The 57,671-nt window shown below is 66.8% G+C and carries 41 protein-coding genes (2 of these 41 cut by a window edge); 24 read left to right on the forward strand and 17 right to left on the reverse strand.

Annotation, left to right across the window (positions count from 1 at the left end; translation table 11 throughout):
* Window positions 1-1,256, reverse strand: partial view of a TonB-dependent receptor gene (locus tag AC07M9_RS16415; protein WP_494885139.1) — the 5' end (the start) only. It extends 1,612 nt beyond the left edge of the window; only the first 1,256 of its 2,868 coding nucleotides appear in the window; its start codon is at window positions 1,254-1,256; its stop codon lies off the left edge, out of view.
* A 179-nt stretch (window positions 1,257-1,435) separates the two neighbouring features.
* On the opposite strand from AC07M9_RS16415, the gene agaR reads away from it, so the two are divergent.
* Window positions 1,436-2,215, forward strand: a complete 780-nt coding sequence (agaR, locus tag AC07M9_RS16420; protein WP_494885140.1) for a transcriptional repressor AgaR — start codon at window positions 1,436-1,438, stop codon at window positions 2,213-2,215.
* A 45-nt stretch (window positions 2,216-2,260) separates the two neighbouring features.
* Here the strand turns inward: agaR and AC07M9_RS16425 are convergent, their stop codons facing one another.
* A complete protein-coding gene (locus tag AC07M9_RS16425) occupies window positions 2,261-3,370 on the reverse strand; it encodes an amidohydrolase family protein (protein WP_494885142.1) in 1,110 nt (369 codons plus the stop codon).
* 143 nt (window positions 3,371-3,513) lie between these two features.
* Between AC07M9_RS16425 and AC07M9_RS16430 the strand changes: the two genes are divergently transcribed.
* The 5 genes from AC07M9_RS16430 to AC07M9_RS16450 all read left to right on the forward strand — a co-directional run bounded on the left by AC07M9_RS16430 (window position 3,514) and on the right by AC07M9_RS16450 (window position 9,941).
* Window positions 3,514-5,607: a glycoside hydrolase family 36 protein gene (locus tag AC07M9_RS16430; RefSeq protein ID WP_494885144.1), complete on the forward strand. Its 2,094-nt coding sequence runs from the start codon at window positions 3,514-3,516 to the stop codon at window positions 5,605-5,607.
* Window positions 5,604-6,524 (forward strand): EamA family transporter, encoded by a 921-nt coding sequence (locus AC07M9_RS16435; protein WP_494885146.1) that lies wholly within the window; start codon window positions 5,604-5,606, stop codon window positions 6,522-6,524. The genes AC07M9_RS16430 and AC07M9_RS16435 overlap by 4 nt, the downstream gene beginning before the upstream one ends.
* A 72-nt stretch (window positions 6,525-6,596) precedes the next feature.
* The gene (locus tag AC07M9_RS16440) at window positions 6,597-7,880 is read left to right on the forward strand and encodes a D-tagatose-bisphosphate aldolase, class II, non-catalytic subunit (RefSeq protein WP_494885148.1); all 1,284 of its coding nucleotides are present in this window, start codon (window positions 6,597-6,599) and stop codon (window positions 7,878-7,880) included.
* On the forward strand, window positions 7,873-9,000 hold the full coding sequence (locus tag AC07M9_RS16445; RefSeq protein ID WP_494885150.1) for an SIS domain-containing protein: 1,128 nt from the start codon (window positions 7,873-7,875) through the stop codon (window positions 8,998-9,000). The genes AC07M9_RS16440 and AC07M9_RS16445 overlap by 8 nt, the downstream gene beginning before the upstream one ends.
* On the forward strand, window positions 8,997-9,941 hold the full coding sequence (locus AC07M9_RS16450; RefSeq protein ID WP_494885152.1) for an N-acetylglucosamine kinase: 945 nt from the start codon (window positions 8,997-8,999) through the stop codon (window positions 9,939-9,941). Before AC07M9_RS16445 ends, AC07M9_RS16450 begins: the two co-directional genes overlap by 4 nt.
* Before the next feature lie 49 nt (window positions 9,942-9,990).
* On the opposite strand, the gene AC07M9_RS16455 is transcribed toward AC07M9_RS16450, so the two are convergent.
* Genes AC07M9_RS16455 through AC07M9_RS16465 form a run of 3 tightly spaced genes read right to left on the reverse strand, consistent with a single transcriptional unit; the run spans window position 9,991 to window position 15,800 of the window.
* A complete protein-coding gene (locus AC07M9_RS16455) occupies window positions 9,991-11,442 on the reverse strand; it encodes an efflux transporter outer membrane subunit (protein ID WP_494885153.1) in 1,452 nt (483 codons plus the stop codon).
* 2 nt (window positions 11,443-11,444) lie between these two features.
* Window positions 11,445-14,627 (reverse strand): efflux RND transporter permease subunit, encoded by a 3,183-nt coding sequence (locus tag AC07M9_RS16460; RefSeq protein ID WP_494885154.1) that lies wholly within the window; start codon window positions 14,625-14,627, stop codon window positions 11,445-11,447.
* A gap of 6 nt (window positions 14,628-14,633) precedes the next feature.
* Complete coding sequence (locus tag AC07M9_RS16465; RefSeq protein WP_494885155.1) at window positions 14,634-15,800, reverse strand: efflux RND transporter periplasmic adaptor subunit; 1,167 nt, start codon at window positions 15,798-15,800, stop codon at window positions 14,634-14,636.
* Window positions 15,801-15,911: 111 nt separating this feature from the next.
* Here AC07M9_RS16465 and AC07M9_RS16470 point away from each other — a divergent pair, with 111 nt between their 5' ends.
* Together AC07M9_RS16470 and AC07M9_RS16475 are read left to right on the forward strand one after the other, a co-directional pair.
* The gene (locus tag AC07M9_RS16470) at window positions 15,912-16,526 is read left to right on the forward strand and encodes a TetR/AcrR family transcriptional regulator (RefSeq protein ID WP_494885156.1); all 615 of its coding nucleotides are present in this window, start codon (window positions 15,912-15,914) and stop codon (window positions 16,524-16,526) included.
* A gap of 151 nt (window positions 16,527-16,677) precedes the next feature.
* A complete protein-coding gene (locus tag AC07M9_RS16475) occupies window positions 16,678-16,941 on the forward strand; it encodes a hypothetical protein (RefSeq protein WP_494885157.1) in 264 nt (87 codons plus the stop codon).
* 2 nt (window positions 16,942-16,943) lie between these two features.
* Here the strand turns inward: AC07M9_RS16475 and AC07M9_RS16480 are convergent, their stop codons facing one another.
* Window positions 16,944-17,339: a ribonuclease HI gene (locus AC07M9_RS16480; protein ID WP_494885158.1), complete on the reverse strand. Its 396-nt coding sequence runs from the start codon at window positions 17,337-17,339 to the stop codon at window positions 16,944-16,946.
* Window positions 17,340-17,624: 285 nt separating this feature from the next.
* On the opposite strand from AC07M9_RS16480, the gene AC07M9_RS16485 reads away from it, so the two are divergent.
* From AC07M9_RS16485 to AC07M9_RS16525, 9 genes are all read left to right on the forward strand, one after another.
* Complete coding sequence (locus AC07M9_RS16485; protein WP_007677826.1) at window positions 17,625-17,900, forward strand: HU family DNA-binding protein; 276 nt, start codon at window positions 17,625-17,627, stop codon at window positions 17,898-17,900.
* A gap of 752 nt (window positions 17,901-18,652) precedes the next feature.
* Window positions 18,653-20,473 carry a putative bifunctional diguanylate cyclase/phosphodiesterase gene (locus AC07M9_RS16490; RefSeq protein ID WP_494885160.1) on the forward strand — a complete coding sequence of 607 codons (1,821 nt, stop codon included), beginning with the start codon at window positions 18,653-18,655 and terminating at the stop codon, window positions 20,471-20,473.
* Between the two features lie 619 nt (window positions 20,474-21,092).
* On the forward strand, window positions 21,093-22,049 hold the full coding sequence (locus tag AC07M9_RS16495) for a TauD/TfdA dioxygenase family protein (RefSeq protein WP_494885161.1): 957 nt from the start codon (window positions 21,093-21,095) through the stop codon (window positions 22,047-22,049).
* A 73-nt stretch (window positions 22,050-22,122) separates the two neighbouring features.
* The gene (locus tag AC07M9_RS16500) at window positions 22,123-23,523 is read left to right on the forward strand and encodes an MFS transporter (RefSeq protein WP_494885162.1); all 1,401 of its coding nucleotides are present in this window, start codon (window positions 22,123-22,125) and stop codon (window positions 23,521-23,523) included.
* 34 nt (window positions 23,524-23,557) lie between these two features.
* Entirely contained in the window at window positions 23,558-24,430 is an 873-nt protein-coding gene (locus tag AC07M9_RS16505; RefSeq protein WP_494885163.1) for a TauD/TfdA dioxygenase family protein, read from the forward strand.
* Between the two features lie 146 nt (window positions 24,431-24,576).
* Complete coding sequence (locus AC07M9_RS16510; RefSeq protein ID WP_494885164.1) at window positions 24,577-27,009, forward strand: TonB-dependent receptor; 2,433 nt, start codon at window positions 24,577-24,579, stop codon at window positions 27,007-27,009.
* Window positions 27,010-27,035: 26 nt separating this feature from the next.
* Window positions 27,036-28,706, forward strand: coding sequence for an arylsulfatase (locus AC07M9_RS16515; RefSeq protein WP_494885166.1), 1,671 nt, complete (start codon window positions 27,036-27,038; stop codon window positions 28,704-28,706).
* A gap of 138 nt (window positions 28,707-28,844) precedes the next feature.
* Window positions 28,845-29,582 (forward strand): aquaporin Z, encoded by a 738-nt coding sequence (gene aqpZ, locus AC07M9_RS16520; RefSeq protein WP_494885168.1) that lies wholly within the window; start codon window positions 28,845-28,847, stop codon window positions 29,580-29,582.
* A 20-nt stretch (window positions 29,583-29,602) separates the two neighbouring features.
* Window positions 29,603-29,941 carry a hypothetical protein gene (locus AC07M9_RS16525; RefSeq protein WP_494885169.1) on the forward strand — a complete coding sequence of 113 codons (339 nt, stop codon included), beginning with the start codon at window positions 29,603-29,605 and terminating at the stop codon, window positions 29,939-29,941.
* Window positions 29,942-29,986: 45 nt separating this feature from the next.
* Here AC07M9_RS16525 and AC07M9_RS16530 read toward each other — a convergent pair whose 3' ends face one another.
* From AC07M9_RS16530 to AC07M9_RS16555, 6 genes are all read right to left on the reverse strand, one after another.
* Window positions 29,987-33,298: a trifunctional glycoside hydrolase family 18/polysaccharide deacetylase/glycosyltransferase family 2 protein gene (locus AC07M9_RS16530; protein ID WP_494885170.1), complete on the reverse strand. Its 3,312-nt coding sequence runs from the start codon at window positions 33,296-33,298 to the stop codon at window positions 29,987-29,989.
* 112 nt (window positions 33,299-33,410) lie between these two features.
* On the reverse strand, window positions 33,411-33,608 hold the full coding sequence (locus AC07M9_RS16535) for a hypothetical protein (RefSeq protein WP_494885172.1): 198 nt from the start codon (window positions 33,606-33,608) through the stop codon (window positions 33,411-33,413).
* Between the two features lie 2 nt (window positions 33,609-33,610).
* A complete protein-coding gene (locus AC07M9_RS16540; protein WP_494885174.1) occupies window positions 33,611-34,351 on the reverse strand; it encodes an AcvB/VirJ family lysyl-phosphatidylglycerol hydrolase in 741 nt (246 codons plus the stop codon).
* Window positions 34,348-36,969, reverse strand: a complete 2,622-nt coding sequence (gene mprF, locus AC07M9_RS16545) for a bifunctional lysylphosphatidylglycerol flippase/synthetase MprF (RefSeq protein WP_494885176.1) — start codon at window positions 36,967-36,969, stop codon at window positions 34,348-34,350. Before mprF ends, AC07M9_RS16540 begins: the two co-directional genes overlap by 4 nt.
* Window positions 36,966-37,388 (reverse strand): DUF2147 domain-containing protein, encoded by a 423-nt coding sequence (locus tag AC07M9_RS16550; protein WP_494885178.1) that lies wholly within the window; start codon window positions 37,386-37,388, stop codon window positions 36,966-36,968. The genes mprF and AC07M9_RS16550 overlap by 4 nt, the downstream gene beginning before the upstream one ends.
* A 91-nt stretch (window positions 37,389-37,479) precedes the next feature.
* Window positions 37,480-37,833 carry a hypothetical protein gene (locus tag AC07M9_RS16555; RefSeq protein WP_494885180.1) on the reverse strand — a complete coding sequence of 118 codons (354 nt, stop codon included), beginning with the start codon at window positions 37,831-37,833 and terminating at the stop codon, window positions 37,480-37,482.
* A 171-nt stretch (window positions 37,834-38,004) separates the two neighbouring features.
* Between AC07M9_RS16555 and AC07M9_RS16560 the strand changes: the two genes are divergently transcribed.
* The 6 genes from AC07M9_RS16560 to AC07M9_RS16585 all read left to right on the forward strand — a co-directional run bounded on the left by AC07M9_RS16560 (window position 38,005) and on the right by AC07M9_RS16585 (window position 50,795).
* Window positions 38,005-38,694 carry a winged helix-turn-helix domain-containing protein gene (locus AC07M9_RS16560; RefSeq protein ID WP_494885181.1) on the forward strand — a complete coding sequence of 230 codons (690 nt, stop codon included), beginning with the start codon at window positions 38,005-38,007 and terminating at the stop codon, window positions 38,692-38,694.
* Window positions 38,691-40,049, forward strand: a complete 1,359-nt coding sequence (locus AC07M9_RS16565) for a sensor histidine kinase (protein ID WP_494885182.1) — start codon at window positions 38,691-38,693, stop codon at window positions 40,047-40,049. The genes AC07M9_RS16560 and AC07M9_RS16565 overlap by 4 nt, the downstream gene beginning before the upstream one ends.
* A gap of 397 nt (window positions 40,050-40,446) precedes the next feature.
* Window positions 40,447-46,185 carry an Ig-like domain-containing protein gene (locus tag AC07M9_RS16570; RefSeq protein ID WP_494885183.1) on the forward strand — a complete coding sequence of 1,913 codons (5,739 nt, stop codon included), beginning with the start codon at window positions 40,447-40,449 and terminating at the stop codon, window positions 46,183-46,185.
* A 47-nt stretch (window positions 46,186-46,232) separates the two neighbouring features.
* On the forward strand, window positions 46,233-47,453 hold the full coding sequence (locus tag AC07M9_RS16575) for a TolC family protein (protein WP_494885184.1): 1,221 nt from the start codon (window positions 46,233-46,235) through the stop codon (window positions 47,451-47,453).
* Window positions 47,450-49,615 carry a type I secretion system permease/ATPase gene (locus tag AC07M9_RS16580; protein WP_494885185.1) on the forward strand — a complete coding sequence of 722 codons (2,166 nt, stop codon included), beginning with the start codon at window positions 47,450-47,452 and terminating at the stop codon, window positions 49,613-49,615. The genes AC07M9_RS16575 and AC07M9_RS16580 overlap by 4 nt, the downstream gene beginning before the upstream one ends.
* Window positions 49,605-50,795 (forward strand): beta-barrel domain-containing protein, encoded by a 1,191-nt coding sequence (locus AC07M9_RS16585; protein ID WP_494885186.1) that lies wholly within the window; start codon window positions 49,605-49,607, stop codon window positions 50,793-50,795. Before AC07M9_RS16580 ends, AC07M9_RS16585 begins: the two co-directional genes overlap by 11 nt.
* A gap of 7 nt (window positions 50,796-50,802) precedes the next feature.
* Here AC07M9_RS16585 and AC07M9_RS16590 read toward each other — a convergent pair whose 3' ends face one another.
* Window positions 50,803-52,338: an MFS transporter gene (locus AC07M9_RS16590; RefSeq protein ID WP_494885187.1), complete on the reverse strand. Its 1,536-nt coding sequence runs from the start codon at window positions 52,336-52,338 to the stop codon at window positions 50,803-50,805.
* 263 nt (window positions 52,339-52,601) lie between these two features.
* Between AC07M9_RS16590 and AC07M9_RS16595 the strand changes: the two genes are divergently transcribed.
* A complete protein-coding gene (locus AC07M9_RS16595; RefSeq protein ID WP_494885189.1) occupies window positions 52,602-53,441 on the forward strand; it encodes a YncE family protein in 840 nt (279 codons plus the stop codon).
* A 40-nt stretch (window positions 53,442-53,481) separates the two neighbouring features.
* Here the strand turns inward: AC07M9_RS16595 and AC07M9_RS16600 are convergent, their stop codons facing one another.
* From AC07M9_RS16600 to AC07M9_RS16615, 4 genes are all read right to left on the reverse strand, one after another.
* Window positions 53,482-54,378 (reverse strand): pirin family protein, encoded by an 897-nt coding sequence (locus AC07M9_RS16600; protein ID WP_494885191.1) that lies wholly within the window; start codon window positions 54,376-54,378, stop codon window positions 53,482-53,484.
* 113 nt (window positions 54,379-54,491) lie between these two features.
* A complete protein-coding gene (locus AC07M9_RS16605; protein WP_494885192.1) occupies window positions 54,492-56,630 on the reverse strand; it encodes a molybdopterin-containing oxidoreductase family protein in 2,139 nt (712 codons plus the stop codon).
* A gap of 84 nt (window positions 56,631-56,714) precedes the next feature.
* The gene (locus AC07M9_RS16610) at window positions 56,715-57,263 is read right to left on the reverse strand and encodes a TetR/AcrR family transcriptional regulator (RefSeq protein WP_494885194.1); all 549 of its coding nucleotides are present in this window, start codon (window positions 57,261-57,263) and stop codon (window positions 56,715-56,717) included.
* 147 nt (window positions 57,264-57,410) lie between these two features.
* Window positions 57,411-57,671, reverse strand: the final stretch of a protein-coding gene (locus AC07M9_RS16615) for a TonB-dependent receptor (RefSeq protein WP_494885196.1). The gene runs 2,163 nt beyond the window's last position; 261 of the gene's 2,424 nt are visible here — the last part of the coding sequence; the start codon falls outside the window, past its right edge; its stop codon occupies window positions 57,411-57,413.

Genomic DNA, 57,671 nt, shown 5'->3' on the forward strand with positions numbered 1-57,671 from the left:
GCGACGACGAAGCGGTTCTGGCCGCCGGTGTTGTCGCGCGCCTTGCCGTAGTAGCCGTCGAACACGAGCTTGAGGCGGTCGACCGGTTTCCAGTCGATATGGCCGCCGAACTGGTAAGTCTGGCTCTTGCGCGGCTCGTCGGTGGTGAGCACTTCGGCGACGAGGTCGTTCATCGAGAATCCGGTGACGACGTTGTTCTCGTCGACCTGGATCGATGCGGGGTCCCAGCGCAGCGAGCCGTCGTCGCCCAGCGGGTTGAGGTAGTTCGACGAGCGGTAGTTGTGCTGCTTCACGTCGAAGCGGCTGTAGATGCCGTCCACGGTCAGCTCGAAGGCGTCCGAAGGCTTCCACTGGAACGATCCGGCCGAGCCGATGCGCTCGCGCTGGCCGGTGACGTAGCCGGTGCTGTAGTAGTCGGGCCAGATGTAGGCCGGGCCGTTCTCGTCGGGATCGACGGAGCCGTCGCGGTTGAAGTCCACGCCGTAGGCGGCCTCGGTGCCGTCGGTGATCGAGTATTCGCCGAGGTTGTCGGTGCGGAATTTGTACTTGTTGTAGCTCACGCCGAACATCAGCCCCATCGTATCGTCGGCGAAGGTGGTGCTGACGACGCCGCTGACCTTGTAGCCGCCCTTGTCCGCAAGGTCGTTGTATTGGCCCTCCATCGCCGCCGAGGCGTGGAGGCCGGGACGGTCGAGCGGGCGCGCGGTGGTCAGGTTGACGTTGCCGCCGATGCTGCCTTCCAGTTCGGAGGCGCGGACGGCCTTCTGCACTTCGGCGCCCGAGATGATCTCGGAAGGGAGGACGTCGAAGGCGAAGGAGCGGTCCGGCCCGTCGGTCGGCAGGATCCGGCCGTTGAGGGTGGTGATGGCGAAGTTCTCGCCCAGGCCGCGGATGGTGATCGCCTTGCCTTCGCCGCGCCCGTCGCGCCCCACGGTGACTCCGGGGATGTTGGCGAGCGCTTCGGCGACGTTGCGGTTGGGGAACTTGCCGAGTTCCTCGGCGGAGATGGCATCGACGATGGTGTCGGCGTCGCGCTTGGCCTGGATCGAGCGGAGCAGGCTGCCGCGCACGCCGCGTACGACGATGTCGGCGGGAGCGACGTCGGTGTCGCCGGGCTGGTCGGTGAGGACTGCGTCGGGCTGGGGGCCGGCGGTGGTCGGCTTGGCCTCCTGTGCCGAGGCCGCAGACGCCGAGAGCAATGCCATGCCGCTGACGCCGGCGAGCACCACGAAGCGCAGGTTGGTTCGTCCCGTCATGTTCCAGTTCCCCTTATGACAGCGCCCGAGTCCACAAAGCCCTGATGGCACGGCGCGATATATTGCGATTTGGTAACTTGGATGAAGTCGGACTGTCAAACAGAAATGAAACGAAACCTATCTTCTCGTTTGTCCCTGAGGATTCGCGCTGTTATGCAATCCTTCTTAGGAGAAGCTTGATGGTCGTTACCCGGGACACCAGCCGCAGGAGGCAGGAGATCAGCACGCTCGTGCGCGAACGTGGAAGCGTGCAGGTGACCTCGCTGGCCGAGCGCTACGGCGTCTCGATGCAGACGATTCGCAAGGACCTGCATTTCCTGACCAAAAAGGGCATCGCCGAGCGCTCCTACGGAGGTGCGATCTCGGCCGATGTGGTGAATGTCGTCGCCGAGCCACCGCTCGAAACCAAGCGTGCGACCAACATCGACGAGAAGGCGCGGATCGGCGCGCTGGCGGCGGCGATGGTCAGGCCGGGCGACTCGGTGGTGCTCGATTCGGGCACCACGACGCTGCAGATCGCGCACCACCTGCCCGACGACGAGGATATCACCGTCCTCACCAACGACCTCGACATCCTCTGCGCGCTGGCCCGCAAGGAGCGCATCCGCGTCGTCATGCTCGGCGGCACGCTGCGCCGCCGGAACCGCGCGTTCTACGGCGCGCAGACCGAAAGCGCGCTCAGCGACCTGCACGTCGACAAGCTGTTCCTCGGCGTCGACGGCTTCGACGTGGAACGCGGCATCACGACGCACTTCGAGCCCGAGGCCATGCTCAACCGAAAGATGGCGAAGGCCGCGCGGCAGGTCATCGCCGTGACCGACCGCTCGAAGTTCGGCAAGGTCTGCCTCCACCGCATCCTCAACGTGGACGAAATCGACGATCTGGTCACGGACGCGGTGGAAGCCGACGGGATGCAGGCAGCCGCCGACCGGCTGGGTTTTCGCCTGCACATCGCGTGACGCTGGAGTGCCGCTAGGTGCGGCCTATGTGCGTCTAGGTGTCATTCAGGATCCGAGCCGGAAAAAGGCCCTCGCGTTCTTCCAGTAGATCTTGTCGATCACCGCGCGCGGCAGGTTGAGCCCCACGGCATCGGCATCGATCGCATCGACCCGCTGGGCCAGCGGCGTCGCCAGATAGCGCCAGTCCGCGCGCCACACTGCGTCCGCTTCCTTCGCGAAATCCCCTGTAGCCGGCGGATTCTGAGCGCGGGCTGCGGGATCGGGCGGGCTGTCGGTGAGGTCGGTGCCGTAGAGAATACGGTCCTGATAACGCACGAAGAACGCGCGGATCTTGGGCCGATCGGCGTTCGACTGGACCTGCAGGTTCGACATGCGCGCCGCCAGATCGACCACCGCGTTGGGGTGCGCATCGAGGAAGCGGGCGAGTTCGTCCACGCTCCATTCCAGGCTTGCCATGTGCGCGCCGTCGAAACGAAGCCCCGGATGCCGCGCCACGAAGCGGTCGCGCGCGGCCATCAGCGCCTCGTAGCTGGGCTCCTCCGGGTGGAGATACATGTAGTATTCCGGGTGCTCGCGGAAATAGGAGCGGTCGTTCTCGGTCGTCATCCGGTCGAGCGGAAGCCAGCAGTTTTTGGGCTCGGCCTGGTGCGCGATGAGCGGTATCCTGCGCTCCTCGAGGTGGGCCATGAGCCCGTCGAAGCGCGGGTCATCGAGGAACACACGCTTTCCCTCAGCGTCGCGGGCGACCATGCCGATGTTCTTCCACACCTTCACCCCGACCGCGCCGCGCGCAACCGCGTCGTCGATCGTGCGCTCGGTGCGGGCGGTCCAGTCCGGCGCGCCGAACCCCTGCATGGAGAAGGTCGTCGCGAAGTGGAAGCGCTTCGGATCGGCCTTGCGCATGGCCTCGGCGATCCGCGCCTGATCGGCCAGGGCCGGGAAATCCGGGTAGTCGACGTTGATCGAAAGCACTTCGAACCCGTCGCGCCGCGCGACTTCCAGGAAGCGTGGATCATCGACGTTGGCGTGGACGTGCGCGTCGAACTTGGCGACTTTCGGAAAGTCCGCCTCGGTATACGATGCCTCGCGGGCAGGCGCCGCGCCGATCGTCAGCGCCGCTCCGGCGAGCAGCAGGGCCTTGGCCACCCATCGCATTTCACTTCTCCCATCACGCGAAAACGAAAGAAAACGCATCTATAAATTGCGTTTTTGGTTTGCATGGGCCCATCGCCTCGTGCAAGTTCTTTGTGAAAGCGGGTTCCGGTTCACGGGGCGCCAGGTTCGTCAGGAGGGAAGCGATGTCATCCAGCCCCGTCACTCGCCGCGCCGTACTGTGCCGGTTGATGGCCAGCGGCGCGCTGTTCGTCGCGCCCGCATTGACGGATCGCGTCTGGGCCGCCGCCCCCGCCGGACCGCGCCTTACCGATGGTACCCTGACCATCGAGTTCGACTCCGCCATGCGCTCGCGCCTGCTTTATAAGGGCAGGGCGATCACAGACCCTGCCGCCGCCGAGGCGCTGATCCTCGCGGATGGCCCGGCGGTCGACCGCTTCGTCCTGCTCGACCACGAGACGTCCACGGTGTCCGGCCCGCACGGCTCCGGCCGCCGCCACCTTCTGCGCGGCACGGCGGGCAGCGCGTTCGAGCAGCAGATCGCCATCACTTTCCTCGACCATTATCCCGGCCTCGCGCTCTACGAAGTGCGTTTCCGCAACACCGGCACGGCGCCGCACGCCATCGCCGGCTGGCGGCTCGCGACCCACGGCCTGCAAGGCCATCCCGATGGCGCATGGAGCTTCGCGGGTGCGTCTTATCCCGACCGGCGCGACTGGATTCAGAAAGTCGCGCCCGGCTTCGAGCAGCGCAACTTCATGGGCATGAACGGCTCGGACTACGGCGGCGGCACGCCGGTCGCGGTGGTGTGGAGGCCCGACGTGGGGCTGGCGGTCGGCCATGTCGAGACGGTGCCGCGCCTCGTCTCGCTGCCGGTCTCGGCGCAGCCCGGCGGCACCCGTATCGGCCTGTCGGGCGACGAGGCGAGCGTGCTCGCCCCCGGCGCCACGCTCACCCTGCCGACCGCCTTCGTGATGGTGCACGAGGGCGACCACTTCCGCCCGCTCGACGCCTATCGCCAGATCATGGCCGAGCGCGGGCTTGCGGCGCCGAGGATACCGCAGTCGAGCTACGGCCCGATCTGGTGCGCCTGGGGATACGAGCGCAAGTTCACGCCCGAGCAGATCTACGGCACGCTGCCCAAGGCGCGCGAACTCGGCTTCGAATGGGCGGTGATCGACGACGGCTGGCAGATCGCCGAGGGCGACTGGCGCGTCGATCGCACGCGCTTCCCGCGCGGGGACGCTGACATGAAAGCCTTCGCCGACCGCATCAAGGCCGATGGCATGCGCCCGCGCCTGTGGCTGGCGCCGCTGGCGGTGGACCCCGGCACGCCGCTGCTGCGCGAGCAGCCCGACATCCTCATTCTCGACCGCCACGGCGCCGCGCAGAACGTCAGCTGGTGGAACGCCTTCACGATGTGCCCGGCTTACCAGCCCACCGTGGACTATTTCCGCGCGCTCGTCCGCAAGATCATCGGCGAATGGGGGTTCGAGGGGCTTAAGCTCGATGGGCAGCACCTCAACGGCGTGGCGCCCTGCTACAACCCGGCCCATAACCATGCCCGGCCCGAGGAATCCTACGAGAAGCTGCAGGACTTCTGGAAGGCGATCTACGACGAGGCCGTGGCGATCAACCCCGAGGCCATCGTGGAAATCTGCCCCTGCGGCGACAGCTTCGCGTTCCACAACATCCCGGCGATGAACAACACGCCTGCCTCCGACCCCACCTCCGCGTGGCAGGTCAGGCTCAAGGGCAAGACGTTCAAGGCGCTGATGGGCCCCTCGGCGCCGTACTCGGGCGACCATGTGGAACTGACCGAAACCCGCGATGATTTCGCCTCGACTTACGGTATCGGCGCCATTCCCTCGACCAAGTTCACCTGGCCGGAGGACACCCCGACGCCCACCGATCCACTGCCGCCCGGCGGCTTCAGGCTGACGGCGGAAAAGGAGGCGGTCTGGCGCAAGTGGATCGACCTGTACCGCGCGAACATGCTGGCGCAGGCCACCTACCTCGGCGGCCTCTACGACATCGGGTTCGACAAGCCCGAGGCGCACGCGATCGAGAAGGACGGCGTCCTCCACTACGCCTTCTTCGCGGACAAGTGGAACGGTCCGGTCAGCCTGCGCGGGCTGGGCAAGGGGCGCTATACATTGGTCGATGGCTTTAGCGGTGCGGCGCTGGGAACGGCAACGCAGGCGAGTGCGGGCATCTCCGCGAAGTTCGAGCGGTTCCTGCTCGTCCGGGCCACGCCGGTACAGGGAGGCGCGGCGTGAGCGCCGTGGTCGCACCTTCGGGCCGGGCCTGGCTCGTCAACGCGCTCGCCACCGTCGTGCTCTGGGGGGTGTGGGGCGCGTTGTCCGGGCTCTCCCCGCAGCATGGGTTCCCCGAGACGCTGGTCTACTGCGTCTGGGCGCTGACGATGATCCCGCCGGCGCTGGTGGTGCTGGCGCAGGCGGGCTGGAAGCTCGACCGCTCGCCGCGCGCGATCGCCTATGGACTGGCGATCGGGCTGCTCGGCGCGGGCGGGCAGATGGTGCTGTTCTATGCCGTGGCGCGCGGTCCGGCGTACCTCATCTTCCCGATCATCTCGCTCTCCCCGGTCATCACCATCGCCATGTCGTTCGTGCTCATGCGCGAGCGGACGGGGCGGCTCGGGGCGCTGGGGATCGTACTGGCACTGCTGGCGCTCCCCACCTTCGACTTCGCCCCGGCGGGCGGCGGCGTGGCATCGGCGGCGTGGCTGGTTCCCGCGCTGGTGGTGATGGCGTGCTGGGGCGTGCAGGCCTACTTCATGAAGGCGGCTAACCACGTCACCTCGGCCGAGAGCATCTTCGTCTACATGATGCTCTCCGGGCTGGTGCTGATCCCGGTGGCCTGGGCGATGACCGACTTCTCGAAGCCGGTGAACTGGGGGCTCGACGGGCCGTGGCTCGCCGCCGTGATCCAAGTCCTGAATGCGATCGGCGCGCTGACGCTGGTGTTCGCGTTCCGCTACGGCAAGGCGATCATCGTGGCGCCCCTGGCCAACGCGGGCGCGCCGCTGGCGACCGCGCTGCTGTCGCTGGCGGTGCTCGGCGTGGTGCCGGGGCCGCTCAAGGCGCTCGGCATCGGACTTGCGCTGGTGGCCTCGCTGCTTCTCGCCATCGAGCCCGACGCGCAGGACGAGGACGTCGAAGTGAAGGTCGCGTAGTTTCGTTTCATTTCGATTTATTGCGTTTAATTTGGTTTCGCGATAACGACGGAAACGACAAAGGAGCTTCCCGTGAAAGCGATTCGAGACATCGTGCAGCGGCACAAGGCGGGTGAGCGGATCGGGGTCACCTCCGTCTGCTGCGCGCATCCGCTGGCGATCGAGGCGGCGCTGCGCCATGCGCTGCGGACCGGCCAGAGCGTCGCGCTGGTCGAAGCGACCTGCAACCAGGTCAACCAGGAGGGCGGCTACACCGGCATGCAGCCCGCCGACTACCGCGACTTCGTGCGCGCCATCGCCGGGCGTGTCGGCTTCCTGCCGGACCGCCTCGTGCTGGGCGGCGACCATCTCGGCCCCAACCCGTGGGCCGCGCTGCCCGCCGCCGAAGCCATGGACCGCGCGGAGACGATGGTGATGGCCTATGTCCGTGCCGGTTTCAGCAAGATCCACCTCGACTGCTCGATGAGCTGCGCCGACGATCCGGTCCCGCTGCCCGAACGCACCATCGCCGAGCGCGCCGCCCGCCTGTGCAAGGCCGCGGAGGATGCGTTCGAGGGATCGGCGGATGACGCACCCGTCTACGTCATCGGCACCGAAGTCCCGGTCCCCGGCGGCGCGGCCGAAGACCTCGACGAGCTGGCGGTCACCGACCCGGCCGCCGCGCTTGCCACGATCGACATGCATCGCGACCTTTTCCGCGACGCTGGCCTCGGCGATGCGTGGGAGCGCGTGATCGCCACCGTGGTCCAGCCCGGCGTCGAGTTCGATCACGACAAGGTCGTCGACTACCGCCCAGACCGCGCCGCGCAGCTCAGCCGCGCGATCGAGCCGCTGGAGGGCATCGTCTTCGAGGCCCACTCCACCGACTACCAGACCGCCGAGGCGCTCTCCGCGCTGGTCCGCGATCACTTCGCGATCCTCAAGGTCGGCCCCGGCGTCACCTTCGCGCTGCGCGAGGCGCTCTGGGCGCTCGACGCGATCGAGGCCGAGACCGTCGAGCCCGAACGCCGCGCCAACCTGCGCGCAGTCGCGCTCGAACGCATGCGGGCCGAGCCCGGCAACTGGCGCAAGTATTACCACGGTGAGGGCCAGGCGCTGGAATTCCAGCTGGAATACAGCCTCTCCGACCGCATCCGCTACTACTGGCCCGATGCCGAAATCGTCGCCGCGCAGGAGCGCCTCTTCGACAACCTGCGCGAGGCGCCGCTGCCCCTGGCGCTGGTGAGCCAGTACCTCCCGCTGGCCTACGCCGAAGTGCGCGCCGGCCGCGCCGGGCTCGATCCCGCCGACCTGGTGATGGCGCATATCGGCGCCACCCTCGATGCCTACCATGGAGCTTGTAACCCCGATGCCTGACACCCCGCCGGTCCCCGCAAGCCCGGACGCCGAGCCCTGGACCCGCCGCGAGATCGCCCAGCAGCCCGTGACTTTGCGTCAGACGCAGGCCCTCCTCGCTGCGGACAAGGCCGCGATCGAGGCGTTTGTCGCGCCGCTGCTTGCCCGCCCTGACCTGCGCGTCGTCCTGACCGGCGCCGGCACCTCCGCGTTCATCGGCGAGTGCCTGGCGCCGTGGCTGTCGCGCGAACTCGGCCGCAACGTCGAGGCCATCGCGACGACCGACATCGTCAGCGCGCCTGCATTTCACCTGCGCCGCGAAGCGCCGACGCTGCTCGTCTCGTTCGGCCGCTCGGGCAGCAGCCCCGAAAGCGTCGCCGCCGCCGATCTCGTGGACGCGCGGGTCGATGAAGCCTTCCACCTCATCATCACCTGCAATGCCGAGGGTGAACTCGGTCAGCGCAGCGGCGACAATATCCATGTCGTCGTGCTGCCCGAAGCGACGCACGACCGCGGTTTCGCGATGACCTCCAGCTTCAGCGCGATGATGTTCGCCGCGCTGTCGATTCTCAGTGGCATCGACGCGCTGGACACCCGGATCGAGTGCATCACCGCATCGGTGGAGGCGACGCTGGCGAGCGCGGAGCCGGTGGTGGCGGAGCTTGCGGCGCGCGGCTTCAAGCGCGTGGTCTACCTCGGCAGCGGCGTGTTCAAGGGTCTGGCGCGCGAGGCGGCGCTCAAGCTGATGGAACTGAGCGACGGCGCCGTGGTCACCGCGTTCGACACGCCGCTCGGCTTCCGGCATGGTCCCAAGACCATCATCAACGCCGAGACGCTCGCCGTGGTCTTCGTCTCCAATGATCCGCTGACCCGCCTCTACGACCTCGATATCGTCGAGGAACTGCGCGCGGACGACAAGGCCGGGGCGATCTGTGTTATCTCCGCCGGGGCGGACAAGGGCGCCGTCGTCGCTGTCTCTGGAATGACCAATGCGGCCGACGCCGACCTGCTGTTCCCCTTCATCGTCCCGGCGCAGCTGTTCGGTCTCCACGTCTCGCTGGCTCTCGGCCTCACGCCCGACCGCCCCAACGCGAGCGGCACCGTCAACCGCGTGGTGCAGGGCGTGCGGATCCACGCATGACCGGAGGCCAGGTCTTCCTCGGCATCGACGGCGGCGGCACCAAGACCGAGTTCGTCTGCATCGACGCCGCCGGCACCGTGACCGCCCGCGCCGTCACCGGGACGACGTATCACCTGCAGGTCGGGCTCGAGGAAGCGGTGCACCGTCTGGAACAGGGCATCGCAGCCGTCTGCGCCGATCTCGGGATAACGCCGGAGGCGATCGACCGTGCCTTCATCGGCCTGCCCGCTTACGGCGAGGACGGCGTAGCCGATCCGCAGCTCAACGCCGCCTGCGGCCGCCTGCTGGGGCACGGCCGCTACCTGTGCGGCAACGACATGATCTGCGGCTGGGCCGGTTCACTCGGCTGCGAGGACGGGATCAACATCGTCGCGGGCACCGGCTCGATCGGCTACGGAGAGCGCGATGGCCTGTCCGCGCGCGTCGGTGGGTGGGGCGAGGTGTTCGGGGACGAAGGCTCGGCCTACTGGATCGCGGTACGGGGTCTGGCCCTGTTCTCGCGCATGAGCGACGGGCGGGCGCCCAGGGGCCTGCTGCACGGGCAGCTCATGGAGGCGCTCTCACTGAAAACCGACCTCGAACTATGCGAGCGCACGATGGGCCCGCAGGCGATGGCCCGCAGCGAGATCGCGGGACTGGCGCGTGTGGTATCCAAGGCGGCGGCGGATGGCGACGCCGGCGCCTTGACTATTCTAAATGCAGCGGCCGATGAATTGGCAATGCTCGCCTGCGCCTTGCGTGACCGCCTCGGCTTCGCGCCCGACCGGCCGGTGGAGATATCCTGGTCGGGCAGCGTGCTGGCTCAGGAGCCGCTGGTGCGTGACAGGTTCCTCGCGGCATTGTCCGGCCGGCGGTTCACGTTCGTCGAACCGCGCTTCGAGCCCGGCCACGGCGCGGCGCTTTATGCGCGCAAGCTGTCGCGGCGCGCCCGCGTCGGCTGATCCGTCTGCGGCGCCGCTCACCGCCGCCACCCGAAGCCCGTTGCCCAGCCTAGCTGGCCGGCGTGCTTCCGTCTTCGAGCCCTCCGCCGAGCGAGCGGTACAGTTCCACAAGGTTGCCCGCCTGGGTCAGGCGCGTGCTGACCAGTTGCTGCTCGGCGGCATAGGCCGTCCGCTGGGCGTCCAGGCTGGTGAGGAACGAGTCCACCCCCGCCCGGAACCGGGCGTCCGAAAGCTTTGCCGCTACCTGCGCCGATTGCGCACGGCTGCTCTGGGCGCGGACCTGGTCGCCGATCTTGCCGCGCTGGGCGAGGGCGTCCGAGACTTCGCGGAAAGCCGTCTGGATCGCCTTTTCATACGTGGCGACGGCTACCTGCTGCGACGCCTTGGCGTATTCGAGGTTGCCGGTGCGGTTCCCGAAATCGAACAGCGGCAGCGAAACGCTGGGCGCGGCCGTGTAGTTGTAGCTCCCGTCCTTGAAGAGACCGGAGAGCGCGGTGCTCAGCGTGCCGAGCGTGCCCGTGAGCGAGATCGTCGGGAAGAACGCGGCGCGCGCGGCGCCGATGTTGGCGTTCTCGGCGATCAGCTGGTGCTCGGCCTGGAGCACGTCGGGGCGGCGCAGCAGCACGTCGGACGAGACGTCGGACGGCAATGCGTCACGTGTCGCGGGTTCGGCGGGGAGGCCGGCGGGCAGCTGGTCCTGCGGCACCGTGGTTCCGACCAGCAGGTTGAGGGCGTTCTGGTCAAGCGCCACCGTCGTTTCCAGCGCGGCGATGTCGCTCACCGCACTCTGGTAGTTGGTGTCGGCCTGGCGGGCCTCCAGTTCGGAGCCGATGCCCACGCGGAACTGCTCGCGGGTGAGACGCAGGGTTTCCTCGAAGGTGCCCAGTGTCACGCGCGAAAGACGCAGCTGTTCCTGGTCGGCGGCCATGGTCATCCAGGCGGTGGCAATCTCGGCGATCAGGCTGATGCGGGCAGAGCGCTGAGCCTCCTCGCTGGCGAAATACTGCTCCTGCGCGGCGCGTGACAGGTTGCGCACGCGGCCGAACAGGTCGAGTTCGAAGGACGAGAGGCCGATCGTGGCCTGGTAGATCTCGATGTCCGACGCGCCGGCGCTCGCCCCGACGCCGGTGCCGGCGCCCGAGACGGCGCTCGCCGCGTTGTTGGTATAGGTCGCGGTGCCGCCGGCACTGATCGTGGGGAGCAGGGCCGAGCGCTGGACGCGGTACTGCGCGCGCGCCTGAAGCACGTTGCCGGCGGCGATGCGCAGGTCGCGGTTGTTGGCAAGGCCCGTCTCGATGACCTGGCGCAGGCGGGGATCGAGGAAGAAGTCGCGCCAGCCTATCCGCGACACGTCGACAGCATCGGTCGGCGCGGCGGGGTAGACGCCGCCCTGCGGCAGCGTCACCGGGATGGCGCCGCCGGGGCGTTCGTATTTGGGCGCAAGGTTGCAACCCGTCAGCATGGCGGCACCGGCAAGCAGGGTGATGAGCGGCTTGTTCATGGTCAAAGTCCCCGCGGCGCGGCGCCGTCGTCGGTATGGTCGTGCGCGTCGTCGCGGCGTTCGGTGCTGTCGGTCTGGCCGTGTTTGAACAAGCGGCTGATGACGACGAAGAACATCGGCACGAAGAAGATCGCGAAAATGGTCGCGGACAGCATGCCGCCCACCACCGCGCGGCCGATCGCATTTTGGCCACCGGCACCGGCGCCCGACGAGACCGCCAGTGGCATCACGCCGAACACGAAGGCGAGGCTGGTCATGAGGATCGGGCGGAGGCGGAGGCGGGCCGCCTCCATCGCCGCGTCGAAGGCGTTCATGCCCGCCTGCACGCGCTCCTCGGCGAACTCCACGATCAGGATCGCGTTCTTGGCGGAGACGCCGATCGTGGTGATGAGGCCCACCTGCAGGTAGATGTCGTTGTTGAGCCCAGTGATCCACGCGGCGAAGACCGCACCGATGACGCCCAGCGGCACCACCAGCATGACCGCGATCGGCACCGACCAGCTCTCATAGAGTGCGGCGAGGCAGAGGAACACGACCACCAGAGACAGGGCATAGACCGCAGGCGCCTGGCCGCCACTCAGGCGTTCCTCATAGGACAGGCCGGTCCATTCGAGCCCGGTGCCCGGCGGCAGCTTGCCATGCATCTCGGTGATCGCCTCCATGGCGCCGCCGGTGCTCAGCCCTTCGCCGGGAGCGCCCTGGAGCTGCATCGCGGGCTGGCCGTTGTAGCGCGACAGGATGACCGGCGCAGTCTTCCAAGACAGCGTCGAGAAGGCGCTGAACGGTGCCATCTGGCCGCTGCTGCTGCGGACATAGAAGTTCTCGATCGCCTCGGGCGACGAGCGATAGGCCTCGTCCGCCTGGAGGAAGACGCGCTTGGTGCGGCCCCGGTCGAGGAAGTCGTTGACATAGGCGCTGCCCCAGGCGGTGGAAATCTCGGAGTTGATCGCGCTGATGTCGAGGCCGAGGGCGCCCGCCTTGTCCTGGTCGATCTTGACGTCGAGCTGCGGCGCGTCGTCGAGGCTGATCGGCCGGACCTGAGCCACGCGCTTGTCGCCTGCCGCCATGCCGAGCAGCTGGTTGCGCGCGGCGAGCAGCTTGTCGTGGCCCATGTTGGTCTCGTCGACCAGCCACATGTCGAAACCGGTCGCGTTGCCGAGTTCCTGCACCGCAGGCGGCACGACCGCGAAGATCATCGCGTCGCGGTATTTCGAGAACACGCCCATGGCCCGGCCCACCAGTGCGGGAGCGCGGCTTTCCGCGCCACTGCGTTCCGCCCAGTCCTTGAGCTTGATGAAAGCGATACCGGCGTTCTGGCCCTGCCCGGAGAAGGAGAAGCCGTTGATCGTGAAGATCGATTCGACGTTGGCCTTCTCGTCCTCGAGGAAGTGGTCGCGCACCACGTCCAGCGCCTTCTGGGTGCGGGGCAGGGTGCCCCCGGTCGGGCCCTGGACGATGGCGAACATCATCCCCTGATCCTCCTCGGGCAGGAAGCCTCCGGGCAGGCGGGTGAAGATCGTCGCCATGGCGGCCACGATCAGCAGGTAGACGAGACCCGAACGCTTCCACCCCGTCGCCGTGCGCCGGACACCGCCCTGGTACTTCTCGGTGCCGCGATCGAACTTGTCGTTGAACCAGCGGAAGAAGCGCGCAAACAGGCCGTTGCCCTGGCCCTGTTGCGGGTCATGGGGCTTGAGGATCGTGGCGCAGAGCGCCGGCGTCAGGATCAACGCGACCAGCACCGAAAGCGCCATCGAGGACACGATGGTGATCGAGAACTGGCGGTAGATCACGCCCGTCGATCCGCCGAAGAACGCCATCGGCAGGAACACCGCGGACAGCACCATGCCGATGCCGATCAGCGCGCCGCTGATCTCGTCCATGGATTTCCGCGCCGCTTCCTTGGGCGAGAGATGCTCGTCCTGGATCAGGCGCTCGACGTTCTCGACGACGACGATGGCATCGTCAACCAGGAGGCCGATCGCCAGCACCATGCCGAACAAGGTCAAGGTGTTGATCGAGTACCCCAGCACCGACATCACGCCGAAGGTGCCCAGCAAGACGACCGGCACCGCGATCGTCGGGATGATCGTCGCGCGCCAGTTCTGGAGGAACAGGAACATGACGAGGAAGACGAGGACGATGGCCTCGATCAGCGTGTGGATCACCTGCTCGACCGAAAGGCGGACGAACGGGGTGGAGTCGTAAGGGAAGGCGACCTTGACGTCCTGCGGGAAGTTCTTGGCGATCCGCTGGACCGTGGCCTTGACCTCGTCGACCGTGTCGAGCGCATTGGCACCCGACGCCAGCCTGACGCCGAATCCGGAGGCGTTCTTGCCGTTGAAGGCCGTCTCGAAGCCGTAGTTCTCGGCGCCGAGCTCGACGCGGGCCACGTCGCGCAGGCGCACGACGGCGCCGGCCTCGGTGGTGCGCAGGCGGATGTTGCCGAATTCTTCCGGCGTCTGCAGGCGCGACTGGACCGATACCGTGGCGTTGAGCGCCTGTTCCTTCGACGCCGGCAGCTGGCCGATCTGGCCGGCCGAAACCTGGGCATTCTGCGCCGTGACGGCAGCGCTCACGTCGGAGATGGTGAGGTTGTAGCTGCGCAGTTTAAGCGGGTCGATCCAGATGCGCATCGCATACTGGGTGCCGAAGATCTGCAGTTCGCCGACGCCGTTGACGCGGCTGACGGGGTCCTGGAGCTGGCTGACGATGTAGTCCGAAAGGTCGGTGGCCGAGTGGCTGCCGTCCTCGGAATAGACGGCCGTGACCAGTAGGAAGCTCGCCGCCGACTTGGCGACGGTCACGCCCTGGCGCTGGACTTCCTGCGGCAGCAGCGAGGTCGCCGCCTGCAGCTTGTTCTGCACCTGGACCTGGGCGATGTCGGGATCGGTGCCCTGCTCGAAGGTAAGGGTGATCGTGACGTTACCCGCCGACGAGGACGACGACGAGAAGTAGCGCAGGTTGTCGATGCCCTTGAGCTGCTGCTCGATGATCTGCGTGGTTGTGCGCTCAAGCGTCTCGGCGTCGGCGCCGGGGTAGTTGGCGCTGATGGTGACGGTCGGCGGCGCGATCTCGGGGAACTGCGAGATCGGCAGGCTGCGGATGGCGATGGCGCCGGCCATCATCAGGACGATGGCGATCACCCATGCGAAGATGGGCCTGTCGATGAAATAACGTGCCATGTGCGGTTACTGTCCCTGGCCCTGCGGCTTCGCGGCGGGGGCGGGCCCTTTGGCAGCACCGGCGGCCTGCGCCGGCACGGGCTTGACCGTCGCGCCGGGACGCAGGGTCTGCGCGCCGTCGACGATCACCTTGTCTCCCGCCTTCAGCCCGGCGGTGACCAGCCAGTTGGTGCCGATGGTGCGAGGGGCGGTGAGCTTGCGCGTCTCCACCTTGCCCTGCGGACCGACGACCAGGGCCGTGGGATTGCCCTTCTCATCGCGCGAGACGGCGCCCTGCGGCACGAGGATGCCATTGCTGCGGGTGCCTTCGACCAACTCGGACCGCACGTACATGCCGGGAAGCAGCAGGCCGCGCGGGTTGGGGAACTGGGCACGGACGATCTGGCTGCCCGTCGTGGGATCAACGGTGACGTCGGTGAACTTGAGCGCGCCCTGCTCGGGATAGGCGCTGCCGTCCTCCAGTTTCAGCTGCACCTTCGCCGCCCCGCCTTCGCGCGACAGTTCGCCCGAGAGCAGCTGCTGGCGCAGGCGCAGGACGTCGGCGCTCGACTGCTGGATGTCGACGAAGATCGGGTCGAGCCGCTGGATCGTGGTGAGCGGATCGGTCTGCGAGGCGGAGACGAGTGCGCCGGTGGTATAGGTCGAACGCCCGATCCGGCCCGAGATCGGCGCGCGGATGGTGGTGCGGGCCAGATCGATCTGCGCGGACCGCAGCGCGGCCTGCTGGGCCGCGACGTCCGCCTGCGCTTGCTGGGCGCTGACGACGGCGTTCTCGGCTTCCTGGCGCGAGATCGCATTGATCTTCACCAGTTCACCGTAGCGGCGGGCCAGCGCCGAGGTGGAGGCGATCGCGGCGCGGGCGCGGCCGAGAGCGGCCCGGGCGCTCGCCACCTGGGCCTCGTAAGGCGCGGGGTCGATGCGGTAGAGGGCCTGGCCGGCACGGACCTGATCGCCTTCGGTGAAGAGGCGCTCGAGGATCAGGCCGTTGACCTGTGGGCGCACTTCCGAGGATTCGTAGGCGCTGGTGCGGCCGGGAAGCTCGGTGCTGAGCACCACGGCTTCCTCCCGAACGGTCACGACGCCCACTTCGGGCGGGCCTGCGGGCGCAGCCTGCTCGCCCCCGCCGCCGCAAGCGGACAAAAGCAGCACCAGGGCCGGGGTGATCTTTTTCATGGAGTATGTCCGCCGAAAGAGTTAAAACGTGAGTGAATGTTCACTCATGATTCGAGCGCTCTTTATTGCGTCGCAACATGGAACGCAAGCCGGGAGGGAGCCGGGAGGGCAATGACCATCGAAGGAACAATGGAACGGCGGCGTACCATCAGGTCGGCGGCACGGCGAAGACACCTCCTCGAAACAGCACGAACGCTTTTCATCGAAAAAGGTTTCCACCAGACCGGAATGGCGCAGATCGCGAATGCATCGGGCATCGCCGTGGGTCAGATCTACCGCGATTTCGCGAACAAGGAGGCGATCATCGCCGCCATCTGCGAGGCCGACCTTGCCGGTTGGCTGGAGGAGGAGAAGCTCGAGGCCGCGGTGGCCGAGGGGGACAGCCAGGCGATTCGGGACTGGATAGAAAAGATCGCGACCGAAGAACCCTCGATCGAGGATCGCCGGATGATGTGCGATCTGCTCGCCGAAGTCGGGCGCAATCCGATCATTGCGGAGATCAACCGTAAGGTCGACGTGCGCCTGCGCACCAGCCTGGAGGCAGCGCTCGTCTCGCTGGCGCCCGGCGCATCTCCCGCAAGCCGCTCGACCATGATGGATTTCATCATCTCGATTTCCTGGGGAATGGTGGCCCGGATGGAGCTTTTCCCCTACCGCGAACACGAAACCTTGCGGCAATATGTCGCCGCGCTTCTCGGTCGGGAAGTCGCTGCGCTGGGGAGCTAGTCGATCGCCCGTCCACTTGTGGGGATCGCGTCGCCGAACCGCCGTGCGTCCGTGCCGCCGGACTGTTTGCAGCGCTGGACATCGGGTCTTTTTCGTATCATCCTGCCGAACAGCATAGACCGAGGATACGGTCATTACAGAGGATGGTTAGATGATCGAGAACAGCGATGTTGATCCGGGCGACAAGGCAATGATCCTGCTGCAGAGCCTCATCTGCTATCTGCGGGAAAAGAACGTTCTCTCCCGTGCCGACATCGAGGAACTGCGCGATCGCGTGGAAGCCCGCATGGCGGCTCCCGAAACCAACCTCCCCTGCGCTTCCGCGCTGGCCGCGGCGGCGGCCAACGAAATGCGCAACCTAGACGATTTCTGCGGCAAGAAGTATGGTGGCAAGCACCGTCGCCGCATCAACTGACCTCAGCGGGGGTGCAGCGCGGCCAGTGCTATGCCAGCCAGGTTCTGCTCACGCTTGATCCAGCGCACCCGCGCCGGCGGTGCTTGCGCGGCCGTCGCCAGGAAGCGTGCGGCGTGACCCTCGGCCGCCTCGCCCGTTCGCAGCGCGGTGTCGGCGTGGCGGACGATTTCGATGGCATCGCCGATCAGTTCCACATCCCGCAGGCCTTGCCCCTGCGCGATCTCCAGCGCGCGAATCAAGGCCATCCATTCGGCGTCGCTGTTCGATCCGGCGCCAAGATCGTCGAATATGTGCGCGACGCCGCGGATGACCACGGCGACTTCGATCGGGCCGGGGTTTGGACGGCAGCCGCCATCGAAGAACACTTTCACCCTGCGTCGTGCCAAGACAGCCTCCATTCGCCATCCCGGCTGAACCCGGGCGCGTCTGCCGTCAATAGGCGGCGTCCTTCGGCGGCGTGATGGCGGGAATCCACGGTTCCGCACCAGCTGACCTGTGCTCGAGGCGGCAAGTCGCGCCATGCAATACAGTAGGTTGACGCGGCGCAGGCGCTTGGCGCAAGAGATGGCGTCCGTGGGCCATCGCCGCGGCGCGGTCATCAAATGTCGTTGAGGCCGTGACGTAGGCGCAAGATGTGGCTAGGACCAGTTCCCCATAACTTCAATTCGACAGGAAGAACGATCATGAACAACAGCGATCTCGCCGATGCTGTCGCCGCAAGCAGCGGCATTGCCAAGACCGACGCACGCAAGCTCGTCGACGCGGTCTTCGACGCAATCGGCAACGCTGCGGCCAAGGGCGAAGAAGTTTCGCTGAACGGTTTCGGCAAGTTCAAGGTCAAGGACAGCCCGGAGCGCGAAGGCCGTAACCCCGCGACGGGCGAAGCGATGACCATCAAGGCTTCGAAGAAGCTGGCCTTCGCGCCGGCCAAGGCGATCAAGGACAAGCTGAACGGCTGACCTGCCCGCTGGGGATGGCGCTCCGCTTGCGGGGCGCCAGTTCCTTTGTTCCGCGGCCCTACGCCGGGAATTGAAATCCACGGATGCGACGTTCAGCGTCATCCCCCGGTGCTTCTGCGCAACGCGGCACCCCATCCGGCGCTGGTGGCCGCATTCGTCGCCGCCCGCTTCGTCGCCCAGGCTGGAAACAGGCGAGCGAACCTAAAACGACATTGCGCGGGCTGGCCGAGGCCGAAACTCGCCTGCGCGGCGGTTACGGCGACCTGACCCGCGAGTTCGAGTCCGCACGGCGGGCCTTTGCAGACCACCTCGGACACAGGCCCCAAGGCGACCCAGTGGCTGCTCGACGGATGTTGTCCGCTGGCAAGCTGGCTGAGCGGCCTGACCTTCCTCACCCGCATTCAGGGTGAGCGAGAGGATAACCAAGGCTTCCGCGGTTCGCGACCCTTTCGCCGAAGTGACCACCATCACCCCGCCGGCAGGCGCCCCGTGCGTACTGCAGTTCCGGGGTACTCGTTGCCGCGGTGCAGCCGGTCTAAAATCCATGGCGAGCCGCCTTTCGGGCGGAAGACGCCATAGGCCCGAAGGCGTATTCGACGTCGTGACCAAAGCCTTCGGGAGCCAGCGCCCGGCGCAAGCGTTTACTGGCCACGCCGATAGTAAAGTACCCGGTCGGGCTTGGTATGCCCGGATAAATCCTTAATACTTAGATGTCAGAAAATCGCGACCGGGGGTCAGGCAACAAGGCGCCGATGATCGAACTGCAGAACACCATTCTCGAGATGATCGCAAAGGGTGACTCGCTTGTCGATACGGCCCGGAAGCTCTGCGTCGAGGTCGAGCGTGTCTTTCCGGACGTCATCTGCTCGATCCTGACGGTCGATCCGATCGGGCGCATCCGTTCGCTCGCTGCTCCAAGCCTGCCTGCCTCTTACAGTGCGGAAATCGACGGCGTTCCCGCCGGACCGCAGGCAGGAACCTGCGGAACGGCCGCGTATCTCGGCGAGGAAGTTACGACGCGGGATATCGCCACCGATACGCGTTGGGATGCATACCGGCACCTCGTGCTGCCACTGGGCATCAGGGCCTGCTGGTCGCGGCCCATATTCGGCTCGCAGCGTACTCCGATCGCAACCTTCGCGCTCTATTTCCGAGAAAGCCGGGGACCATCTGCCTCGGAGCGCGAGATCGTCGCTCGCTGCGTCCACCTCTGTGCCATCGCGCTCGACCGCCACCGCCGTGTGGTCGAGTACGAGCGCCGCGCCAATACCGATGCGTTGACCAGCCTTGCCAATCGCGCCGCGTTCAACGCCGCGCTCCTCGACCTCGACTGCACCCTGGCTGGCGCGTGGGCGCTATGCCTGCTCGACCTGGACAATCTCAAGGTCGTCAACGACACGTTCGGGCACCACGCGGGCGACATGCTGCTCAAGCAGGTCGCCGACCGCCTGACGATAGCGGCGTTTCCGGAACGGGCATTCCGCATCGGCGGTGACGAATTCGCAATCATCATCAGAACCGAGCCCGCCCTGCACGACCTCGGGGCCACCGCAAGCCGGTACTTGCGCGAACTGGCTGCACCGGCAGATTGCGGGGGCAACGTCATCGTGCCGCGAGGCACCATGGGCGTCGCCGTGCTTTCGAGCGACGATGGGACCGCGGAACGGGTGCGACAGAACGCGGACTTCGCTCTCTACCATGCGAAGGAGACCGGGCGAGGGGGGCACGTGCTGTACTGGCCGGGCATCGGCACACGCATGACGCGCCGGCTGACCGCCATCCGCGACGTCGACCTCGCTCTGCGTGAAGATCGGATCGAACCGCATTACCAGCCCGTCGTCCGCCTCGAAACCGGCGAAATCGTCGGCGTCGAAGCGTTGTGCCGGATGCGGGTGGGCGACCAGATCGTCTCGGCGGCGGCATTCCACGAGGCGACCACGGACGCCCATATCGCCAGCAGCCTGACGGCGCGCATGATGGCACGGGTCGCCGGTGACGTGAGAACATGGCTCGACCGCGATATTCCTCTGCAGCACGTCAGCATCAATGTCTCGTCGGCCGACTTCCACGGCGCCTCGATCTCCGATTCGCTGGCGGAGACCTTCGAGCGGCAGGGCGTACCTTTGCGCCACCTCATTCTCGAAGTGACGGAATCGGTCTACATGGACGATGATGCCGGGGTGGTGCAGCAGGCGGTGGAGGGACTGCGCTCACGCGGGCTCGAAGTCGCCCTCGACGATTTCGGCACCGGCTATGCCTCGCTCACCCATCTCATGACCGTGCCGGTGGATTACATCAAGATCGACAAGTCCTTTGTCGACCGGATCGTTTCGCACGGTCCCAGTCAGGCCATCGTTGGCGGGGTTATCGGCATCGCGACGAAGCTGGGCATCCGCGTCGTCGCCGAGGGGATCGAAACAGCCGAGCAGGCCCTCCAGCTGATCGAGCTTGGCTGCGCCATGGGTCAGGGCTATCTCTATTCCCCCGCTGTCAGCGGCGAGGTGGCCGCGGCCATGATGTTGGCGCAGGTGCACGGCCCGGCCTTCACGCCCGCGCGCGCCATGACCGCCTGACGAGGCGAGTCGACGCCTTTTCAGGCACGGAAATTACGCTCGCCATCGCTCAGGCGAAGTCGCAGCCTTGCCAAAAATTCTCGTTCGGTCGGTCTCGGGCTCACGCTTAAATGGGATTTCACTGCATTTCCAGCCACCTGAGACGGTTCCTCCGCCGCCAACAAGCTGCGCCTGTCAAGGGTACAGAAAAACTTCCATTGACCACGGGACAGTCAACCAAATAAGTAGACATTACGCAGTACGGAGGTCAGCCGTCCTGCAAGACAATATACTGACCCGCGGCATTTGATCGGGAAGCAGCTTGCTCCGCGTTACCAACCGCTAAAGCGCGCGATGCTCGGGCGACAACGCCAGGCTTCGTGTTCCCCTCTCGAGACGATGAGGTGATACGATGCGCATATCTTCGAACGACCGATGAACTGACCGCCGCGCGGCAGGCACGCCGGACCTGACATCGGGCCGGGAACCGGACCGCCTCGTGCGCGGCTTCGAAAAGCGCCGGCATGAAGCCCGCGTGTACCCGATCCGATCCCATGCCGCGTCTTGCGGCGGCGGAGGCGCTCGCCAGCGTCTGCCGCGATGTTTCTCCATGCCCATTTTCAATTCTGGAGGCGTTACCATGACCACGCTTATCGACCGCTACCCCAATGCCAAGGACCCCGCATCGCCGCTCGACATCGTGCCGGTCGGTGGCCGGATCGGAGCCGAAATCCGCGGTGTGCGCCTGTCCGGTGAACTCGATGCGGCGACCGTCGCCGCGATCGACGCCGCGCTGGTGCGCCACAAGGTCGTGTTCTTCCGTGGCCAGGACCACCTCGACAACGAGCAGCACGAAGCTTTCGCCGCCCTGTTCGGCGATCCCGTCGCCCATCCCACCGTTCCGGTCGCGGAAGGCTCGCGCACGCTCCTCGAACTCGACAGCAAGGAAGGCTATGCGGCCTCCAGTTGGCACACCGACGTGACATTCGTCGATGCCTATCCCAAGGGCTCGATCCTGCGCGCGCTGACCGTTCCGGAAGCGGGCGGGGATACTGTCTGGGCCAACACGGTCACCGCCTACGAAGGCCTTCCCGAGCCGCTGCGCCAACTGGTCAATACGCTGTGGGCCACGCACACCAACAACTACGATTACGCGGCGCGGTTCGGCATCACGAAGGACACTTCGGAAGCCCAGAAGGAGCGTGCGAATTTCCAGAAGAACGTTTTCGCCTCGACCATCTACGAGACCGAGCATCCCGTCGTCCGCGTCCATCCCGTTTCCGGCGAACGCAGCCTGCTGCTCGGCCACTTCGTGCGCGATTTCGTGGGGCTGAGCCAGAAGGATTCCGCACGGATATTCGACATCCTGCAGGAACACGTCACTCGTGAGGAAAACGTCGTGCGCTGGCGCTGGCAGGCGGGCGACGTGGCCTTCTGGGACAATCGCGCCACGCAGCACCGCGCCGTCGCGGACTTCGCGCTCCAGCGCCGGACCCTGCGCCGCGCAACCGTGCACGGCGATGTTCCGGTCGGCATCGACGGGCGCACCAGCACGACCGTGCGCCGCGAACCTGCGGCGGATCACGCCCCCGCCTGACGTCTCAAACGCGCGCGAGCCGGGGCGCTGAACCGCCCCGGCCGCCTGCTTCCTGCAGCTTTGGGAGTCCGTCATGGCCACGAGCTTTGCCCCTATCGGCCTATCAATCTCGCCCCAGCCTCGTGAGAAGCGGCAAGGCATAGGCTTTGCCCGCCTGGCCGCGTTCTCCACGCTGGCGGCGCCGGTGGCGGCGGCGCAAGTGCCGATCGCCAACTTCCTGCCTTCGATCTACGCCCAGCGCTTCCACATCTCGCTGGCCATGCTGGGCACCATCTTCCTGGCCGAGCGGCTGTGGGGCGCCTTCGCCGACCCCCTGGTGGGAGCACTGAGCGACCGCACCCGCAGCCGCTTCGGTCGGCGCCGGCCGTGGATCGCGGGCGGCAGCCTGGTCTATGCCCTATCGACCATCGCGCTGTTCTTCCCCCCCGCTGCAGTGACGCCGCTCTACCTCGGCGTGGCGCTCTTCGCGTTCTACCTAGGCTGGGCGATGATCCAGATTCCTTACCTCGCGTGGTCCGGCGAAATATCCAGCGACTACAACGAGCGTACCCGCGTCGCGACTTTCGTGACCGTCGCCAGCGCCGGCGCGCTGTTGCTCGTGATGCTGCTGCCGGCGCTGATCGACCAGGTGCGCCCGGGTGACGACCGGCTTCGCCTCGCCGCCATGGGCGCGGTGATCCTCCTTACGCTGGTGCCGGCGGCGTTCCTGACCTTGCGCGCCTTCCCCGACGCCCCGGTCGTGCCGTTGCCCGCGAAGCGCGAACGGCCGCGCTTAGGCACGACGCTGCGCCTGATCCTTGGCGAAAAGCTTCTTCTGCGCGTCGTGCTCTCGGACCTCGCCGTGACGTTCGGGCAGGGAGTGCGCGGCAGCCTGTTCCTGTTCGTCGTCACGTTCTACATGGGCCTGCCGCAGCTGGGCGCGCTGCTCATGCTTTCACAGTTCGTGTTCGGCGTTCTCGCCGGGCCGATCTGGATGAATATTGCCGGCCGCATCGGCAAGCACCGTACCGCCATTACCGGCGAACTGGTGCAGGTGGCGATCAATCTCTCGCTGCTGCTGGTGACCCCGGGCAATCTCTCCCTGCTGATCGGCCTGACGATCGCGCAGGGCCTCGCCCAAGGGTCTGGCAACCTCATGCTTCGCGCCATGGTCGCTGACGTCGCCGACCATCACCGCCTGAAGACCGGGCAGGACAGGACTGCGCTGTTCTTCTCGACTTTCAGCATCTCGATGAAGGCGGGCATGGCCCTGGCGGTCGGCGTGGCGTTCCCGCTGGTCGCGCTCGCCGGATTTGATCCTTCCGCCGCCCGCCAGAGTCCCGACGCCCTGCGCGCGCTCCTCGCCATCTTCGCGCTCGGCCCGGCATTGGCGCACCTGGCCTCTGCCCTCCTGCTGCGCGGTTTTCCGCTCGATGAGAAGGCGCATGCCGCCGTCCGCCGCGAGCTGGACCTGCAGGCAAACCTCGCATCGTGAGCCTCGGCTCCAGCTCCTCGAAAGGAATAGAACCATGAACGCGATCACCACTCTCAAGCTTGTGGAAACCCATGAGGCCGGCACGGTCGAAGTTCTCCGCGTTGAAGCGAACCTCGGCGCGGAAGTGCGCGGCATCGACCTCGCCGCGCCGATCACGGACCAGACCGCCGCGCTCCTGCGCTCGCTGCTCTGGGAGCACCAGGTGCTGTTCTTCCGCGACACCGGCGTCGACAACGAACAGCAGGCCGCGATCGGCCGCGTGTTCGGTCCGCCCGTCGCCGACAGCATCGCCAAGCGGCGCGGCGTCAAAGACGAAGACATCCAGCCCATGAACACAGGCCCTTATGCCAATGCCTATTACGGCACGCCGTGGCACGCCGACGCCACCTATCTCGAGAGGCCCTACCTCGTTTCCGTCCTGCGCAGCGTGATCGCGCCGGAGCTTGGGGGCGACACCGTCTGGTCGAGCGGCCTCTCGGCCTACGAAAGCCTGTCACAGGAGGTGAAGGACCGGATCGAGACGCTGACCGCAATCCATCGCCCGAACAGCAAGGCCTACAAGCTGATCACCGACAAGGCCGATCTCGACGACTACCTCGGTCGCTACAACGGCGTGCAGCACCCGGTGGTGATCACCCACCCCCATAGCGGGCGCAAGGTTCTCTATGTCAACGAGGGCTTCACCGAAGAACTCGTCGGCTTGCCAGAAGGTGAGGGCAGGGAGCTGTTGGACTACCTCAAGCAGCGCTTCGCCCAGCCCGAGCATCAGGTTCGCCTCAAGTGGCGGCCGGGAACGGTGGCGATCTGGGACAACCGCGCGGTTCAGCACAAGGGCGTCGCGGACTACGGCAACGCGCAGCGCCAACTGGTGCGCATCGTCGCGGCGGGTGAGCGCCCCTCGCGCTGACGTATTCGGGCGGCGCTTAGCCGCCCCCATCCATCCACACCAACCAGCCGGGAGTGCGGTCAGCCGCTGCCTCCCGCCAAGCATGCCTGCGCCCGCCGGTCGGCAGACACCGTCGCGCGCCCACAACAGGACAACAGGGAAACATCATGAAGACCATCAGCCCCGCCACCAGACGCCGAGCACTCCTGCATGCGAGCGTTGCCGCACTGGCGCTCGCAGGCGCCACGCCTGCCTTTGCATCCGAGGATGCGGCCGCCGAGGCGGGCACGGCGGATGCCGTCGCCGCCGAGGCCGAAGGAGGCTATGGAGCCCCGATCCTCGTCACCGCGCGCCGCCGCGAGGAGGACTCGCAGGATGTCCCCGTGGCGATCAGCGTGATCGGCGGCGAAACGCTCGAGCACACCGGCAACTTCACCCTCAACCAGATCCAGCAGCTGGTGCCGAGCCTTCAGATCGCGAGCTTCAATCCGCGCAACAGCAACATCAACATCCGCGGCCTCGGCGCGAACTCCTCGCTGGCTGTCGACGGGCTCGAATACGGTGTCGGCTTCTATCTTGACGGGGTCTACTACGGACGGCCGGGCCAGTCGCAGTTCGACCTCGTCGATCTCGCGCAGGTGGAGGTGCTGCGCGGACCGCAAGGTACGCTGTTCGGCAAGAACACCACGGCGGGCGCGATCAACGTCACCTCGCGCGAGCCGAGCTTCGACCCCGAGTTCACCGGCGAAGCCACATTGGGCGACTACGGCTACCACCAGGTGCGCTTCTCGGGATCCGCACCGCTGATCGCCGACAAGGTGGCGGTGCGCCTCAGCCTTGCCGACACCCACCGCGACGGGTTCCTGCTCAACCGCTACGACCTCAGTAAGGCGCAGGATTACGACAACTTCACCGTGCGCGGCCAGCTTCTCGTGAAGCCTGCCGAAGACGTGAAGATTCGCATCATCGGCGACTACTCGAAGCAGAAGCAGCACTTCTCGCTGAGCCTCATCGACGGCTACTTCTCGACCTATGCCAACGGCGCGCGCATCGCGAACAACATTTTCGACCGTGCCGCCCGCACCGGTTACACGCTGCCGGAACCCGATGCCTTCCAGCGGGTCGGCAATGCCGACGCGCCGTTCCAGGCGAATATGGAAAGCTACGGCGTCTCCGGCCAGGTCGACTGGGACCTGGGGCCGGCCACGCTGACCTCGATCACCGCCTATCGCTGGTGGGACTGGTATCCCGCCAACGACGGCGACGGTACTTCGCTGTCAGTCAACCGCAAGGCACAGCAGCAGAACTTCCAGCGCCAGTTCAGCCAGGAGCTGCGCATCGCGTCAAACGGCGAGAACAGGATCGACTATGTTGCTGGCCTGTTCTACTTCTGGCAGGTCGTTCGAGGCTACGGAGCCACTCAATACGGCGCCGACTTCGCGGCCTGGAACCTCAATCCCGCTACCGTTCCCGCCGCGACCATTGCCAATACCGCGCTGGCGCTCACGGGATTCGAGGCCGACAGCTATTCCGACCCGCGCATCAAGAGCTACGCCGCCTTCGGACAGCTCGACTGGCACATCACCGACGAACTGACGCTGACCGGCGGCCTGCGCTACACGCATGAGGACAAGGACGGCTCGTTCACCCGCTACCAGATCGCCAGCAGCGGCGTCGACCTCAACACCCTGACGCCGGCGCAGCGCGCTGCCGTAACCGCGATCCGCAACGCTCCCGCCAACCAGCTCAGCAACCTGACTTTCGACGCCGCGCTCAAGGATGATGCGGTCTCTGGCCTGCTGACGCTGGGCTACAAGGTGACGCCCGATGCGCTGCTCTACGCGAGCTATTCGCGGGGCAGCAAGTCGGGCGGGCTCAACGTCACTGCCGGCGGCGCGAGCCGGCCGACAGTCGATCCGGAGAAGGTCAACGCCTACGAGATCGGGTTCAAGTCGCAGTTTCTCGACCGCCGGGTGACCCTGAATGCCGCCGCCTTCCTCACCGAGATCGAAGACTACCAGGCCAACGTCTCCGAGCAGATTCCCGGCACCACGGCGACCAACCAGTACATCGCCAATATCCCCAAGGTCCGCTCCAAGGGTATCGAGACAGACCTCTCGTTCTCGCCGAGCCGCTGGATCAACCTGACCGCCTCGGCCGCCTATACCGATGCGAAATACGTCAGCTACGCAAACGCCCCGCAGCGCCCCGAACTGTCGATCCCCGGAACCCTGCAGGTCCAGGATCTTTCGGGCGTGCGCCTGCCCGGGGTCTCGAAGTTCGCCTATTCGCTCGGCGCCGACGCCGCCCAGCCGCTGAGCGACAGCTTCGAGGTCTACGTCCACGCCGACTACCTGCACCGCTCGTCGTTCAACGCGACGCCAACCAACAGCATCTACGGCGTCGTGCCTGGCTACGGCCTGCTCAACGCCCGGATCGGTCTGCGTACGGCCGATGGGGTCTACGATTTCGCCTTCTGGGCCCGTAACCTCACCGATGAGAACTACTACGTGTCCCGCTCGCCGGGCACCTTCGGCGTCATCAACGGCGCGGTCGGCGATCCCCGGACGGTCGGCGCGACGCTGCGGGTCAAGTGGTGAAGAACGAAAATCTGAGGGAGAATGAAATGAAACGCAAATTCGCCCTGTTGGCGGCCGTCTTCACGCTTGCCGCCGCCGTGCCGACTGCGGCTCAGGACCGGCAACAGCCGCGCCCGAACTTCCTGGTCATCGTCGCGGATGATCTCGGCTATTCGGACATCGGCGCATTCGGCGGCGAGATCGACACGCCCAACCTCGATGCACTGGCCGCGCACGGGCTGAAACTCACGGGCTTCCACACCGCGCCGACCTGCTCACCCACGCGCTCGATGCTACTGACGGGCCTCGATCATCACGAGGCCGGGCTCGGGAACATGGCCGAAGTCATCGCGCCCAACCAGGTCGGCAAGCCGGGCCACGAAGGCTACCTGCGCGCCGACACCGCATCGATCGCCGAACTTCTGGCGGCGGGCGGCTACCGCACTCACTATTCGGGCAAGTGGCACCTGGGCCTGACCCCCGCCCAGGATCCCCACGCACGGGGCTTCCAGACCACCTTCGCGCTGCTTCAGGGCGGACATAATCACTTCGGCCTCGAAGTTGCGCAGAAGCCAGGCGACAAGGGCTGGTCGTATACGCAGGATGGCAAGCAGATCACGAGCCTGCCTCAGGACTTCTATTCGTCGGACTACTTTGCATCCCGGCTGGTCGACCAGCTCAAGGCCGGCAGGAAGGGCGCCGATGGAGCCAAGCCATTCTTCGCGTACCTTGCCTTCACGGCGCCACACTTCCCGCTGCAGGCACCCCCGGAGGTGATCGCCAAATACAAGGGCCGCTACGGAGCGGGCTACGATGTCCTGCGCGAGCAGCGACTGAAACGGCAGGTCGAACTCGGCCTGCTCAAGCCTGGAGCGGTGCCGCATGTCACCGACCTTTCCGCCCGTTGGGACTCGCTGACGGCTGAGCAGAAAGCCCGCGAAACCCGCCGCATGGAAGTCTACGCGGCGATGGTGGACCAGCTGGACAAAGGCGTCGGAAAGGTGATCCAGACGCTCAAGGACACCGGAGAATACGACAACACGGTGATCCTGTTTCTGGCCGACAACGGCGCCGAAGGATCGGTCCTGTCCGAACCGAGCATGGGCATGCTCAACGCGGTCTACGCCAAGGCGGACAATCGGATCGAGAACATCGGCGCCGCGACTTCATACGAGTACCTCGGCCCCGGCTGGGCCTCCGCCGCCACCGCGCCGTCGTGGCGGGTCAAGGCGTTCGAGAGCGAGGGCGGCACGCGTGTCGTCTCGTTCCTGACCGGGCCGGGCGTCAGGCAGGGGGTCGGCTCTGCTTATACGAACGTCATGGACGTGGTGCCGACCTTCCTCGACCTCGCCCATGTCGCAAACCCGGGGAGCCGTTTTGCGGGCAGGGCGGTGACGCCGATCCGTGGGCTCAGCTGGGCTGGATGGCTGGGTGGCAAGGCGGACCGGGTCTACCCCGCCGACAAGCCGGTGGGCGACGAACTGTTCGGCGGCCGCTCGCTGCGGCAGGGCGACTGGAAGCTCGTCGACCTCGGCGACGGCAGCAACTCGCGACTGTTCAATCTCGCTGTCGACCCTGGCGAGATCAACGACCTTTCGAACGAGGAGCCGGCTCGAAAGGCCGAACTCGTCGCCGCGTGGGACGCTTATGCCAAGCAGGTCGGGGTCGTCCTTCCCGATCCTCGCCAGACCATCGTCGACCGTCCCGTCCGGCGATAGAGGGCCGCGCAAGGCTGGAAATCCTCCCGGACTCCCCGTCCTCGCGCTGCGGGTAATCCCCGATACCGTGGCGGATTGACCGTCATACTCTTCCCGGATGCGCGTGACCCGTCGCGCCAATCCGGGAAGGAAGCGGCAGTGATTGTTACCCCCACCATCGGCCGGAGAGCGGCCGCGGAGACGATCGGCACATTCTGGCTGGTGCTGGGCGGATGCGGCAGCGCCGTGCTTGCCGCCGGGCCACCCGCCTCGATCGGCGCCCTAGGAGTGGCGCTGGCTTTCGGACTGACGGTCCTGACGATGGCCTATGCCGTCGGCCACATTTCCGGGTGCCATCTCAATCCGGCCGTGACGGTCGGGCTATGGGCGGGCGGACGCTTTCCGGCGCGCGACATCGTGCCTTACGTGATTGCGCAAGTGGTCGGCGCGGTGATCGCGAGCATGGTGATCTACCTGATCGCCAAGGGTATCCCGACTTTCGATTTTCCCGCCAGCGGTCTCGCGCAGAACGGCTACGGGGAAGGCTCTCCCGGCGGCTACTCGCTAAGTTCGGCCCTGATCGCCGAAGTGGTGCTCACTGCCGGATTCCTGCTGGTGATCCTTGGCTCGACCGACGGACGCGCCCCGATCGGTTTTGCCCCCATCGCCATCGGCCTCGCTCTGACGCTGATCCACCTGATAAGCATTCCCGTCACTAACACCTCGGTGAATCCCGCCCGGAGCACGGGGCCGGCGCTGCTCGTCGGAGGGCTCGCGCTCCAGCAGCTCTGGCTGTTCTGGCTCGCGCCGCTAGCGGGCGGTGTGATCGCCGGCGGGCTCTATCGAGGAATTTTCGCGGTGCAGCGTCCTGACGTTTCAGGGATCGACAAAGCCTAGCGATGACGGAGGGGCCGTTCATGTTTCTGCTGTCGCTCATGCTTTTGACCGGAGCGCCGCTACCCACGGCACCGCGCGAGCCGGTGTTGTGGCTACTGGCGAAGCCGCGTCAAACGTCCGACCTTTGCGACGCCGAGTTCGATGGCTGGCAGTTGTCGTCAGCATCGCGGCCTGTGGTCAGCGACATGACAGAAGAACAGGATGAAGGACCGCCCAGCGACGATCCATTCCCAGGCGATGACCATGCGCCCGATGTCGACCCCGACGAGGAGCAGTGTCCCGCGATATTCGTGATCCCGTTCGATTTCTGGGAAGGCGAACTCTGGTTCGAAACCGCTGGCTACGGCGAGAAAGTCTAAACCTTACGGAATACGATAATATATCTTATGTAAAATATTGCCGACTCATGAGCCAGCGGCCAGGGCGACGCTGCCGCTGCGCTCCAGCTTGCCCCATCCAACCACCCATCCGGCTACGGCCGAAGCGATCGCGCGCACGACGACCCCGTACATGATCTGGCGGTACACCAGCCTCTGCGCAACCAGAAGGTGCGCGGGATAGGGCTCGCGGTGCCCGTCCAGGCGGTAGGCGATCCAGCCGCAGGCCACGTCGATGGCGGTGAATGCGATCCAGTAAGTCGCCATCATGCCGACATCGCCGCTCGTCTGCGCCCAGCCGTGCGCGGAGACCCGCACGGCGGTGCCGATGATCGAGAGCACCAGCGCAAGGTCGATAAGCGGCGAGATCGCGGCGAAGGCGATCTGGAACAGCCACGCCTGCGGCAGGCCCACAAGGCCGAGCCCCGGTGGCTGGCGGCGGGCCATAACCGCGCGATGCTTCCACAAGCACTGCAGAGTGCCGAAGGCCCAGCGGAAGCGCTGCTTGGCGAGCGCCGAGAAACTCTCCGGCGCCTCGGTCCAGGCGACCGCGCGCGGATCGTAGGTTACGCGCCAGCCATAGCGCTGGATCGCGATGGTCAAGTCCTGGTCCTCGGCCAGCGTATCCTCTGGATAGCCGCCCACCGAATCGAGCGCGGCGCGGCGCCATGCGCCCACGGCGCCGGGCACCACGGTGATCGCGTCGAAACCCGCGAGCGCGCGCCGCTCGAGGTTCTGCGCGGTGATGTATTCCACCGCCTGCCAGCGCGTGACGAGATTGACCCGGTTGCCGACGCGCGCGTCGCCCGCGACCGCGCCGAGTGCTGGATCGGCGAACCAGCGGGTCAGGCGGCGGATCGTCTCGGGCTCGAACTGGGTGTCGGCGTCGAGCGCGATGACGACCTCGCCGGTGGCCTCCTTCAGCGCGCGGTTGAGGGCAGCCGCCTTGCCGCCGTTGCGCAGGGTAAGCAGCGTGACGCCCGGGTCGTTGCCGAAGATCTCGCGCACGATGGTGCTGGTGGCGTCCTTCGATCCGTCGTCGGCAACGATGACCTGCAGCGCCGGATAGTCGCTCGCCAGCACGCGGGCGACCGAGGCGGCGATCACGCGCTCCTCGTTGAACGCCGGGATGATGACCGAGACGGTGGGTTCGAAATGCGGCGGCTCGGCGCGCTTGCGGCGGCTCTGGAACCAGGCGAGGCCGGCCATGATGACGGCGCGCGCCATGCCGAGCGAGATGGCGACGTAGAACAGCCAGGTCAGGATCGTGGCGAGCACCATCATCACGATGAAGGCGGTCACGTCGACGCGCACGGCGGCGAGGTCCGGAGTGGAGATCGCCGGCATCGCCCGCGCCTGCGGGATGCCCACCAGCTGCGAGGCGGTGACGAAGCTGTATCCCTCGCCCTTCAGCGCCGAGATGATGCGCGGCAACGCCACCACCGTCTCCGAACGCTCGCCGCCGCCGTCGTGCAGGAGAACCACGTTTGTGGCGTTGGTCGGGGACGCGCCATGGACCTGGTCGAGCACCTGCTGGACGATCGCGTCGGTGCCGGGCCGCTGCCAGTCGTTGGGATCGACGTGGAGGCCGACCACCGTGTAGCCGGCCTTCTGCGCCTCCAGCGCCGGGCCGAGTTCGTCGGGCGTGGTCGGCTCGGCGTCCCCGAAGTAGGGCGCGCGAAACAGCGTCATGCTACGGCCGGTATAAGCTTCGACGAGGCGCTGGGTGGCGTTCAGCTCGAGCCGAGTCTGCTTGGGACCGGCGTTTGCGAGGTTGGGGTGGGTGTAGGTGTGATTGCCCAGCTCGTCACCGTCGGCTACGATGCGCTTGAGCAGGCCGGGGCTGCCGAGCGCGTTCTCGCCGATCACGAAGAACGTGGCGGGCACGTGCGCGGCTTCCAGTTCGGCGAGGATCTTGGGGGTCCAGGTCGGATCAGGGCCATCGTCGAAGGTCAGCGCCAGGACCTTGGGATTGGAACCCCCTGCCCGCTGGACGACGTAGGGCGTGGGGAGCGACCGGTACTGCTCGTCCCGGATCATGCCTTCGGCGTCGAAGCGGATGGTGCGGTGTCCGTCGCGCGGGGTGGCGGTGATGCGCAGGATTTCGCCCGAACCCTCGACGTCGGCGCTGCCCGCCGTCTTGGGCGTGGAGAGGTCGGGCGTGCCGCCCTTGCGGAAGGCGCCGAGGTCGGCCCAGAAGCCCGAGTCCTCGGTGCCGAGGCGCCACATCGCCATGTCCTGGATGCCCAGGCGCCTCAGCGCGGCCAGCTCGTTCCAGTTGGCGGCGGCGTCGAGCATCCAGATCGTGTGGTGCTGGCTGTCCTTGCCGTCGCCGTCGTCGTAGGCGAACCCGGCATTGCCGCTGGCGGGATCGAACGATACCGGCGCGCTGCTGTCATGCGCGGCGAGCCAGGCATCCTCGATCGAGAGCGCGTCGGTCTGGTCGCCGTGCCAATCGTAGGCGTAGCTGCCCAGCGCGACGACGATGTGGTCCGGTCCGATGCGCCTGAGCGCGCCCTGCACTTCGCGCAGGAACCAGTCCTGAGCGGCGATCGGGCCGGGCGTGCCGCCTTCCCAGTGCTGGTCGTAGGCCATGAAGATGATCTTGTCGGAAACCTTCGACAGGGCCTCCAGCGGCCAGCCCGATGTATCGGCCGGAACAGTCAGCGCAAGGCGGGAGCCCTGCGGCAGCGCGGCACGCAGCTCGCGCAGGAAGGGCACGTAGTCGGGCATGGCGCTGGCGGGCAGCGCCTCGAAGTCCATGACGAGGCCGGCTTCGTGGCGCTGCACGACCATCGCGGCGAGCCGCTGCTCGAAGGCGCGGCGCTGGACGTTGTCGTGCAGCAGGGCGGCCGCGCCGGCGCCGTCCCATTCGGTGCCGTAGTTCTGGACCATCGGCAGCACCTTGAAGCGGTGCGCCTCGCCCGCGACGAGGTGGTCGAAGCGCGCGTCCGCCTCGACGGTGATGTCGTGGTGCGGGCCGGAGACGTTCACCACCGCCGGGACCACCCAGTCGAGGTCGTTGCCGTGATGGACCAGCGAGAGGAAGCTGGCGTCGTTGTTGGGCAGGTAGAACCCGATGCTCAGCGGCTTCTGCTGGCCTGCGGGACGCAGCTTGGGCAGCCACGAGGTCAGCCGGTGCTTGAGCGGCGATCCGTGCAGGGTGGAGGCGTGGAGGCGCTGGAGGGGCAGTTCCAGCTCGCGCTGTGGCGGCACCGCCACCAGTGTCGTCGCGAAGGCCACCGCGCCGATGACCACCGTCAGCAGCAGAAGCGACAGCACACGCCTTGCCCAGCGACCGCGGCGGCCGGTTGGGTCGTAGAAGATGGGCTTGGTCATGACTTGCACTGGCGTTCCGCGAATGAGGAAGAGCCCCAGCGATAGGCCCGCCGGGATGAGGGTGACCTGATCGGCCCCTTAACTTTTGGTCATGTTCGCAAAAAGGCGGAAGTCATCCCATCATCCCCGAACGGAACCAGCGGCGCAGCGAGGGAATGCGGCGCAGTTCGCACCCGCAGATACGGCACCGGCAACTCTGGATGCCCGAGGCATCGACGGTGAACTTCGTGGAGGCGACGTGTCGCTCCTCGCGGCAGTCGGCGCGGCTGCCGGTCAGGCGCCTGGCGGAGCGGGCTGGTTCGCTCGCCATCGTCAGATTCCCGCCGCCGGCGCCGCCGCGCGCAGCGCTGCCAGTGTGGTCTCGGCCACCAGCGCCCGGTTATGCTCGAGGTGGTGGTTGCCCGGCAGGCCGATCACCCGCGCGGCGCCTCTCAGGACGGGACACAGGCTACCTTGCTCTTCCCGCCCATAGACGCAGACGACCGGCGCCCAGCGCAGCGCACGCAGCGCCGCCATCGGGCGCGCGTCAGGCTTACCGATATAGGCCAGCGTGCTGGGATCGGCGCGAAAGTAGACGGTCTGGGCCGGCACGGTCAGGTCGATTGCCAGGATGCGGCGGCGCAGGTCGCGCGGGAGGTCGGCCGCGGTGGTGGCGATGATGTCGGCGCCGTAGGACTGTCCCATCAACAGGATCTTTCCGGCGCCGGTGCGGGCAAGCGCGAGGCGGATGGCCCCTTCCACTACGGCGTCAGCCTCGGCGCGGGTGCGATGGTGGGCGAAGACGACCGGTGAACTCACTCCGACGACCGGGATACCCCTCGCGGCGACGGCCTCGGCGATGTGCGCTCCCATCCCGAAGTTGAACCCCATGTCGCCTGAAAGGAACACCGCGGCGACTTTGGGTTTGCCGGAAACGGAGGCATTCCGGGCCGGAAACAGACGGATCGGATCGGAGCCAAGCAGGTGCAGCGCAGGGGCATTGATCGCCGCCAGCGCCAGCAATGCGATCAGCATCAGTGCTAGACGCGCCGGACGGAAGCGCAAGATGGTCATGCCGTCACTATCCTTTCCGGGAGACACTGCCGGGATTCCATCGACACTGCTGGGCGAACCACGGTGGATGTGGCGACGGGACCGGCCGCGATCAGCCGGGATACGTCGTGGAGCCCCTGTATCAGCCCGATACCATGGGGTCCGGCGACGTAGCGGGGCTCCCACCGGGGCGCGAACTTCTCCTTGTACCCGCGCAGGCCGCGGAAGCCGTAGAAGCTTTCTCCATGGCGGAACACCAGCGCCGCGGCCTTGGCCCAGGAGGGCGCGAGGTGTCGGCCCTCGATGCCGGACAGCGGCACCTGCCCCAGCGTGAAGCGCCGGTAACCGCGGGCCTTTGCCCAGATCATCAGGTTGGCGAACAAGAAATCCATCGTTCCGCGCGGCGCGTCATTGCGGTGGCGCATGAGATCGACCGAGGCCTCGGACTGGTCCTGCGTCAGCCACAGGTTCGCGAAGGCGACGATCCGGCCTTCGACCATGACCAGCGCCATGTCGAAATTGAGCAAGTACGTGCGGTCGAAGCTGCCGAGGCTGAAGCCCTTTTCGCGGTGGCCCTTGGCCTCCATCCACTCGGCGGAGATCGCCTCGAGGTCGTTGAGGATGATCGGCACGGCGGCGGCGGGAACCACGCGCAGGGTCGCGCCCGCCTTGGCCGCCACGCGCTCGGACTTGCGGACGCTGCGCAGCTGCGGGGTGCCAAGCTCGAAAGTTTCGAGGTCGACTATCGCCTCCTCGCCGTACTTGACGATCTGCAGGCCCATGCCGATCGCGAGGTCGAGCACGGCGGGCGACACCTCGTAGAGCATCAGGCGTCCCTGCCGGCGGTGCGACAGGTCACGGATGGCCCAGAGCAACTCGCCCCACGACCTTTCCGCGCCGACCGGATCGCCCATGACGACCCAGCTCGCCCCCTTGACCTGGTACATGACGAAGGCGTCGCCGGCGTTCGAGACCAGGAACCGCTTGTCGCCGGTCAGCGCCAGCATCGCCTCGGTGCGGCCGCTGGAGGCGAGGATCGCGCGGATCGCGGGACCTGCATTCTCCACGTACTGCCGGCGGCTCGATGGTGCGAACAGTCGCGAGAGGGCGAAGCCCGCAACGAACACGGCGGAGGCCAGTCCAGCGCGCAGGTAGCGCGGGGCATCGGCGCGCAGGGCGAACTTCCACCATAGATCGTCGTCATAGGGAACGTGGCGATACGCGAAGATTCCGGCCCACACGGCAAGCGCCGCGACCATCGCGATACCCGCCAGCCAACCGGCAGTGAGCGGCGTCTCGGTCAGCGCGGTCCGGCGATAGAAAGCGCCGCGCGTCAGGTGCAGCAGCGCGGCCAGCCCGAGGCAGGCGGCCGCCTCCTCATAGTCGATGCCCTTGGTGAGCGAAAAGAACGCCCCGGCCAGCAGCAGCAGCCGGGTCGCGAGGCAGGCCCCGTCGAGCCGCCGATATAGGCCGGGCGCCAGCAGCAGCAGTGCGGTGCCGACGAGGCTGGCGGCGATGTGGCTCGCCTCGATGAAGGGGAGCGGCAACACGTCGGCCAGCAGCCCCATGCGCGCGTGGATGGCGGGAAGCGAACCCGACAGCAGCAGCATCCCGCCGCCGAGGAAAACCGCACCGCTCAGCAACAGAGGCGATATGCTGGTGGCGAGCGTCTGCATCCCGTCCACCAGCATCGCCATCCGGCGGCTGCGCGCACCCTCGTGCCACGCCAGCAGCAGCGCGGCGATCACCAGCGGCAGCAGGTAGTAGACGAGGCGGTAGGCGATGAGCGCGGCGAACAGCGTGGCCTTGTCGATTGGCAGGACGGCCAGGACGACTGCCTCGAACACGCCGAGGCCTCCCGGAACATGGCTCACCAGCGCGACCACGATGCCCAGCGCATAGGCGAGCACGAAGGCGGGAAGCTGGGCGGGATCGGCCGCCGGGATCAACACGAAGAGCGCGCCCGCCGCGCAGGACAGGTCGATGAAACCGATGCCGGTCTGCACCGCGATGTCACGCGGGCGCGGAAGGGGCAGCCGCATGCCCACGATCGAGAGCGGTTCGTTCACGCGTCCGGCGATGACCACCAGAGCCGCCATGACAGCGAGCATCGCGGCTCCGCCCAGATGCGTGGCGACGGGGCCGAGCGACACCGGGCCGAAGTCCAGCTGGCCGCGATGGAGTAGCATCGCCGCCCCGCCGATCGTCAGCACGCCTGCCCAGAAATTGCCCGCTGCCAGTGCGACGACGCGGGCGACGTCCGGCCCGTCGAGCCCTGCCGCAACGTAGATGCGATAGCGCGCCGATCCTCCGGTCAGCAGCGAGAGCCCCAGGTTGTGGCTCAGCGTATAGCTTGTGAACGAGGCCAGCGCGGCAGTCCGCCACGGCAGCGGGCGGCCGATGATGCGCAGCGCCAGATAATCGTAGAACGTCAGGGCGAAATAGCTGGCGGCCGTGAACCCCAACGCCAGCACGATCTGCGTCCAAGTCAGCGCATGGACGGCGGCGCGAACGTCTCTGTAGCGTATCTCCCGCGTCAGGGCGTCGAGCGCTGCGAAACCAAGCGCGATCACGGCAAGAACGACGGCCAGCGTGATAAGTCGGCGATGGCGCTCGAACAGGCCGCGCAAGAGGGTCATGCCGGCACCTGCCCGATCCGGCTCCACACCTGCGACCTGCACAGCAGGCCGCCCAGTATGCAGCCCTTGACCTTCAGGCGGTCGGGCGAAATCTCGTCGATCTCGGACGCGAAGCGGCGGCCCATGTTCGGCACGAAGACGGTACCCTCCCACACGCCCCGGGCACGGAGGCGGTAGTTCTCGAGCAGTTCGGTGCCGATGAGGCGCGGGACACTGGCAGCGGCGGCGTCGGCCCGGGCCTGTCCGCTCGCCCAGACGATCCGGCCGCACAGTGTGCGTTCCCTGCTCTGGCCGCATGTATCGGTGTGCACCGCCAAGGTGTGTTTCGGGTTCATCCAGAGGCCTTCACCACCCTCGCTCGCGAAAGCCGGTGTGGCGCCAAGTACGGCGAGAAACGGGATGAGGAAGGCGAAACGCATGGCAGGCTCCGGAACATGAGCACCGAATAGTCTCCGCCGGATTGCAGGATCTTCGCCGCGGCATGAACAATCGGCAATCTAGGTGGCCCGCTCAGCTCCCGAGCGAATAGGTGATGACGAAGCAGGCGACCGTCAGCATCACCATCGCCGCGATGAACGTCACGTCGGCGACCCGTTCCAGCCAGTGCAGCCGCGTCACCGACTGCACCCGCAGAGCGAAGTAGGAACACAGGGTCGCCGACAGGAACGCCAGCGCGTCTGCCGAAAGCAGGTCATCCGCGATAGTCTCGCCACCCCGCGCCACCACCGCGACGCGCAGCAGCCCGATCCCGGTCATGCAGACGCCGACCATGGCCGAGGCGATGGGGCAGATCAGGCGGCAGGTCCCTTCATCGAGCCTTGCGCGGCGCTGGCGCGGGTTATCGGATGCCGTGTCTGGTTCCATCGTCGGGGAGCCTTGCTGCCTCGCCCTTGCTGCGGGCGTCTCGACGTGAGTACGATGGTGCGCGCTTCTGTCGGCTGGAGGGCAAATGACCGAAAGTTAATGTGCTCCCCACGGCCTTCGATATCCGGCAAAGGGTATGGATGAATTGAAAACCACGGAGACGCCGGCGGAATGAGCCAGAAAATCCTGCTTGTCGAAGACGATGCGGCGACCGCCGAATTCATCGCCAATGGCCTCGAGGAAGCCGGCTTCCTCGTCGATGGCGCCGCGAACGGTCGCGATGGCCTGTTTCTCGCGACCGACGGCGGCTACGGCTGCATCGTCCTTGACCGCATGCTGCCGGGCCTCGACGGCATGGCGGTGCTGGCCGCGATGCGCGGCGCGGGCGTGGAAACGCCGGTCATCATCCTTTCCGCGCTCGGCTCGCCCGAGGACCGGATCAAGGGCCTGACCAGCGGCTGCGACGACTATCTCGTCAAACCCTTCACATTCGCCGAACTCCTCGCCCGCATCCGCCTGCTGATCCGCCGGGGCGCGTCTTCGGCATCGGGCCCAGAAACCGTGCTGCGCTGCGATGACCTTGAAATGGACCTGCTTTCCCGCCGCGTCCGCCGGGGCGAGCGCACGATCGACCTACAACCGCGAGAGTTCCGCCTCCTGGAGTTCCTGCTGCGCCATGTCGACCAAGTGGTAACGCGCACGATGCTGCTCGAAGGCGTCTGGGACTATCACTTCGATCCCGGCACCAACGTCGTCGACGTCCACCTCAGCCGCCTGCGCAAGAAGATCGACGAAGGCGAGATGCGGCGGCTCCTGCATACGGTGCGCGGCGCGGGCTACCGCATCGGCGCCGAGCCGTGAGCTTCACGTCAGCGATCTGGCGTTCGACGACGTTCCGTTTCGCCGCGCTGGTATTCCTGTTCCAACTCATCGCCGCGGCCGTGCTGCTGTTCGGCCCCACCGCGCTGCTGCGGTCCCAGAACCGCGCCGACGCCGTCGCGGTCGCCCAGACCATGCGCGACGACCTGCTGGAGACCTACGACAATGGCGGCCTGCCCGCCCTCACCCACGCGGTCATAATGCGCACCTCGCGGCAGGTCGAGCGCTCCGCAGTGCTGCTGGTCATCTCACCCGAAGGCCGGCCGATTGCAGGGAATCTCGAGGCATTGCCCACCGACCTGCCATTCGCCGGGCCCTACACCCTGGTGAATAAGCAACGCTCAGGTCATGCTGCGCGCGAGGCCATGCTGGTACAGCTGGTCCGCCTGCGGAGCGGCGGGACCCTGCTGACCGGAACCGTGGTGGAGAACGAGCGCCAGGTCATTGCCCTGCTCGAGCGCACGAGCATGATCGCGCTCGGCATGTCGGTGCTTTTTGCCGTGGCCGCGGCGTTCCTCTCCACCCGCTTCATCCTCGGCCGCCTCAAGGCAAGCATCGCGACGCTGGGTGATGTCCGCTCGGGCAACCTCTCCCGCCGCGTCCCGCGCGATGACACCGGCGACGCTTTCGCCCTGCTCGGCAGCGAGGTGAACCAGGCGCTCGACCGCGTGGCGGCGCTCAACGACGAACTCAAGATCGCCACCGACACGCTCGCCCACGACCTGAAATCCCCCCTCACCCGCATGCGCGCCGCGCTCGACCGCGCCGCGCGGCACGTCGAGGACCCGCAGGCGCAGCCGTTCATCGACCAGGCCCTCGCCGAAAGCGAGCGGCTGCTCGCCATCATCGAGACCGCGCTCAGCATCACCCGCGCCGAGGCTGGACTGGGCCGCGAGAGCTTCGTCCCCGCCGACCTTTCCGAACTGCTGGAGACTGTCGCCGAGATATACGCTCCGCTCGTGGAGGACCAGGGCCGCGCCATCGTCGTCCAAGCACCTGCCCGGTTCGACATGCCGGTGCACCGCCAGCTGCTCGATCAGGCAATCGGCAACCTCGTCGACAACGCGCTGAAATATGGCCGGGGCACCATCAGGCTTGCGCTCGTGCCCGACGTTGACGGCGCGGCCATTACCGTGGCCGACCAGGGCCCCGGCATCGCACCCGGGCAGCGCGAGCAGGCGCTGCGCCGGTTCAGCCGCCTCGACGAAGCACGCGGCGGCTGGGGCGCGGGCCTCGGCCTCTCGCTCGTACAGGCGGTTGCCCACCTCCATGGCGGCACGGTGGATCTGCGCGATGCTGCCCCCGGCCTCGACGTGACGATCAGGCTGCGCGTCTGAGCAAGGTCGAGGGGATTGTCCCGAATGCCGGGGCCATCAACTTCATCCGTTATCGAGTGCCGACGGTACGGAGGATTTCCCTTAAGCGGCAGCGGCGTTTGGTTCCCGGCCAATCCACTCGGATTCGGATGAAGTCTGAATTGGCTGATCCCGGCATGCGCTTAATCCAAATGATCCCGGATCCCGGCAATGGTCGAGCTTCGCGGGCACGGGGGCGAACAACGTCTCTCCGCCCTCATGCCGACCGCAGACGAGATCAGGAAAATTGCGATGTCCGGCACCGACGCAGCCGGGCGGTGTCGCGTGCGCGCTCCGGCCATGCTGGTCCCGATCGCACGGCACCGCAGGGCTGCCTTGGCCAGGACCATTTAGGTTCGCCGTTCGTGGGAGATCTGAAATGCCTGTCGAAGCCAAGGTTGCACCGAATACCTCAGGAATAAGCGCCTCGCCTATTCAGGCTGTGGAGGGATCGGTCACCGTCCCCGCAGGTAGCAGCATCGCCCTCAACGTCGCGCCCGAAGCTGTCGCCGGGTATGGCCGCGAAGGCGCCGACCTGCTGGTCCACCTCAAGTCGGGCGAAGTAGTCCGCATCACGAACTTTTACATCGACCCGACCAAGGTTTCACATCTCCTTCTCGTCAACGAGGATGGGCTGGTCACCACCGAGATCGGCCAGGCAACCACCGGTGCGCTGTCTTCGGCCGCTTATGTGCCGATCGACGCCACGGCGGCTTTCTCCGCGACGACGGCAGGAACCGCCGGTGCCGCTGCTGGCGCCGCCGCGGGCACTGGCGGCGCGGCGCTGGGCGCCGGGACGCTAATCCCGCTGGCGGCGCTGGCCGGTGGAGGGTTGGCTGTCGCAACCGGTGGCGGAGGGAAGGCCGAAGCGGCGGCTCTTCCCGACACCACAGCACCGGCGGCCGCGACCAACCTTGCGATCAGTGCCGCAGGCGACCGCCTGACCGGCAGCGCGGAAGCCGGCGCGACGGTTAGCGTCGATATCGACGGCAACGGGTCGGGCGACTATTCCGCCACCGTTGGTTCGAACGGTACTTTCACCGTGCCCCTCGTTCCGCCCCTCCTCGATGGCGAGACGGTGCGCGTCACCGTCAGGGACGCGGCCGGCAATGTCGGGCCCGCCGTCTCGGTGACCGCTCCCGACACCACTTCGCCCGGCGCGGCTGAAGAGGTGACGATCGCTGCGGACGGCACCGGCATTTCAGGCAGCGGCGAGCCCGGCAGCACTGTGACCGTTGATGTCGATGGTGATGGCGATACCGACTACACCACGACGATCGGGGGCGACGGTAGGTTCAGCATCGTTTTCGTCGCTCCGGTCGATAACGGGCAGCAAATCGACGTCAGCATTACCGATCCTGCCGGCAACACGAGCCCGCCCGTGGTCGTCACTGCGCCGGACCTGTCGCCGACTCCTGCCACCGCGCCCACCCTGTCGCCGACCAATGGCAATGTCCTTTCGGGCACGGCGGGGAGCGGGGTCGCGGTCCTGCTGACCGATGCGGCGGGCAGCACTCTCGGGCGGGCCACAATCGGCAGTGACGGCAGATGGTCGTTCACGCCCAGCACTCCGCTGCCGGATGGCACGGTCGTTTCGGCAGCGGCCGTCAACGCGGTCGGTGAGGCAGGGCCATCCGCCACCGTCACGGTGGATGCCGTCGCTCCCCGTGCGCCGGTGATCGCGCCTTCGAACGGCGCCGCGGTCTCCGGTTCGGCAGAGGCAGGGGCTACGATCCTGCTCTCCGACGCCAGTGGGCATCCGCTGGGAAGCGCCGCCGCCCGTGCCGATGGCACGTGGATCTTCACGCCGGCGGAGCGGCTTGGCAACGGCACCGTGGTGACCGCCGTAGCGGTCGATGCATCCGGCAACGGCAGCGCGCGAACCAGTGTTACCGTCGATGCCATAGCACCCGCCGCGCCCACGATCGCACCGTCCAACGGAATTTCGATAACCGGCACCGCAGAGGCGGGGTCAACCGTGACGCTGACCGACCACGACGGCAGGGTGATCGCCCGGGTAATTGCCGACGCTAGCGCGCACTGGACTTTCACGCCACCCACCCGTTTTGCGAATGGAACAGTGCTGATCGCCACAGCGCGCGATGCCGCTGGCAATACCGGGCCTCAGGCCACAGCGACCGTAGACTCCAGCGCGCCCGGTGCACCGGTCATCGATCCCACCAACGGAAGCATTTTGTCCGGCAACGCGGAAGCCGGCGCCGTCGTCACGCTGACCGATGGGGGCGGCAATTCCATCGCGCAAGTCCAGGCAGACAGCAACGGCGACTGGATCTTCGTCCCGCCAGCGCCCCTGCCCGACGGAACGGTGGTCGTCGCTGTGGCAACCGATGCTTCCGGCAATATCAGCGGACAAGCCATTGCGACCGTCGATGCAATCGCTCCGGCGGCGCCCGTGATCGCTCCCAGCAATGGTGCGATGGTGTCGGGTACGGCTGAGCCGGGTGCAACCCTTTCGCTCACCGATGGTGCCGGCAACGCCATTGGGCAGGTCAGGGCGGACGGCACGGGCGACTGGAGCTTCACGCCCGCATCGCCACTTCCCAACGGGACCGTGATTCATGCGGTGGCGCAGGATGCCGCCGGCAATTTCAGCCCTCAGGCCAGCGGCGCAGTCGATGCCGCGGCGCCCCCACAACCTACCATCGCGGCGACCAACGGCGCGGTGCTGACGGGAACGGCCGAGGCGGGCGCAACGTTAACCCTGACCGACGGAAACGGAAACGCGATCGGTCAAACCTCGGCGAACCTCGGAGGCAACTGGAGCTTCACGCCGGGCACGCCCCTGCCGAATGGTACCATCGTCAGGGCAGTGGCGCAGGATGCCGCGGGTAACGAAAGTCCGGCCGCAACCGCCACGGTGGACGCGGTGGCGCCTGCTGCGCCCATCATCAACCCCTCGAACGGCGCCGTGCTGACCGGCTCTGCCGAGTCTGGCGCAACGATTTACCTCACCGACGGTAACGGCAACCCCATCGGCCAGATAACCTCAGACGTGAATGGCGGATGGAGCTTCACGCCTGGCTCGCCCCTTCCTGATGGAACCACGGTCAATGCCGTGGCATTCGACGCGGCAGGTAATGTGAGTGCTCCAGGCAGCGCCAGGATCGACGCGGTAGCGCCCGCCGCGCCTGCCATCGATCCCTCCAGAGGGACGGAATTGACGGGAACGGCGGAGCCCGGCAGCACCGTCACGCTGGTCGATGGCAATGGAAACCCGATTGGTCAGGTCCTCGTCGACGGCACCGGCCACTGGGCCTTCACGCCCACTACCCCGCTGCCCGACGGGTCCGTAGTGGAGGCGACAGCCCAGGATGCGGCGGGCAATACCGGCCGTCAGTCCACTATCTCAATCGACGCTGTCGCTCCCCCAGCCCCCGTCATCGCTCCCAGCGACGGCAGCGAAATCAACGGTACCGCCGAGCGCGGCGCGCGCGTTATCCTGACCGATGGCAACGGCAATCCCGTTGGCGAAGCGACGGCAGATGGCCTCGGCAACTGGTCCTATGTGCCCGGTTCCGCGCTGACGAACGGCACCGTCATCAACGCCGTCGCGCAGGATGCGGCGGGCAACACCAGCGCGCCCGCCAGCACGACCGTGGACTCGACGGCGCCGGTCGGCCCCACCATCGATCCCACGAACGGTTCGCAGGTCACAGGAACGGCCGAGCCGAACTCGACGGTTGTTCTCATGGATGGCACCGGCAACGCATTCGCCCGCGCCGCCGTGCCTAACCTCGGCCTCGTGATCGGAGAGACGATCGCCGACGTCAGCGGGCACTGGACGTTCACGCCGCCGCTGCCTTTGCCCGACGGCACCGTGGTGATCGCGGTTTCGGTCGATGCGGCGGACAACGTGAGCATGGCGGTCAGCACTATCGTCGACGGGATCGCACCGCTCAACCCCACCATCGAACTCACCAACGGTCTCGCGATCGAGGGTACGGGGGAACCTGGTGCGACGATCGTCCTTACCGACGTGGCGGGCCTCGTCATCGGCGAGACTACGGTCGGACTCAACGGGCACTGGACCTTCACCCCCTCCTCGGCCCTGCTCAACGGCTCAGTGGTGCATGCCGTGGCTATCGATGCCGCGGGCAACTCCAGCCAAGCCGCCACCACGATCGTCGATGCGCTCAGCCCGGCGATGCCGGTCATCAACGTCAGCAACGGAATTTCACTGACCGGCACCGCGGAGCCCGGCACGACAGTGCTGCTGACAACCAGTTTGGGGGCGACGATAGGGCAGGCCACTACAGACATCCAAGGCAACTGGCACTTTATCCCCGCATTGCCGTTACCCAATGCCACGGTCGTGATCGCCACCGCGCAGGACATGGCAGGCAATGTCAGCCTTCCTGCGGTGACGGCGATCGATTCCATCGCACCGGCGAGCCCGACGCTCGTGCTTTCGTCCGATGGCGCCATCCTGAGTGGTTTGGCTGAGCCAAACAGCCAGCTGTCGATCGTCATCAATGGCGATACCGCTCATTCGATCGTGGTGTCGGTCGGCCCCGCCGGCACGTTTTTCCTGCCTTTCGCACCGCCCTTGGTCGCAGGTCAAAGTATCAGCGGCACGTCGATCGACCCGGCCGGAAACCACAGCATTCCGGCCGCCATCATCGCCCCCGACCTCACCCCTCCGACCATCACCGTGCCTGAAGCGGCGGACGGTTGGGTGAATTCGGCGGAGGCGGCAAATGGTATTCAGGTCCAAGTGATCCTGCGCCCCAGCGCGCAGATTGGACAGGTGGTCACCGCCAAGTTCGACGGCCAGAACGGTTACGAAACACATGCGACGCATGTACTGGCCGCAGGTGATATCGCGCTCGGACGGGTGGTCCTGAGCATCGTGCCGACCGGTAGCCTTGGTCCGTTGCCGGACGGGGCTGCCGCCGTCACGGCAAGCATCGGGGGCGGCCTGCCGTCCGCATCGGCATCCTTCACCATTGACACCACTCCTCCCGCCGCACCGGTCCTTTCCTTGACCAGCAGCCTGCTGACGATCTCGGCCGAGCCGGGAACCGAACTAGACGTCGCCATCGACCTCGGCGCCACAACGGCCAACGCGGTCCTGACCGCCGACAACAGCGGACTGGCTTCTCTCAACCTGCTTACCGGTCTCGATATTGGCCTGAGCTGGGATCAGCTGCTGGCGGCGCAGGTGGCCGTGACCGGGAAGGACCCTGCGGGCAACTCCAGCAACGTCGTCACGCTGCCGATTCTTTCCAACATCGAACAACCCGTGACGATCGGCAACTTCGCGGTAGACGCCAGCCTCAACCCGTTGAACCCGCGCCTCGGCATCAGCGGGACCACCGAGAGTGACGCGTCCGTGGCGATCAGGGTCATCACGCCGGCGCTCAATGTCCAGTTGCTGCCGGTCCAGGCGGACAGCTCCGGTCATTTCGAGCTTAACCTGCTCAGTCCGACGATCCTGAGCCAGCTGGGCCTCAACATCACCGATCTTCTCAACCTGGGCTCGCAGATATCGTTGAATCTGGTGGCCACCGACAGCCAGGGTGACGACAGCGCGTCCTACGGACTGGACCTGAGCCCGGCCGGACTGTCGCTTAACATTGGCCAGATCGACGTGAATGGAACCATCAGCGATGACGTCATGTCCGGCGTGAACGGCAGTGCCGAGCATATCAACAGCGGCAGCGGCAACGATCTCATCTTCAACGTAGGGACAGGGGATCACGTCTCGGCCAGCAATGCCGACGACACGATCCAAGTCACCGCGCCGAACTTCGCGGTGATCGACGGTGGTGCCGGATTCGATACCCTGCTGCTCGCGAACGGCATCCACCTCGACTACAATGCGCCGGGGGTCGGCACGCTCACCAATATCGAGCGGATTGATCTCGGCAGCGGTGACGGCGGCAGCGTGGTCACACTCACCGCTCCCGAGGTAAGCGCCATCACCGATGCCGGCCACGTCCTCCAAATCACGGGGGAAAGTAACGACGTGCTGAACATCGTGGGCGCGGTGGATACAGGCGCTACTCAGCTGCACAATGGGATCGTCTTCGATATCTACACATTCGGCACGAACACCCTGCTGGTCGAGGACAATTCCGTCCAGGTCGTCGTGTGACGACCGCGTGGGCGACGCGAAAGCGATCGTGCTGGGCTCTGAAGTCGGTGATTCTGCTATCGCTGGCGTCATGGCCGTGCCGCGTCTCGGCCATGACGCTCGAGGAAGCGGTGGCGGCGGGGATCGCTCGGCATCCCGAAATTGCCGCCGCCAACGCCGAAATCAGGGCGGCGAAAACCGACGTGGACGTGGCAAAGGCGGGATACCTGCCAGCTGTTTCGGTATCGGGGGGGCCACAGGACATATCGCCCGATGAATGGGCGTATGAAGTGACGGCGGCACAGATGGTCCACGATTGGGGGCAAGTCAAAAGCCAGGTCCGGGGTGCCCGCGCCGCGCAGCGGCAGCGGCGGGACGAATGGCTGATCGCGCGGGATGAGGCCACGTTGGATATCGTCGAAACCTACCTCGATGTCCTCTTGGCCCGCCGCCAGCGCGAGGTCGACCTTGCTCAGATCGCCACGCTGGACGATTTCGCGCAGATGACCGGGCTGCGTGCGCAAAGCGGCTATGCCGACCGCAGCGAGCCCGATCGATCGAAGCTCGAACTGGCGCGCGCGCGCCAGCGTCTCGCCAGTGACGACGGGCTTTTGGCCGATGCCGTCAGCCAGTTCGAAACTCTGGTAGGTGGTCCGCCCGATGAGCTTGTCGAACCCTCGCCGCAGTCGATGATGCCGCTCGTCATCGGCGGCACGGATGCGCTGATCGAGGCTTCGCCGCTCTACCTCAAGGCGGTGGAGGACACCGAACACGCCCGGGCGACATACGAAGAAAGCCGTTCCTCGAGCTTGCCGCGCGTCAACCTCGAAGCCACCGCGCTCAGCCGTGAGATCGGTGGCCGGATGCAGAGCGACGCCATCCTCGCCGTGCGATTCCGGATGAATCCGATGCAGGGACTATCCAGCTTCGACCGCGTGGACGGGGCCCGCCAACGCGTCGATGCCGCGCAGTGGAAGGAAAGTGCGGCGCGGCGGGACCTCGAACGCCGCCTACGCAACCTCGCCACCAACGGGGCGGCGCTGGCGGACCAGGAGGTTGCGCTGGAGCGGCAGGTGTCCAGCGCCGGTGAACTGGGCGGCCTCTATCGCGAACAGTTCGAGGCGGGCCGGCGCGACATCATTGACCTCATCACCATCCAGCGTGAGCACTACGACGCGCGGCGGTCGCTCAACGAAGTGCACCTGCAGATGATCCGTATTCAGTACCAGATCGGGGCGCAGCTGGGCCGCCTGACCGACCTGATCGAACTAGGGGAGCCAACGCCGTGAGCGCAACCAACGCCGAAACCTCCCGGCCGCTCTCCTTGCACGTCCGTGACCCCTTGCGCGAAGGGCTCGTCCTGCTCGCGGGGATGCTGGGGCGCCACACCAGCGCGAGCGAACTGGGAGACGGGCTGCCTCTGGTCGACGGGCGATTGCCAACCGAGATGGTGCCTCGGGCCATGCGGCGCCTGGAAATCGCCGCGCAGGTGCGCTGTTCCGATCTCGCGCTGCCGCGGTATCTCCTGCCCGCTCTGCTCTTGCTGGAGGACGGGGACTGCGTGGTCCTTTGTGCCATCGACGGCGATACCGCGACGCTGCGCCTGCCGCGCGCCGATGGCGGCGTGCAGAAGATGCCGATGACTGAATTGACCGCTCTGCATTCGGGCATGGCGGTCTTCGCCAAGGCCCGCTTCCGCTCCGAGGAGCGGGCTGGGGCGCTGGCGGCCACGGCCGGACAGCACTGGTTCTTCGGGGCGCTCCGCCGCTATCGCAACGCCTATCTCGAAGTCGCGCTCGGCGCGATGATGGCGAACCTGCTCGCCATTGCCTCGGCCCTGTTCGCGATGCAGGTCTACGACCGCGTGGTGCCCAATGCGGCGTTCGACACGCTGTGGCTGCTGGCGAGCGGCGTCGCCCTCGCCATCGTGTTCGAGGCCCTGCTGCGCCACATGCGGGGGCATCTGCTCGATACGATGGGCAAAAGCCTCGATCTCACCCTGTCCACTCAGCTTTTCGCGCGAGTGCTGCAGACCCGGCTTTCGGCGCGCCCCGCCTCGCTCGGCGCCTTCACCAGCCAGATCCGCGAGTTCGAGGGCGTGCGCGAGTTCTTCACCTCCTCCAGCGCGGCGATCGCCAGCGACCTGCCCTTCACGCTGATATTCCTGTCCGTGATCGCGCTGATCGGCGAGTGGATCGTGGTCGTACCCATCGCCGGGATCGTGTTAATGATCCTGCCCAGCCTCGTCATGCAGCGCCGCCTTGCCGAACTGTCGCGCCGCAACCTGCAGGAAGGCGCGATCAAGAACAGCATCCTGATCGAGGCGGTAGAGAACCTTGAGGCGATCAAGGCGGGGCGCGGCGAAGGGCGTGCGATGATGTTGTGGGAAGCGCTCACGGCGCAGCTCGCGGAAACCGCCAAGCAGACCCACTCGCTCGGCAGCGCGCTGACGTATGGCGCGGCGATGGTGCAGCAGCTGTGCTACGTCGGCGTCGTCGCCTTCGGGGTCTATCGCATCAGCGAGGGGGCGATGACGGTCGGCGCGCTCGTGGCCTGTTCGCTGCTCGCCGCCCGCGCAATCGCGCCGATGACGCAGGCCGCCGGTATCCTCGGGCGCTGGCAACACACCCGCGTCGCGCTGGAAGGGCTCGACCAGCTCATGGCCGCGCCGGTCGAGCGTCCGGAAAGCCGCGTCTTCGTCCGCGCCGAACGTCTGCGCGGCCGGTTCGAGGTTCAGGACCTCGTCATGCGCTACGGCGCTGACGGGCCGCCGGTTGTCAACGTCGCCGCGCTGGGCATCCGGGCTGGCGAGAAGATTGCCATCATAGGCGGCAACGGGGCGGGCAAGTCCACGATGCTGCGCTTGCTGTCAGGACTGGGCGACGCCACCTCCGGCAGCATCGTTCTCGACGGGATGAACCTTGCCCAGATCGACCCGTCCGACCGCCGCGCTGCGATCGGCTTTCTCCCGCAGGATGTCGCGCTGATGCATGGCACCCTGCGGGAGAACCTGAACCTCGAAGGGCGCGCGATCAGCGATGCGGACATGTACGCGGCGCTCGACGACGTTGGGCTCGGCCGGTTCGTGCGGGCCAATCCGCTCGGGCTCGACATGCCGCTGCTGGGCAGCCGCAGCCTTTCGGGCGGTCAGCGGCAGGCGGTGGGCCTTGCCCGCGTGATCCTGCAGGACCCGCCGATCGTCCTGCTCGACGAGCCCACCGCCTCCTTCGATCAGGCCAACGAGGAGCACGTCGTCGCCCGTCTGCAGGCCTGGCTGGGCGAGCGGACCTTGGTGGTGACGACCCACAAGCGCACCATGCTCAGCCTCGTCCAGCGGATCGTCGTGATGCGCGACGGGGCGGTGGTGATGGACGGACCGGTGGACGGGGTCGTCTCGGGAAACCAGGTGAAAGTGCCTGCCAGAACGACGGAAGCTGCACATGGGGGTTGAAGGCATTTCCGCGCAAGGGTTGCGCCGCGAACTCGACGATCCGTTCCGGACAAGTGCGCACCCGCTCTATCGGCCGCTGCTCTGGGCGGTGCTGGCCTGCATCGTGGTCGTCGTGACCTGGGCGGCGCTGGCGCGCATCGACGAGGTGACGCGCGGCGAAGGGCGCGTGGTGCCGGTCAGCCGGATGCAGAAGATCCAGAGCCTGGAGGGCGGCATCCTCGGCGACCTGCTGGTGCGCGAAGGCGACATGGTGCGTCGGGGACAGGCGCTGGTGCGGCTCGATCGTACCCATTTCCAGACCTCCTACGACGAGTCCGCGAACCAGGCGATCGTGCTCGCCGCCGCGATCGCGCGGCTCCAGGCCGAAGTGCTGGGCAAGGGCGCGATCGCCTTCCCGCCCGAGGTTCCGCCCGGCAGTTCGGTCGCGCGGTCAGAGCGGGAACTCTTCGCGTCCCGTCGCAGCAAGCTGGAGGAAGGGCGCCGCACGCTGCACCAGCAGATGCGGATCGCTCAAGGCCAGCTTGCGATCGTCCAGCCTCTCGCCGCGCGCAAGGTCGTGAGTGAGATGGAGGCCCTAAAACTGCGGCAGGACATCGCCACCTATAACGGCAAGCTGGTCGAACTCGAGAACACTTATGCGCAGGAGGCTTATACCGAGCTGGCGAACAAGCAGGCAGAACTGAGCGCGCTCAACCCGATCGTGCAGCAGCGCGGCGACCAGCTGCGGCGCACCGAAATCCGCTCGCCGGTGCGCGGGCGGGTGAACACGGTGCTCATCAACACGCGCGGCGGCGTGGTGCAGCCGGGCGAGCCGATCATGGAAGTCACGCCGATGGAGGATCGCCTGCTGATCGAGGCCCGCATTCGCCCGCGCGACGTCGCCTTCATCGTCCCCGGCATGCCCGCGAAGGTGAAGATCACCGCCTACGACTACACTATCTACGGCGACCTGAGCGGCAAGGTCGAGCGGATCGGGGCCGACACCGTCGAGGAGGAGACGGTCCACGGCAAGGAATCGTACTACCAAGTGCTCATCCGGACCGATGGCGCACACCTCATGCGCGAGGGGCGGCCGCTGCCGATCATCCCCGGCATGGTCGCCGAAGTGGACATCCTCAACGGCAAGCGCAGCGTGCTGAACTACCTGCTGCGGCCGATCATCAAGGCGCGGCTGAACTGAGGAGCGGTCATGCGGCGGAGCGCTTTTCCTCGGGTTCGTCCGCGTCTTCCTCCGCATGGCCGCTGATCTCCGCCCCGGCGTCGGGTGCAAAGCGCAGGTTCCACCAAGTGGCCGTCAGCGATACGGCCGTCACCACCCAGAACGCAGCCGAGAAATCGCCCAGTGCCGGCGTCGAATGGCCTTTCGCCAGCATCGCCAGATGGAGCGCCATCGCCGCGACGCAGATGCCGAGGGAAAGCATCAGCTGCTGGAACGTCGAGTAGAACGCGGTGGCGCTGCTCATGTGCTTCTTGTCGACCGCGGCGTAGGCGATGGTATTGTACGCGGTGAACTGGAACGACATGAAGAAGCCCGATACGGCGAGCACGCAGAACATCGCCCAGACCGGCCAGCTCGGGCCGAAGAAGCCGCAGATGGCATAACCGGCGGTCGCGATCACGCCGTTGCAGATGAGCGCGCGGCGGAAGCCGAAGCGGCGCAGGACGCGCTGTGCAAGGCTCTTCATGGCGAGCGAGCCGATCGCGGTTGCCACGGTGATCGTGCCGCTGCGCGCCGCCGAGAAGCCGAGGCCGACCTGCATCATCAACGGCAGCAGGAACGGCTGCGCGCCCTGGGTGATGCGGGTGATCGACCCGCCGATCACCGCCAGGCGAAACGTCTCGTCCTTGAGCAGGCCGAGGTCGAGGATCGCGCCCGAGCGGCCCCGCGCATTACGGACGTAGAAGACGCCGGCCACCACGCCGATGGCCACCAGCACGGCGGCCATCGCACCTTCGCCTGGGCGGCTCACCATCTCGAAGCCGAACAGCAGGCAGCCAAGCGACATGCCGCTGAGAATGAAACCCCGGGTGTCGAACCGGGCGGGCTCGTCCTCGCGGATGTTGGCGATGTAGCGGCCGACCAGCCAGAACCCCAGCGCGCCCATCGGCAGGTTAATGTAGAAGATCCAGCGCCAGTCGAGGTACGTCACGATGAAACCGCCCAGCGGCGGTCCGAGGATCGGCCCGATCAGCGCCGGCACCAGCAGCCACGACATCGCATTCACCATGTCGCGCTTGGCGACCGAGCGCAGCAGGACCAGGCGCCCGACGGGGATCATCATGGCGCCGCCGATGCCCTGCACGAAGCGCGAGACCACTATCAGTTCCAACGTCGGCGACTGGCCGCAGGCAAGGCTTCCAGCCACGAACAGCGCGATCGCGGTGCGGAACACGGTGCGCGATCCGAAGCGGTCCGCCAGCACGCCCGAGGCTGGGATGAAAATCGCCAGCGCCAGCAGGTAGGACGTCAGCGCGACGCTCATCTCCTGCGGACGGACGCCGAAGTCGCGCGCCATGGTGGGGAGCGCGGTCGCCAGCACCGTAGCGTCGACGAATTCCATGAACAGCGCGGAGGCAATGATGAGCGCGACGAGGCGGTAATTCGCGCTCGATTCCGGTGGGCCCACGTCCTGCGTCTTCGCCAGCGAACCACCGGCGGGGACGATACCGTCGCGCACTTCGGCATTGACCGAGGCGATGCCGCGCCGCCGTGGCCTCAGCATGGAGGCTCGCCGGGAAGGACTGGGAAGTACATGGTCTGTTTTCCGGTTCGAGGTCTCGACAAGGCCTCTCCCAAACCGGGCGCCTGTCTTCGCTGGCGCCGTTTGAACGCATATAGGAACGGACGGCTTCATTGAAACCGTTCTTTTGGCTTGTTTCCTCGCCAAGCGAGGCGCCGCCGCGTTTGAAAGCGCGGTGCCGGATTGACACATTAGCTTAGCATGGCCGGCCTAATCGGCCTTTTCGGCAACCGAGGCACTTTCTCATGACACGCTTGCTTTACGGCCCCGTGATCGCCGCTCTGCTGCTGATGCCGGCGGCGTCGATCGGCGCGGCGGAGCTCACTAGCGACGCCCCCTCGCCGCCGCCGTCGCCGGTTGCGCTGCGGATGAACGCTGCCGAGGCGCACCAGGGCGCGGCTTCCGACGGCACGTACCTCTACGCGATCGACAACGACCGCATCGGCAAATACCGCATCGCCACCGGCGAGAAGGTCGCCCAGTGGCAGGGCGAGCGCAGGCTCTACCCGCACATGAACAGCTGCACCGTGGTCGGAACCGAACTCGTCTGCGCCGCGTCGAACTATCCGGCAGTGCCGCAGACCAGCGCGGTCGAGGTGTTCGACACGCGCACGCTCAGGCATGTCCGCAGCGTCAGTCTCGGCTTCGGGCCGGGCTCGCTGACGGTGATGGACCATCATGACGGCAAGTGGTGGGCGGTCTTCGGCAACTACGAAGGCAAGGGTGGGGAACCGGGCCGCGACTATCGCTACACCGTGCTGGTCCGCATGGACGACCAGTTCCGCTCCGAGGCCAGCTGGGCTTTTTCCGAGGCAGTGCTGGCGCGCATGGCGCCCAGGAGCTGCTCGGGCCTCAGCTGGGGCGAGGACGGCCTGATCTACGCGACCGGCCACGATCGGCCCGAAGTCTACGCGATGCGCCTGCCCGAAGCGGGCTCGCGGCTCGAACTGGTGGACACCATCGGCATCGCCACTCCCGGCCAGGCAATCGACTGGGATCCCAAGGTCAAGCGCCGCCTGTGGTCCATCGGCCGGGGCGCGAACGAGGTCGTCGCAAGCGACATTCGCGAGGTTGCGGGGCACTGACCGCCGTCATCCCCGCTTTCGCCGGGATGAGGTTATGGCGTCAGGACATCGCCGGTGGCGGCTTCAGGAACGGGTCGTCGGGCAGCGGGATGAACTCCTGGTCGTCGGCGTCGGGCAGCTTCATGCGGCCCGCCTGCCAGTCGGCGGCGGCCTGGCGCAGGCGTTCCTTCGAGGACGAGACGAAGTTCCAGTAGAGGAAGCGTTCGCCTACCGGCTCGCCGCCCAGCACCATCACGGTCGAGCGTTCGGCCGCCGTCATGCGCGACACGTCGGGGCCGAGCACGAGCATGTTTCCCGCCTCGTGCCGCTGGCCATCGATCTCGACCGCGCCGGTGGCGATGTAGATCGCGCGCTCGGAATGACGGACGGGGATTTCCGCCTGCGCACCCGCGTCGAGGTCGAGATGCGCGTAGAACAGCGGCGAGTGGGTGCGCGCACCGGCGGTCAGGCCGTAAGCGCTGCCGGCGATGAGCTGGCCGTGGAGGCCCTTCTCACTCCACTGCGGCAGGTCGGCGCCTGCGTGGTGGGAGAACGAGGGCGCGGTTTCCTCGTCGCCGTCGGGCAGCGCGACCCAGGCCTGGATGCCGTGGAGGTGGTCGCCCTCGGTGCGGGCCTTTTCGAAGCGTTCGCTATGGGTGATGCCGCTGCCGGCGGTCATCCAGTTGACCTCCTGCGGCCGGATCGCCTGATGCGAGCCGACGCTGTCGCGGTGCATGATCTCGCCGGAGAACAGGTAGGTCACGGTCGACAGGCCGATGTGCGGGTGCGGCCGCACGTCGACGCTGCGGTCCACCCCCGCCGCCATGTCGAGCGGGCCCATGTGGTCGAAGAACACGAACGGCCCCACCATGCGCCGCTTCGCGAAGGGCAGCACGCGCCCGACGTCGAGCCCTCCGCCAAGGCTGCGGCGGCGCTGTTCGATCACCATCTCGATCATAAGGGACCTGTGTTTTCGTGTGCAGGGTCAGCGGGGCGGACGGCCCCGGTCATGGCTGCCCGGCATTCGCCGAGTCCAGCAGAGGCTAGACGAAATGCCCCTGCCCCGCAACGCTACTCGGCCGCCATGTCGAGCGCCTCCTCTTGGTCCTGCAGTACCGGCTCGATCTCGATCGGCACGCCGCTGAAATAGGCCATGCCGCCCAGCCAGTCCATGTCGTCGGTGCAGGTCAGGTTGTTGATGTTGGCGTCCTGATGGCCGTGCGGGATCGAGCAGACGCCGCGCACGATCGTCGGGTCGAGCTTGGCCGTCACCACGATCTCGCCCGACTTGTTGGAGACGCGCATCTTCTGCCCGTCCTCGATGCCGTGTTCGGCGGCGGTGTCCGGATTGATGAGGCAGTCGGCGATCTCGCCCAGGAAGCTCATCTGCGCGTTGAACTTGCGGCGCTGGCGGCGCGAGGAATAGACCAGCGGCTTGGGCTTGCCCGCATTCGCCTCGTCCTGGGCGAGGAAATGGTTCCACTGCGCGACGATCTCGGCGGGCATGAGCTGCCATCCGCCCGCGCGCTCGAAGTGGCGGTCGACCCAGGGCGCCGGAAGCTCGCGCGGATATTCGACGACGCGCTTTTCCTTCAGCTCCTCCCAGGTGCAGCGCGCCATCGCGAGGTGGGTGCCCTGCATGAAGTCGTCGTTCTCGTCGCTGTCGATGGCGGGCACATGATCCGCAACCGGCAGCCCGGCGCGGCGCATGATCTCGGCGATCACCCACCAGGCCGAGCGCCGCTCGCCCGTGGGTTTGACCAGACGCGGCGCGTATTGCAGCGAGACGTTCCAGTTGAGCGTGTCCCAGCGGGTGAACTCGTTGCGTTCGACCGTAGACTTGGTCGGCAGGATGTGGGTGCAGTAGCCGCTGACCTCGTTGTGGGTGATCTCCATGCTGACGTGCAGGTCGAGCTTGGGCAGCGCCTTGCGGATGGCATTCGCGTCCGGGAACGAGCGCAGCAGGTGGCCGCCGAAGTTGAAGAAGGCGTGCATGTAGCCCTGCTCGATCTCCTGCGGCAGCACCGCGCAGGGCCAGTCGCCCAGCACGCCCTTCACGTCCGGGCGGACGTGCGAGCCGCGCGTGAAGGCGCTGTCGAGGAGCGGCAGGTGGTCGACGAACTTGTCGAACGGGAACAGCACGCCGGGGTGCATCCAGAGCCCGCCCCTAGCGTTCATCGAGCCGGTCAGGATCATGATGAGCCAGCACATCCACACCGTCAGGTTGCACCCGGGCGACATGCCGACGCCGGTGCCCGTCTCGATCGCGACGATCTTGCGGCGGCGGATGGCGTCGAGCAGGTCCTGCAGCTGCTGCTCGGGCACCCCGGCGATCTCGGCAGCCTTGGCGCGGGTGTGGTCCTTGAGCAGCGCGCGCAGCGGTTCGAGGTCGTTGATCGGCTGCTTCGGATCGAGCGGCCCGCCCTCGATGATCTCGCGCACGATCCAGGCGAGCGCGGCGTAGTCCTTGCCGGGATAAGTGGCGATGTGACCCCTGGCGAAGTCGGCGGTCTCGGTGCGCACCGGGTCGATCACCCAGATCTCGCCGCCGCGCTTGTTGATGGCCTTGAACCACATGCCGGGCTGGTACATGCCGGTGTTGTGGGCGTGGCTGACCATCGGGTTGGTGCCGACGTAGATGACCATCTGGCATTCGTCGTAGTCGGTCTTGGGATTGAGCCCGTAGAAGCGCCCCATCGCGCCCGACATCATGACCTTGGCGGTGCCGTCGTTGGTCAGCGGCGTGAATTTCGGCCCATGGTCGAGCGCCGCCCAGAGCGCATCCTCCATGGTGTAGCCGGAGGAATCGAGCCCCAGACCGCTGCCGAAATACATGCCCACCGAATGCGGCCCATGCGCGTCCACGACCTTGCGCAGCCGCGCGCCGACATCGTCCAGCGCCTGGTCCCAGCTGACCTCGACGAGTTCGTCGCCCTTGCGCATCATCGGGCGCGTGATCGGGCGATCCAGGTGGTGGAGCTGGCCGGTCGCCCTGCCCTTGGGACAGCTGTAGCCCTTGGTGATCGGGTGATCGCGGTCGGCCTTGACCTTGAGGATCTTGGTGTCGTTGGCCACTTCCGCGACGATGCCGCAGTTGGTCATGCAGACCTTGCAGTAGGTCCGCTTCAGCTCGACGACGTCGCCTTCCTCGGCCTGCATGGGGATCGGCTGGGCTTCCGCGGGGTCGAACGCGATGGGCGTGATGGCCACGACTCTCTCCTGTGTCCGCGATCCTCTAAGTGATCGTTCGTTCTATTAGGACACAGGGCCAGCGCGCTGGCAAGGGGCTTGAAGTCAGGTTTCGTCGACGATGTCCTGCATCGCCTTCGCCAGCCACTTCACCGAAGCGGGGGCGATGTGCCTGTCGTCGAGCATGCGAACCTGGATCACGAAGCCGCTCATCAGCCCGTAGAGGTTCATCGCGCGGGCCTGCGCGTTGGGGGCGCCGAGCCATTCGGCGAGCGGCTCGATGACCTGCCGCAACAGCACGCGGCTCGCCACCTCGCGCGACTCCGGATCGGCGAGGGCCATGACCATGAGCGAGGTCAGGCGGGCTTCGCCGGCCTCGCAGATCATCCTGGCCATGCGTTCGCCGAAACGGGTCTTGTCGCGGGTGAACAGGCTCTCGTTGACGATGCCGTAGACCAGCGCGTCGTGAAATAGCGCCGCCTTAGTGTCGAAGTAGCGCAGGATCAGCGACGAGGCGACGTCCGCGTCCTGCGCAATGTCGCGGATGCCGGTGCTGGCAAAGCCGGCCTGTGCGAACCGCTCATAGGCGGCGGCGAGTATCCGCGCCCGCGTCTTGACCGGATCGCGCCGCCTGGGTTCCTTCTTCACGTCCATGCCGCCCCTCCCCCGCATGAGCCCGCCCCCTCGCTACAGGGTAATCGTGCCAGCGAGAACCGCCGCCGTGCCGTTTTCCTACATCGCCGCGGCCTGTTACGGTCGCGCATGCTTTTCTCGACTGAACTCCCGATGCGGGAACGGCCCTCACCGTCTCCGCAACAGGCTGTCCTTGATAGTCAGCTGCAGGGTCACGCTGCGCGGCGGGCTGGCGGTGCCCAGTACGTCGCCTTGCCGGGTGACCGAAGTGCCCGTACCGGCAGCCGTCGCGCCGACCACGGAACCGGCGACGACGTAGAGCTTGTTGGTCAGGTTGCGCCCGATCAGCGCCACTTCCCACGGCTTGTCGTCCCCGCCGTTCAGCGTGATCGCGCCGTTGAGCTGCCAGTACGACGACTGGTGGTTCAG

The sequence above is a fragment of the Novosphingobium sp. GW821-FHT09E05 genome (assembly GCF_059416165.1).

Excerpts from the sequence above, each read along its gene's own strand:
- agaR (WP_494885140.1), top strand. The coding sequence starts at position 1,436 with ATGGTCGTTACCCGGGACACCAGCCGCAGGAGGCAGGAGATCAGCACG.
- AC07M9_RS16425 (WP_494885142.1), bottom strand. The coding sequence starts at position 3,370 with ATGCGATGGGTGGCCAAGGCCCTGCTGCTCGCCGGAGCGGCGCTGACG.
- AC07M9_RS16430 (WP_494885144.1), top strand. The coding sequence starts at position 3,514 with ATGTCATCCAGCCCCGTCACTCGCCGCGCCGTACTGTGCCGGTTGATG.
- AC07M9_RS16445 (WP_494885150.1), top strand. The coding sequence starts at position 7,873 with ATGCCTGACACCCCGCCGGTCCCCGCAAGCCCGGACGCCGAGCCCTGG.
- AC07M9_RS16450 (WP_494885152.1), top strand. The coding sequence starts at position 8,997 with ATGACCGGAGGCCAGGTCTTCCTCGGCATCGACGGCGGCGGCACCAAG.
- AC07M9_RS16455 (WP_494885153.1), bottom strand. The coding sequence starts at position 11,442 with ATGAACAAGCCGCTCATCACCCTGCTTGCCGGTGCCGCCATGCTGACG.
- AC07M9_RS16460 (WP_494885154.1), bottom strand. The coding sequence starts at position 14,627 with ATGGCACGTTATTTCATCGACAGGCCCATCTTCGCATGGGTGATCGCC.
- AC07M9_RS16465 (WP_494885155.1), bottom strand. The coding sequence starts at position 15,800 with ATGAAAAAGATCACCCCGGCCCTGGTGCTGCTTTTGTCCGCTTGCGGC.
- AC07M9_RS16470 (WP_494885156.1), top strand. The coding sequence starts at position 15,912 with ATGACCATCGAAGGAACAATGGAACGGCGGCGTACCATCAGGTCGGCG.
- AC07M9_RS16475 (WP_494885157.1), top strand. The coding sequence starts at position 16,678 with ATGATCGAGAACAGCGATGTTGATCCGGGCGACAAGGCAATGATCCTG.
- AC07M9_RS16480 (WP_494885158.1), bottom strand. The coding sequence starts at position 17,339 with ATGGAGGCTGTCTTGGCACGACGCAGGGTGAAAGTGTTCTTCGATGGC.
- AC07M9_RS16485 (WP_007677826.1), top strand. The coding sequence starts at position 17,625 with ATGAACAACAGCGATCTCGCCGATGCTGTCGCCGCAAGCAGCGGCATT.
- AC07M9_RS16490 (WP_494885160.1), top strand. The coding sequence starts at position 18,653 with ATGATCGAACTGCAGAACACCATTCTCGAGATGATCGCAAAGGGTGAC.
- AC07M9_RS16495 (WP_494885161.1), top strand. The coding sequence starts at position 21,093 with ATGACCACGCTTATCGACCGCTACCCCAATGCCAAGGACCCCGCATCG.
- AC07M9_RS16500 (WP_494885162.1), top strand. The coding sequence starts at position 22,123 with ATGGCCACGAGCTTTGCCCCTATCGGCCTATCAATCTCGCCCCAGCCT.
- AC07M9_RS16505 (WP_494885163.1), top strand. The coding sequence starts at position 23,558 with ATGAACGCGATCACCACTCTCAAGCTTGTGGAAACCCATGAGGCCGGC.
- AC07M9_RS16510 (WP_494885164.1), top strand. The coding sequence starts at position 24,577 with ATGAAGACCATCAGCCCCGCCACCAGACGCCGAGCACTCCTGCATGCG.
- AC07M9_RS16515 (WP_494885166.1), top strand. The coding sequence starts at position 27,036 with ATGAAACGCAAATTCGCCCTGTTGGCGGCCGTCTTCACGCTTGCCGCC.
- AC07M9_RS16525 (WP_494885169.1), top strand. The coding sequence starts at position 29,603 with ATGTTTCTGCTGTCGCTCATGCTTTTGACCGGAGCGCCGCTACCCACG.
- AC07M9_RS16530 (WP_494885170.1), bottom strand. The coding sequence starts at position 33,298 with ATGACCAAGCCCATCTTCTACGACCCAACCGGCCGCCGCGGTCGCTGG.
- AC07M9_RS16535 (WP_494885172.1), bottom strand. The coding sequence starts at position 33,608 with ATGGCGAGCGAACCAGCCCGCTCCGCCAGGCGCCTGACCGGCAGCCGC.
- AC07M9_RS16540 (WP_494885174.1), bottom strand. The coding sequence starts at position 34,351 with ATGACCATCTTGCGCTTCCGTCCGGCGCGTCTAGCACTGATGCTGATC.
- mprF (WP_494885176.1), bottom strand. The coding sequence starts at position 36,969 with ATGACCCTCTTGCGCGGCCTGTTCGAGCGCCATCGCCGACTTATCACG.
- AC07M9_RS16550 (WP_494885178.1), bottom strand. The coding sequence starts at position 37,388 with ATGCGTTTCGCCTTCCTCATCCCGTTTCTCGCCGTACTTGGCGCCACA.
- AC07M9_RS16555 (WP_494885180.1), bottom strand. The coding sequence starts at position 37,833 with ATGGAACCAGACACGGCATCCGATAACCCGCGCCAGCGCCGCGCAAGG.
- AC07M9_RS16560 (WP_494885181.1), top strand. The coding sequence starts at position 38,005 with ATGAGCCAGAAAATCCTGCTTGTCGAAGACGATGCGGCGACCGCCGAA.
- AC07M9_RS16570 (WP_494885183.1), top strand. The coding sequence starts at position 40,447 with ATGCCTGTCGAAGCCAAGGTTGCACCGAATACCTCAGGAATAAGCGCC.
- AC07M9_RS16585 (WP_494885186.1), top strand. The coding sequence starts at position 49,605 with ATGGGGGTTGAAGGCATTTCCGCGCAAGGGTTGCGCCGCGAACTCGAC.
- AC07M9_RS16590 (WP_494885187.1), bottom strand. The coding sequence starts at position 52,338 with ATGCTGAGGCCACGGCGGCGCGGCATCGCCTCGGTCAATGCCGAAGTG.
- AC07M9_RS16595 (WP_494885189.1), top strand. The coding sequence starts at position 52,602 with ATGACACGCTTGCTTTACGGCCCCGTGATCGCCGCTCTGCTGCTGATG.
- AC07M9_RS16600 (WP_494885191.1), bottom strand. The coding sequence starts at position 54,378 with ATGATCGAGATGGTGATCGAACAGCGCCGCCGCAGCCTTGGCGGAGGG.
- AC07M9_RS16610 (WP_494885194.1), bottom strand. The coding sequence starts at position 57,263 with ATGGACGTGAAGAAGGAACCCAGGCGGCGCGATCCGGTCAAGACGCGG.